The sequence below is a fragment of the Gordonia marina genome (genome assembly GCF_052036135.1).
Classification (GTDB): Bacteria; Actinomycetota; Actinomycetes; order Mycobacteriales; family Mycobacteriaceae; genus Gordonia.
The window spans coordinates 1-57,671 of the sequence record NZ_JBPSDN010000002.1; the positions used below are offsets into that span (position 1 = coordinate 1).

Here is a 57,671-nt window from a genome sequence, read left to right on the forward strand (position 1 = left end):
ATGGCACTGTGGTGGCGCGGCCACCAAGGCCACCCCGTCGAAGGCGGCCGGTTGATTCACCATTCCGACGCAGGCACCCAGTACACATCAACTGCGTTGACCGATGACCTTGCACTGCAAGAGATTTGGCCTTCGATCGGCTCTGTCGGCGACGCCTACGACAACGCCCTGATCGAGTCCGTGAACGGTTTGTACAAGACCGAGTGCATCGGCACCACCGTGTTCCACTCCGGCCCCTACAGGACCCTCTCCGACGTCGAGTACGCGACCTCAGCGTGGGTCGCCTGGTACAACAATGACAGGCTCCACTCCAGCATCGGCACGGTCCCGCCCGCCGAGTTCGAGTCCGCCTACTACGCCGCCCTCAACCGAGAGCTGCACCCCGTATAGGAGCGGCAGAAAACCTGGGGTGATTCATGTTGTTCGGCGATGATGTTCACCACGGCCTGCTCAACCAGGATCGTCGGGATGACGCCGTCGACCTTGGTCTGCTGGTACCGGAGTTTGGCGACGAACGCATCGGGGTCGTTACTGTCTACGGGACGTTCGATGCCAGGGATCGCCTCCAGGGGTTCGTGGTCGAGCATCAGGATCTCCGAGGCTCGGCGGCCGGTCAGGGCTTGAAGCAGCCAGATGCGGGCGGTCTGCGGGTCACCGAGGCCGGCAACGACCGATAGGGTTCGGTCGGGGTGGGTGATCGACACCGGGAATCCGCGGTCGGCGGACAGGACGTCGAGGTAGCACAGCATCTGCTGCAGTTCGCTGGTGCTGTACCAGGTCAACTCCCGAACGCGGGAGGAGTGCCGAGTCCGGAACGCCGGCCCCCACAGCCGGGTGTGCGCGGCCGAGACCGCCAGCCAGCGACGATCGCCGGTCGCCGCCGCGGCTTCGGGGGCGTGGTCGGCCATGAACGTGTAGAACACCTGCGTCTGGCTGCGGGCCTCGTCGACGGCCGACGCCGACAACAATCGCCCAGGCCGGGCACAGGCCTGCGGTGAGTGCAGGTAGCCGGAGAAGTCGGTGAACACCTGACGCAATACTGCGGGGTCGGTGCTGATCACTGGATCGTCGATGCCCTGAGCCTGCAGGAACGGCCCGAGAAGGCGGGACAGGGTGCGGGCCCGCTCCACCGCCGACGACCACCGCAGCAGTTCGGTGCTCAGCGCGGTCCGCAACCAGAAGCGGACACCGTCGCGGAGCCAGCGCGGTTCGAGGGTGTCCAAGCGTAGCGCTTTGTCGTGGGCCGGTTCGTGCTCGCGTTGCGGGATCCGCCGATCGGCTCGCAGATCCCAGATGTCGTGCTCCCACCACGGCTTGGTGCCGCAGCGGACACTGACGTGCAGGTGCATCTGCTCGATGAAGTTGGTGATGTTGCGGCGCGAGTTCGCCGACGCCAGGCGGGCATTGCGCTGCTCGAACCCCACCAGCGCCGACCGGGTCAGGTCCGCGACACCCAGGTCGGTCACCGACGTCGGTGGATCACCGTGGACTCGTTGATAGTCGGCGACGGCCGCGGTCAACGTCAGGGAGAACCAGCGCAGCAGGGACGGTTCGATCTTGCGGAGTCCGTCGGCACCGCACAGCCACACCCACCACGCCAGCTCTTGCTGCAAGCGCAGCGGAACCGACTGCGGGGTGAAGTCGTGCCCGTCCGGGTTCCGCAGGTACCGCCGATTGAGCAGAAACACGCGATCGGCGGGCGCCTGGTCGATGCGGTACCGCAGCTGCCGCCATTGATCGGGGACCCGCGCCCACTGCGCCTCCCACAAAGAGTCCCCGGAGGGATCTGCGGCGTCGGCAGGTATCAGCCGCGGGGTGTGGTCAGGTGTCATGGATTCCCCTCCAGCCCGCGACGTAGTTCTTCCACTGCGACAGGGACCGCATCTGCGCGTCTTCGGTCACCCATCCGTAGGTCGAGAGAGTGGTCTGCACATCCTGGTGGCCCAGGCGCCGCATCACCACGTGCGGCGGAGTCCCGTTGAGGAGCAACGCGGTCGCATGCGTATGACGCAGCCAGTGCGGCGACCAGTCGGCCGGCACTGTGTCGGGATGGTGGCGCCGCACCTGGTCGACCCGGGCGTACACGGTCTCCACCCGCATCGGCGCGAACTGCTGCCCGCGAACGAGATTGACGAACACGAAATGTGAATCCAGGTTCTCCACGAGCACGTCAGCGCACATCTGCACGAGCATCCACACGTACTCGGTGTAGAGCGCGGCCAAGTCGTCACCGATGTAGATGCGGCGAGCCCCGGTTTTGGCGCGCAGGCCGTGAGGATGATCATCGCGGCCGACGATGTCGATGGATGGGGTGACGCCGCCAGTGATGTGGAAGTCACTGTGCCGCAACGATAACGTTTCACCCAGGCGCATGCCGGTCTCGGCCAGGACCGCCATCATGAGTCGGTCGCGGAGTCCGACAGGGCCGCCGGTCCAGCCGGTGTCGGTCTGGACCGCACAGTCGTCGAGGATCGCGACCACCTGCGCTGGATCCAGGACCGGCGTCGCAGACTGGTTCGGCAGCCGAGTCCGGTACAACGGCCGCCGGTGATCGCGGTGCGGGCCGACACCGTCGAGGAAGCCCTTGTAGGGGCTCGCCCAGCGTTGGGTCCGGCGGGCACTGTAGAGCCGCTCATACGGTTCGATCAGGTGATGAGCATCGGCGTGGAAGGTGTACAGCGCCAGCACAGCAGCACTGTAGGTGGCGACCGAGGATTCGGCGAGCCACCTCTCCCGCTCGGACAGTCGCGTCACGCCGGGCAGGTCCCCGTACCGCAGGTAGGTCAGGAAGTCGCCGAACCGGGACACCGGAAACTGGTCCCACTCGTCGCCGACATGCTCAAGCAAAGTCCACCAGTATCCCAGGCCACGGGCGTAGCCGCGGACGGTATTAGGTGAGCGGTCCTGATCGCGCAGAAACCGCAGGAACTCGTGCGCAGGCAGAACGGGTAGACCGGTGTCGTCGACGACGGTGTAGGAGTCGGGCCGGTCAGGGAATCTCATTCGCTGTGCTCGGGCCATCACCGCCACCTCCGCCGACGATCACGCTTGCCGCGAACGGTGAGCGCCGGCGAAGTCGACCTCGACAACCGCGCCGCGGCGGCCGGTGACCGACGGCGCGGCCGCTGACGCCGGCGTTGCTACAGCCTTCTGAGCCGGCCCTCGCTGGCCGACCATCAACTCGCCGATCACATCGACCGGCAGGATCAATCGGCGTGCGGCCAGAGCCTGCACAGATTTGGTGCCGTACACCGCTTCGACCCACCTGCTCATCAGGCGAGGACGCTCGGGAAGCCGATCGTCCCAGCCCGGTTCGGTGCGGCCCCAGGTGAACCCGGTATCAGGATTCACCCGCGTATACAACTGCTTGCGCAGCGTCTCGTAACGATGCTCGTCCATGGCGCCGGACTCGTAGAAGTGGCGCAGCAATGCGCCGAGCGAGATGCCCCACTTCATCTTCACCGGAAGGAGATTCACCAACGACGGTGCACTACGCAACGATGCCGACGCATGCGCGTACGGCGCCAGGAACTCCGAAGCGAATCGCGAGGCCTCTTGCTCGCGTTCGTCGGTCATCTCACCGGCATTGCGATGGAGCATCAGGTGCCCGAGCTCGTGTGCGAGCGTCCACCGCGTCCGTTCCCACGAGTCCAACTCCCGCGACGCGACCAGAGGCCGTTCCCGGAATTCTCCGATCCACACCGAGCACCCGAGATGCTTCTCCAGACGTCCGCGTGAATTGCCTTCCAGGCCTTGGGATCCGAATCGTTCACTCCGCATCATCACCGGGATCCCACTTCGTTCCATCAGATGAGTCAGGTCCGCAATCGGCGCATCCGGTCCGACATTGAGCATCTCCCTGGCCGCCGCGGCCGCAGCGACAGGATCCAACGTCGGTCTGGGCTCAATCAGTAAGGGCGGCAACTTCTGCGCAGCATGCAACTGGAGCAGGAAGTCACCTGACAACGCCATCACCTGCGCCATCCGATTTTTCTCGGCAGCGGTCATCGCCTTCGGCGCCCGGAACGACAGATCCGACGGCTCGACCCGCGACACCGGTGCGGTGGTGAAGAACTCCGCAGGAAACCGCAGAACCTCACTCAAATGATCGACGTCCTGGACGGCCAACTCGACGGTCTCCGCGCGCTCCATCCGCGTCAACCGCGCACCAGACCAGCCCATCTTCGCGAGTACTTCTTTGGCGGTCATCCGTCGGAGCAGTCTCGCTTGCCGGACCCTGAGTCCGTACACCTCACATGTGGTCATAACGTCCCCGATTCAAACACTCGCCGACTGACGGTAGCGACCGGGTCTGACAGTTCCGCTAGGCCGGCGAAGGACCGTCGCCCTCCTGAGCCTTGCCCAGCAGGTCGCCGAAGTCGTCGTCGTTCTCGGCGACGACCTGACGAGGCTGCACTTGCCGCGGGAGTGGAGTCGACGCCAAAATCGCCACCGTCGACGATGAATCGATCCCGACCACCGCCGCCAGAAAAACCTCGGCCACCTGCACCGAGTCCGGCGTGAACGAGTAGAGCACGAACCATTCCACTGGGCCCGAGGGAATCTGCTGCTCCGGATCGGGAACAGGGAACGGAAGCACCCAGTCGGCCTCCGCCGGGCCGGAGTCCCGCTCGTCGGGAGTCACCGGAACCGGGCCGGTGCGCACGATTAGACGCTCGCCCTGCTCCGGGATGACCGACGCCGGCATCTTCCGGACCCGGATGCTGGTCCCTCGCTGGTCCTCGAGCAGTGCTGACATCCCCTGCCCGTAACGCATCGCGAACACGCCAGGCTTCGGCGGAGAATCTGGATTCCTGAAACCCACAGTGCGAAGCAACAGCATCCCGCGCACGTCCGTGCAGTGGATCATTCCGTGTAGGTCCGACACGGTCCCGCCGTGCTCGGTCACCACAGGTTCCCAGAGGTCGGCAACCGCCTGAACGGCGTCGGCCAGGTCGCGCCGCAACACCACGAACTCGCCGTTGAACTGCTCGACCAGCTGGTCGCACTTGGCCTGGAGTTGGCTGAGGTTCATGCATGAAGAATTTCATATCCGTTCCTACATATCAATAGGTTCACCGATGAAAGTTTTCGCATCTGAATACTCGGTTGATACCTAATAGTATACATGTAGATAACAACAAATGCAAAGGTCAAGGGCATATTTATAACTCATCTTGTCTTGCTACTACAGATAAGAAGATAGACCGCGCGCAAGCGCTTCGCTCGACCCCGCTGTACGCAACGGTCGGGGCGTGGATCCACACCCGCAGCACTCCCTTCCGTCCGGACAGCTGGTCGCTGTCATCGACTGCAAGACCGCGCGCGGAACCACGCTCGCGAGACCTGCCGCGCCGCAACGAACGACGCGCGGTGGCAGGCGAATCCGCGGTGACCGTCAGCGCCAGAAGCGGTACCGATGGGAAACGGTCGCTCGACGGTCCCGGGATCGGGGACGCGTTCGAGCGCCTGGATCAAGAGTTCGCGCTCGGCGGCACCGACATTGGGCGCGGCGGTGGTGGAAGACGACATGAGGGCGCGGCCTGTCTGGTTGGACGGCTACTTGGCGATTTGCATCCGATCCTGCACGTCACGCCCGTCACAGCTGCGACGGCGGTCGCACGGCAAGACACGCGCAGCCCCCCCAACGGCCGACCTTTCCAGGGGCCCTGGAGAGGCCTAGGGGACGGTTCACTACTATGAATCAAGGTCAGCACCACAGGACACCGGCCTTGATTCATAGTAGAAACGGGAAATATGCCTGCGATCGGTGATTTTGTACACATTCCGCCCGCAGATTGGCTGTTCCCAACTCACGGTGACGTGAGGGACGGCCGTCGACGGGCAGAGGCCTACTATTCCCGGCATGGGACCTATGAGGGTGCGGAATACGAGATCGAAGAGTTCGTTCGTCAATGGGCGCTTAGTGCTCTGCTGACAGAATACAAATACCCGCGGGAATGGGTCGGCGAACGCGTAGTTATCGAGTATCCTGTCAAGATGGGTTCTACGACCAAGGAGGCGGACATTGCGCTCCTCAACACCGAGCGTAGACCCTTCCTCTACATTGAAGTAAAGAAGCGTCGAGTCAAGGCTGACGAGTTCGATGAGGGCGAGAAGCAGTTAGAGACATATCTGGCCTCGACACACACCGCCACGATCGGAATGATCACGGATGGTGAGCGAATAAGATCTGTCCGGAAGAAGATCGACCCAAACGATTTCGAGTACATATCGGATATTCCGGCGAACGGCCTTACGGCGGCAGTGCGCACGAAATTGGTCAGGGAACTTCCGGTTGACGGGGATAGCCGAGCGACCGGACTGAGGCAGCTTAACAACGAGTATGAGCGACTCCTCTTTGCCTGCCACAGCGAAGTCCGCGATATCGACGGTCTTCATTCCGACGAGGCGCTCGACGAAATATGCAAGGTCCTCTATACCAAGATGTACGACGAGCGCGCAACTACTAAGAAAAGCGTAGGTGAACCATTCAGGTTCCAGACTTACGGAGCATCCAATTCTTCTGAGGTTGCTTCAACGATTCGTTCACTTTATGAAGAATCGCGCGAGAGTGAGATTGAACTATATTCTCAGAGAATACCTGGATATGCACGTTCGCGCGGTGTTTTCAACAGCCGAATTCGCCTCTCGGACATAGCTCTGTATTCTGTTGTGGAACAACTGCAGGACTTCTCTCTCGTGGACAGCGGGGCGGATATCAAGGGTCGCGCCTTCCAAAAGGTGCTAGGTCCAGCGATACGCGCGGGAATGGGACAGTACTTCACGCCGGACCCAATCGTTCGACTTGCGGTCGGGATAGTTTCGCCGACGGCTGAGGACCTTATTCTGGACCCGTTTTGCGGATCGGGACACTTTCTCACCAATGCTCTTCAGTATGTGGTCGACTCTCAAGGTGACACACTCTCCGAGCACGCATTACATGAGTTCAAGTTCTTTCATCTGCATGGCATTGAGAAGTCGGATCGTATGGTCCGCATCGCGATGACAGATATGATGTTACATGATGACGGACATACTAATGTCCGCAATATGGACTCACTCCTTAGTTTCGATAACTATCCGGATATCACGGCTTTGCGTGATGACGGAAATGTCGATCCCGCAGTGTTCTCGGTGATTCTTACAAACCCTCCCTTCGGTAGCACGGTCAAGGCTGAAGCCGCTGCGATGCTGGGGAGATTCGAGCTTGGTGCCAAGAAAAAGAACCTTCCTCTGGAGGTTCTGGGGTTAGAGCGCTCGATTCAATTCTTGAGACCAGGAGGGCGAATGGCCATTGTCCTTCCGGAGCACATCATCAAAGGCAAATCCACTAGGTATGTTCGCGATTGGTTGCAGAATGTCGCTCACATAAGAGCGATATTTTCGTTTCCTGAAGAGGCTTTTACGCCCTATGGTGCGATGGTGAAGACATGTTTGCTGATTCTGCAAAAGCTGAACGAAGGCGAGGTTCCCAGCGGCGAGGATGCAACTCTCCTCTGTGAACTCGAGAATCTGGGATACGATGCCACCAATAGGCCGAAGCCGGGTTCCGAAGTTCACGAGGCAGTTGCAGCATTCCATGAAAGTGCAGGTTGGTTATGAACACCCTCATCAAGACGCGCGATGAACTTATTGATGCCGGTCGCTGGGACATCGACTTTCACTTGCCGCCGGAGGGGGTGCTCGCTTTTCCCCCGGAAATGCTTTACCGCGTGGACGAGGTAGCGTCGATATCTAAGGGTAAGCGAGACCCGACGAAGTCCCCGGATGATTCCTTCAGATACATTGATATATCCAGTGTTGAGGTTGTAACGGGAGCCGTTACCGGGGCTCAGGTTGTCGTTGGGCACGAGGCTCCGTCGCGTGCTAGAAAGGTCCTGCGTGCTCTGGACATTCTGGTTTCAACCGTTAGACCAACACGTGGTGCGGTGGCGCTGGTTCCGAAGGCGTTGCACAACGAGATCGGCTCAACAGGGTTTTCTGTCGTTCGCGCCAATGACGACGTTAATCCATTTTACCTACAGTTTGCGCTTCGCCTCGACTCGACTCGAGAGCAGTTCAGGAAGTGGTCCTCGGGATCTAGCTATCCCGCCATTCTCGACGAGGATGTTGCGAAGACGTTGATTCCTCTCCCTGAACCTCGGGAACAGGATCGTATCGCGAAGCGGCTTATGGCTGCCGCGACTGAGCGTGCGTTGGCACTGGCTCGGCTCGATGAGGCTTGGTCTCGCGAACTCAGGGCAGTGGTGGGCGGCATTTCCGGGAGTCCTGCACAATCGGTTGTCGAAGGCGTCCACGATGGAATTGATGAACTCGACTTGAATGTGTGGCTCGAAGACCCCTCGTCGAGCGGGGTGCGGAAATTCTTGGATGAGTTGCCAGCGCTGTCGTTTGACGCCCCAACCCGCCGCGGAAGGAAGGAGCGGACAGATGCTTGATGGAGCCTTGCGATTGGTGATTCCGTAGCAAGATAACAGGGCATTCATGAAGTCTTGCCGCTGACCCTGCTTGTACTTCTCTTCATTCCGCAAATCTGCGACGAAGAGGCCACAACGAGTCCAGATTTGTTTCCCGGGTCAGAAGGACGGTCACGGAACCTCGCTTTCACTGGTCTAGTCGGCTCGGGTGTCTTTGTCACGCGGAGGGTTCTTCGTCGGAGGAAGTTTGCTGGGTGAACTGCTCGCTCAGGATGCTGAGAGCGTTGCTGAATGCTCGGTTGACACGGAGCTGCTCGGCTGGGGACAGCTCGTCGAGCGCCGCCACAACCTCCTCGGCCTGGCCGAGGACATGGATGGCCTCACCGATGGGCCGAGTCTCCTCGAACAGTTGGTCGGCCTCGACGCTGGTCAGATCCTCGTCCATGATGACCAGTCAACCCTAGTTGTCCGGCATCGGTGGCCGATGTGGCCAGGTAGTGGGTCTTCACGACGATGACGGACCGGTATGTACACGAGTCGGGTCGGGCCGGTGATCGTGAAGCTGGGTCCCCGGAGACTGCGCTGCGGGTCTTATGGGATCGGTGACCTACTCAATGATCGCCAGCGCTGTCCGGGCACGCCGGGCGGGTCAGTCGTGCGGGAGTGGCCGTCGCGGACAGTCCGTGCCGGTCGGGTCCTGGTGATGGGACCGTCGCCGGCGTGATATTCCTCCATCCGGTTCCAGGCGTGCTGTCGCGAGGGATCTTCGGCGACGCGTTCGTCTGGCACTGGTCCGTCGCAGAGTTTCCACCACGTGTGCGTGCAACAGCCGACCTCCCGCCGCCGAGGGTCACGGTGAACAGTCCGCTGACCACGGCGATCATCGGGCGAGCGCGATTCCGATTCGAATTCAGGCGCCAGGCGTGGACGGTGTGTCGGGTGATGGTGGTTCTATCCGGGTTGGTGAGGTGTTCCTCGACGTGGGCCTTGCTGGAGCGTCGGGATGACGCGTTTCATAGTGTTCCTGACCTGGCCGTCTCGTGAGGTCTTCGGTGCTCAGCTGGGTTAGGTCTCCGGGGCGATGATCGATTCCGGTTCGGTGGCGATCCGTGCGATCGTGGCCTTCTGGTCTGGGCGGAGCATGTCGGGGGTGTAGCCGTCTATGACCAGCGCCCACCAGACCGTCTCGGTGACGCCGCAGCGGCCGCAGATCCGCGGGCCGATCGCGCCGAAGACTCCGATCCTGGGTGGGTAGTCCCAGCCGGCGTCGAAGGCCTCGTCCGGAGTGAGGATCTGATCGGCGCCGCACACCTCGCAGAGGTGGCGCAACCGCCGGGGCGGCGTGTCCGGCTGCCCAGCGGTGTCGCTGCTCGGCATCGCAATCGGGCCCGGGGGACGATCGGTGTAGTGGGCGGCGTCGGGGACAGTCACGATCGTGGTTCCGGCGACGGTGATCGAGGTGCCCTCGTCAGCGAGGCAGGCCAGCTGCGCGCGAGTCAGCACGATGATGCGCTCTCGGGCGGCGGCTTCAACGTCGGCGGCGGTCGCCTCGTCGACCGCGTGGACCGCGATACGGCCCGAGCTGAGCATGCGGGCCGACCGGGGGTCGTCGAGTTTGCCGGCCAGCGCCGTGATGTTGCGGGACGTCAGCTCGAGCGTCTTCGCTGGATCGATCCACCGCATGGTGTTTACCTCCCTCGTGGCGTATGCGCCGATTGTGCATCGGGGGTCCGACACACTGAGGCCTCCCGCTTCTCGCCGGGCGCGATAACACTCGCGACCAGAGGTGATCGTCAGCGCGGTGAAGCGGCGTCTCTTCACCGCCCGGCTGCGAGTGCCGGGCCGACGCCGACAGCGGTGCGGGCAACGGGCCGCGCCGGCCCGAGCAAACTCGTCAGCGACGGGCCCCGCTGCGGCTCGCTCAGGATGTAGTCGTGCGGTCTGACGGCCGTACCCGGTCGCGCGGACTTCGCCTCGTCGACATCGTCCCCTCTCCTCGAGGTCCCGCCGCCCGCCATGTCGGTCTTCCAGCGTATGGGCTCACGCGAAATCGATAGCGTGATTCGGTCTGGTCTGTCATTCTGGAACGCTGCTCTCCGCTCACGATCCGAGGACGAATGACGCTCACCGACAACTCCGCACCCGGCACTGGACCCATCGCGAGCCTCGCCGGCTGGTTCGATACGCAGAGCAGCACAAGCCGGGAGACGCTGCAGGCTTTGGGGGAACTGTTGACCGGACTGTCGGCGTCGACGGCCGGCCGGGATGAGGACGCAGACGCTTTCACCGCCCGCTGTCTCGGCGCCGACCACGCCAGCTCCCTCGTCAAGGAGACCCTGACTCCCGACGCGATCCAGCGCGTCACCTGCGGGGTCGCGGTGGCCGAGTGGATCGCCGTCCACCCGTGTGAGACCGGACCGGCCGAGTTTCGGGACCCGCCGAGTTGGACCTACGCCCAGATCGGCGACGACAAGGCCCGGATCCCGAGCGCGCTGCGGGTCCACTTCGCCGCCGGTACCGTCACCGACGTCGACGTCATCATCCATATCGTCACCTCGCCCAACTCGTCGCTGAGCGGCGGCCCGGAGATCGCCGTCTGCGCCCTGGCCGAAAACCAGGAACATGCCGTCACACTCCTGGAGCGCATCGTGGCCCGGGCCGGTGAACTCAACCCCTTCCGCGGCCGGGCCCTGCGGGCGTCGTACAACCGCAGCGGAGCCAACCTCGTCGTCCTCGACCTGCCCCGGACCTTGACCCGGGACACCGTGATCGTCCCCGACACTGTGTGGGCCGAGATCGACCTGGGGATCGCCAGTGTTCGCGACCAGCACGAACTCCTCAACAATCACGGACTCGGATCCCGCCGCGGAGTACTGCTGTGCGGGCCGCCCGGCACCGGCAAGTCCGCAGTGAGCGCGGCCATCGCCGCCGAACTCGTCGGCGACTTCACCGTCATCTACGTCGACGCCCGCGCCGGATCACACCTGCTCACCGAGATCGTCGAGATCGCCCACCACCTCGGCGGCCCCGTCCTGCTCATCATGGAAGACATCGACCTGTGGATCGGCCGCCGACGCACCGGCGAGACCAGCCTGTCCGAACTGCTCCAAGCCATGGACATCGCCCCCGACGCCCGCATTCTCACCCTGGCCTCCACCAACGACGCCGCCGCCCTCGATGCCGCGGCGATCCGGACCGGCCGATTCGACGCCATCGTCGAAGTCGACTACCCCTCGACCGAGGCGGCCGCCCACATCCTCACCGTCCTGACCAGCGGAATCCCCGGCGGCGACCGAATCAACACGCGCGCGGTCGCCAACGCACTCCCGGCCAAGACCTCCGGAAGCGACCTACGCGAAATCGTCCGCCGAACTGTCCTCGCCTCACCCGACGCGACCATCACCACCGCCGCCCTACTCGCCGAACTGGGCGGCGGCCGCTACCACGCCACCGCACCGGCGGGCATGTACCTGTAGCGATAACCGCCGAACCGACCGACAAGGAAGGGCTTCGAGGTCCATCCCGTTGATGGCATTCGTCGACTACGGCGTCGGTGGTACGAGCAGAACTGCTGCCTTGATCGTGCACCTGCACAACGCCTGCGCCTGTGCTTATGCCGCGGCCGCAAAGGCGACCCGCTCTACAAGGTCCGCCGGATTCTGCACACCCGCACCAGCCTGCTCACCGACAAACAGAAAATCCTGCTCTTCGAGTTGCTGACCAGTCACGACGATCACGTCGCGGTCGAGATCACCCACCAGATCTACCAGCAACTCATCGACGCCTACGAGCACCCGAAACGTCGCGAGGGCACGAAACTCATGTACAAGGTCCTGCGCGGGATCCGACAGCGTCTGCCCGCCGGCCTCACCGAACTGGCCGTGCTCGGCCGCAGTCTCTGGGCCCGGCACAAGGAGATCCTCGCCTACTTCGACACCGGTGTCTCCAACGGGCCCGTCGAAGCCATCAACGGACGCCTGGAACACCTCCGCGGGATCGCCTAGCAGCCCGGTGACGGCGACCGGCAGAGCTGCGGCCTGAACCGGTGCCACGACCCCACGTTCCAGACACGGCCAGCCGGAGCGCTCCGGGCGAGCAACGAAAACAACTGAATCCGTCTCCACCAAACCCGGGGCTTGACGGGCACCTCGTTCTTACGACACGCCTACGCGCACCACCAACACCGGTGGATCATGGGCCAGTCGGCGGCAGGGATAGCAATGCGTCGCGGCGTCCGGCTTGTAGAGCTCTCGCATCGGGTCATACTCACTGCGAATCCCAGTCGTCACGGTTGCCGATGTGGTGGCAGTGTGTACGCATGCTGGAGTGGTGTGAGTGCCTCGGCGGCTGGAATCCATTCATCCCATCGTCGCGGTCGGCCGTTACGGCACATGTACTCGCCATCGGCGTCGAGCTGGATTTCGATTCGGTCTACCACGAAAAGCGTTGTGGTGTACTCGGCCGCATGCGAGACCTCGTTGCGAGTCAGTATGACGGTGTCAACGTCGATCGTCGATCCCTTGACCTCGACGTGCAGGATCTCATCGCCGCGGACGAACTCCAGGTCGTAAGGCTTGCCGGGACGTCCAGCCAGCGTGTAGCCCTCAGACTGGAGGATCGCGATAGCTACTTCCTCGGCATGGAGTTCGACAGCCTTCCGCCGTAACGGGTCACTCTCGAACGCCACCTTCTTCATATCCGGGGTATCGGGCCTGTCCTGGCATGCCAGATCAGCTGAATCCAGCTGGACTCGCAGGCTGTCAAAGACGTCGATGAAGCTGGGCGGTATCGCCACGAAGTAAGTGGTCGGTGCACCACGGACGAAGGGTTCGTCCGTATCCGCGTGTTCGACCTGCAACGGGAACTGGCTCCACCTCTGATCTGCTCGAGTCGCCCAGTAGCATTCGACCACACTCGCAGTCTGCGCACGGACATCGTCCAGAGTGATAGGCGCTGGCAGCAGCACGAAGTCCTTGAGCGCAACATCGACCGCTGCCACGGATTCGGTCGGCTGATTGGCTACCACCGACACACCGACGATCGCCTTCTGCCACCAATGCAACACGTGATCCCCGGGCCGGACCGCACATACACGATCGAACGCGGGCTTTCGCGTACCGTCTTCCTTCTCTCGGGACGCATGAAGTGCCGCTCCGAAGTCGAGTGTGTTCTGGTCGCGCCGGATTTCCATCCACGTCGACGGCGTCTCGCCGGCCGACGTGTCCAGGGACAGACCCGTCAGATCAAGTAGTGCTTCGCCCTCAGCGTCTTCCAGCCGGGCCAGGTATGCCCGGTTCACTCCGCCACTGCCGTTGATAGGGCCATACTTTCGTCCGTGAGCCACGACATCGGCGACCACGCTAACGGGGAGGTGGAGGTCGTCAGCGATCGGATCGACGTGAACCATCCAGCCATCATCCTGGTCATCGCTATCCGTTTCATACCCTTTGGCGGGTCGGCGAGCTGGATGCCACGCCCGTGTCACCCGACTGACCGCGCGGACCTCGCGCTGGCTGTAGTGGAATACGATGTCGTCGACGCGCATCTCCTTGATGCAGTCTCGGCCGGGCACACGCTGACCGTTGACCCCAGGACACGTCCACAGAGCATGCTGCCCCAGAGCAATGCGAAAGTTGTTCCGCTGGTTGGCCCACCAGAATGCCATTGTGCTTACCTCTCCTTCCCGATCTTACGACCGAGTGGTCATAGGTCTGCCCGTCCACTTCGGGTCCTACGTGCCGAACAGCTTGGCAATGATATTCTCGTTGAGTTCGGTAGGGCTGTCTAGAATAATTTCGGCACCAGCATTCCGAAGATCTATGGGGTCGGAGAATCCCCAGGCTACCCCGACTCTGCGCACATGCGCCAAATGTGCTGCGCGGATATCCTGTACTTGATCGCCGATATAGGCGGCATGAGTATGGCTGACGCCGAACTGACTAAGTGCACTCGATATGCCGAATTCTTTCTTGCCTTTCGTCTCGTTGTATGCGAGGAAAATGTCGAAAAGAGAGCGAATCTCTGGCGGGAGAATCTTCTCTGCTCTTGATTTCGGCTGTGCCGTGATGGCTGCAAGTTTGATACCTGCGCGTCGCAGGCGATGAAGCGCCTCCACCGCTTCATCGAATGTTCGCATGTGAGCAACACTAGATCTGGCGAACTCTCTATTATATTCGCTCCGGTAGACATCGTAAGAGCACTTGACGCCATACTTCGAGAGGATATCGTGGGGTTTGCCGGTCACGTCCATGAAGCTCGTGTCGACTGTTCGGCCGGTATGTCTTCGTATAATCTCGGCGAGGGCGGCGGCAGTGGTGTCGCGAGAGTCGGCGATGACCCCGTCGATGTCAAAGAGCAGGGCATATCGTGCGCGAGCTGTCGTGCCGCCGGGTCTTGAACCGGAGTGACCGGGCGAGGATGAGGCGGGTAATGTGGCGCCTCGGCCGAAATCCCCGGGAGCCGGGGTGGTTGGAGTGGGTGCGACAGAGAAGAGCGCGTCCTGCACCGCGGGCTCGACCACCTCAGCTCCCCAGACGTTCGACATTGTTGTTCGAACGATGTCAAGAGCCTGGTCGAACGTCTCTATGACGTGCGCGCCTTTCTCTACAAGCTCTTCGGCCCAAGCGGTGTCACCGGTGCGTAGATTCCGGCTAAGCAGGAATACCGGACGACCGTGCTTGAATGAGAATTCGGCCTGGATAATTGACCCGCATCCAGGCTTTCCTTCGACGATCACCGTGCCCAGAGCAAGCGTGCACATTACCTCGTTGCGGGCAGGGAACGTCCACCGTTGCGGTCCAACTCCTGGGGGGAACTGGCTAATCACAGCGCCACGTTGAGGGATTTCCTCGTACAGGTCATGGTTCTCCGCAGGGTACGCGAAATCGAGGCCGTGTCCGACGACGGCGTAGGTGTAGCCTGGGGGATCAGCTAGCGCCGCCCGATGAGATGCGCCATCGATTCCCTTAGCGAGTCCACTGACCACAGTGATCTCGTTCTCGACGCACAATCGCCCAAACTTGTGCGCTGCGTCCTCCCCACGTGGAGTGGGATCCACTCTTCCAACAAGAGCGAGCGAGCGGGAATTCAGATGTGTAAGGTCACCTCGATAAAAGAGGACGGCTGGTCGGGCCCCCCACAGCCCAAGATTTGCCGGGTAGTCCTCGTCCGACCACAGTTTAAAACTATCGCCCCTCTCTGCGGCAGACTGTATAGTCTCAATATAGGGATCGATGCCGACTGACTGAAGGTGGTCTCGAACACGCTCGGGAGACTTCGTGGACTTCTCGAGAAAGTCCTCAGTCTGATCTAGTCCGCCGTGGGAAGTCATCAGCTTATACAGCCGGTGTGGACCGACTCCGGGGGCGTCAAGCAGCCGCAGTGCGCGTGCCGCAGTCTGAATCCGCTGGACATCCGCAGCACCTTCGCGCGGGTCACGGCTACCGCGAGCAGATGACACACTCACTCGCTGACCACCGCCTTCCGCGCAATTCGGCCTCAATTCTATCGGTACTCCCGTACTGGCGGTCAAGGGGCAGCTGCCGGCCGAGTGTCAAACCGATAACATGCTGGGCTCCCGCTTCCTTTAGGGCATTCGCGCAACTTCCCATTGATGCTCCGGAGGTCCACACGTCGTCGAAGAGTAGAACATTCTTCCCGGCAACAATCGGCGCATCAATCGAGTATGCTGCGGGAGAGATTTCCGCGCGGCCTGGCCTACTCGCCGCCGGGTCTCGAGTGATCACGCCTAAGTCCCAATTCAACAGTGGCCGGATCGGCGATCCGGAACCCGAGTTCACAATATCAGCCAAGTGGTCGAATGGTCGGCTTTGGCTGTTTGACGGGACTGTGGTCGCGACATCAATTCCACCGGAAGCCGTCGACAGGCAGCTTAGATGGCTTCGTAAGAATGTGTAGAGGAGTGCTCCGAGAGGCGCGGACATCCATCGGTAGTCGTTCCAGTCCTTATATCGATGAAGCATCGATTCCAGACCAGAGGGTGTGCTATAGGTCACCGAAACGAGTCGCTCCAAGTGAGCGCTGTATGAGTTCTTGCAGACATAGCATCTTGGCCAGAGCCGCCCGTTCTTATCCGCGGTGACGGCGCCGGCGCAGTATCGACAACTGGAGGCCGGGCGCGGTGCGGTGGGAACGAGGATACCGTTGGTGTCCATCCACCCAATCCAGTCTGCCGCCGAAGCTCGACCCTCGGCCATCTCAGGCCTGACGAAGTCCCGGTAAGACACAGCTACCCCCTGTCGTCGGTCCCCGGCGTTACGGATCCGGGTGGATCGCGTTACACGCTCCCACCAGGCGGCGCCCCCTACCTGCACTGACACGATCTTCCGCCAGTCCCACGAGAGCGCGACCGTCTCCGGCCGGTGCGGACCGTGCTCGTGGGGTCGACGGTCCGCGTGTGGAAGTGTACGTCAGCGGGTACGGGACGGGCGGGGCGTGCCCGGTGGTGCGCCGGTTGCGGCGAACGACCCGGTACCTTGCTTCGTAAGGACTCCGGCAATGCCGGAGGAAAGCGGCAGACGAGCGAAGACAGGCGGGTACGACGATGTGGTGGTGGTTGCTCCTCCTTCTCCTCATCCCGGTGATCTGGGGCGGGTGGGCGTACTCGCGCCGCAGCCGCGTCAAGGAGCACGTGGTGCATGCGGGGCGTCCGGACGGCGACGACGTGCCGCGCATCGACCTGTCGAGCGGCCCCGCGACGCCGCCGCCCGCGCCGGTGCCCGCGCCGGCCGAGGTCGACGTGCCCGCCGCGCCGCAGCCGCGTCGTACGGCGACCGGTGACGGCGTCGGGTCGTACCTCGACGCGGCCGGCGACCGGGTGCCGATCCCGATCGGCGGGCACGCGCCGCTCGTCGCCGACGCCCAGCGCGCGCCGGACGGCTACCCGATCAAGGGCGACGCCGACACCGGCCTCTACCACCTGCCGGAGGACCCGTGGTTCGGCGAGGTGATCGCCGCGGTGTGGTTCGCCAGCGAGGCCGCCGCGCGGGCCGGCGGGTTCCGGCGGGCCGGAAGCGACCCCGAGGAAGCGGCGACCCGATGACCGCGCCCCGGACCGTCCTGGTCACCGGCGCCACCAGCGGCATCGGCGCCGAGGTGGCACGACAATTCGCCGCCCAGGGCCTGCGCGTCTACGGCACCACCCGCAACCCGGACACGGTGAGCGACCCGATCCCCGGCGTCATCTACGTCCGCCTCGACAACGCCGACTTCGCCACCGCCCAGACCTGCGCGGACGAGGTCGGCGAGGTCGACATCCTGATCAACAACGCCGGCGAGAGCCACGCCGGCGCGTTCGAGGACACCCCGATGGACGAGATCGAGCGGCTCTTCGCCGTGAACGTCTTCGGGCCGCTCGCCCTCACCAAGGCCGTCCTGCCCGGCATGCGGGCACGACGCCGCGGCACCGTCGTGATGGTCGGCTCCATGCTGTCGAGCTTTCCGATCGCCTTCCGCTCCACCTACGCCGCCACCAAGTCCGCGATCAAGGCGTACGCCTTCTCGCTGCGCCGCGAGGTGGCGCCCTACGGCATCCGGGTGATCTCGGTGGAGCCGGGCACCATCGCCACCGGCATCGGCACCCGCCGCACCCTGCACATCGCCGACGACTCCCCGTACCGCGAGGAGTTCGAGATCGTGAAGGCCACCACCGCGCGGAACGAGACGCAGGGCATCAGCGCCGAGGACATGGCCGAGCAGATCGTGTCCGCCGCCCTTGCCGCGCACCCGAAGCCGTTCTACGCCCGCGGGAACCGCGCGCCGGTCGTCTTCTTCCTCCGCCGCCTGGCGCCGCGCCAGATGGTGCTCGACCTGAGCTCGAAGATCCACGGCCTCGCCAAGGTCCGCCCCTGATGCCTTCCGGCACGGCGAATCCCGCGACCACCCTGCGGGTGATCGGGATCGGCCCCGGCGGCCCGCGGCAGATCACCCTCGAAGCGATCGACGCGATCGCCGCCACCGACGTGTTCTTCCTGCTGGACAAGGGATCCCGCGTCGCGCAGCTCACCGCCGTGCGCCAGGACTTCCTCGACCGGTACGCCCGCGACGGCCACCGCGTCGTCGTCGTGCACGACCCGCCGCGCGACCGGGAGCCCGCCGACTACGCCGCCGAGGTACGGCGCTGGCACACCGCCCGTGTCGACGCCCTCGCAGCGGCGATCACCGATTCGTTGAGCCCGGGTGAGTCCGGCGCCTTCCTGGTCTGGGGAGATCCCGCCCTGTACGACTCGACGCTCCGGCTCACCGACCAGCTCGCCGGGCGCGCCGGACTGGACATCGAGGTCGAGGCGATCCCCGGGGTCACCAGCGCGTCCGCGCTGACCGCCGCGCACGGCATCGTCGCGCACGACATCGGGGAGCCGGTCGTCATCACCACCGGGCGACGGCTCGGCGAGGACGACGGCCCCAACCGGATCGTCATGCTCGATTCCCACCTCGCCTTCACGAGCGCTGCCGCCCCCGACGACCACGTCTACTGGGGAGCGAATCTCGGCACCCCCGAGCAGGTGCTGCGCAGCGGGCGGGTCGGCGACGTCGCCGCCGACATCGAGCGCGAGCGCGCCCGGCTCCGCGAGCGGACCGGCTGGGTGATGGACGTCTACCTGCTGCGCCGCGCCGGAGCCGTCGGCGACGGTTCACCAGGGTGAGCGCAGCGCTTCCAGCAGGTCGTCGGCGATCTCCCGCCGGCAGATGACGAAGTCCGGCATGTACGGCTGCGGATTGTTGTAGACGATCGGGGCGCCGCTCAGCCGCGAACAGTGCAGACCGGCGGCCTCGGCGACCCCGACCGGCGCGCAGTTGTCCCACTCGAACTGGCCTCCGGCGTGGACATACGCGTCGACGTCGCCGCGCACCACGGCCATCGCCTTGGCACCCGCCGAACCGATGTGCACCGCGTCCAGGCCGAGCCGATCGGAGACCGTCGCGCTGGGATAGGAGTGCCCGTAGCGGGACACCGCGATGCGCCCGGTGAGTGGTCCGTCGGCGGGCGGCACCTCGTCGGAGCGGTACACCTCGCCCTGGGCGGGCAACGACACCGCCGCGGCCACCGGTCGGCCGTCGACGGTCAGCGCGACGTGCACGGCCCAGTGCGTGGTGCCGCGGGAGAACTCGGAGGTGCCGTCGAGCGGGTCGATGATCCAGACGCGTTCGGCGCCCAGGCGCGCGAGGTCGTCGTCGGCCTCCTCGGACAGCACGGCGTCGCGCGGCCGTTGCCGTGTCAGCACCCGCGAGATCCAGGCCTCGGCGAGCGCATCGCCGACGTCGCCCAGCTCCCGGCGATCGAGCAGCCCGCCGTGCCCCACCCCGAGGAGCAACTGGCCCGCGCCCTCGGCGATCACCGCGGCGAGTTCGGCGTCGGTGTGGCGCGAGGAGGGGCGGGTCATTCCTCTACCCAAGCACATCGGCGCGCGGCCTCGCGCACACTGGAGGCATGCCCGAACTCCCCGAAGTCGCCGCCCTGGCCGCATTCCTCGACGACCGGGCCGCGGGCTTCCCGATCCGCCGGATCGACGTGGCCTCGCTGTCCGTGCTCAAGACCGCCGAGCCGCCGTACACCGAACTCGCCGGGCGGGTCGTCACCTCGGTCGGGCGCATCGGCAAATACCTGGTCATCGACGCCGACGGGATCTACCTGGTGATCCACCTGTCCCGGGCGGGCTGGATCCGCTGGAGCGAGAACCTCGCGCCCGCGCCGCCGCGGCCCGGCGGCAAGGGGCCGATCGCGCTGCGCGTGCACTGCGGACTGCCGGGGGAGGGGTTCGACGTCACCGAGGCCGGTACCCAGAAACGACTCGCCGCCTGGGTGGTCCGCGACCCGCACGACGTCGAGCGCATCGCGACCCTCGGGCCCGACGCGCTCGCCCTGTCGCGCGACGATTTCGCCGCGCTCCTGGCCGCCGACGGCCGCCGGATCAAGACGGTCCTGACCGACCAGCGCACCCTGTGCGGGATCGGCAACGCCTACTCCGACGAGATCCTGCACGCCGCGCGGCTCTCCCCGTTCGCCACCGCGAAGTCGCTGACCGACGATGCCGTGACCGCGCTGTACGACGCCGTGCGCGCCACCCTGCTGGACGCGACCGCGCGTCTGGAAGGACAGGGTGCGGCCCGGCTCAAGGCCGAGAAGCGCACCGGCCTGAAAGTGCACGCGCGGACCGGGCTGCCCTGCCCGGACTGCGGCGACATCGTCCGCGAGGTGTCGTACACGGACCGGTCGTTCCAGTACTGCGCCACGTGCCAGACCGGCGGCAAGGTCCTCGCCGACCGCCGCATGTCCCGGCTGCTCAAGTAGCGGTGTTACGACAGTGTCGCGGCGCGGTCATCCGGCGAGGAGCATCCTCTCGCGTAGCAGGCCGATCACCAGTTCCATGCAGCCCGCCGGGTCGCCGGTCAGGTCATGCCAGCTGAACGAGAGTGTCACCCACCCGGCGCGCGCGAGCGCATTGCGTTTGCGCATGTCCCGAAGGAACGACTTGTGGTCGCGATGGTAGGCCCACCCGTCGATCTCGACGGCAACCTTCAGCCCGGGCCAGGCGAAATCCACGGCCCAGCCCTGGAACGGATACTGCTGAACGCAGCCGTCGAGTCCTTCGGCCTTCACCCGTCGCCGGAACACCTCTTCGGCCTTCGACTGGGTGTCGGCGTCGAGCACGGCGACGAGCTCGCGCGCGAGCGACATGCCCCGCATACGCGGATTCCGCAGCAGGGCCTTCTCCAAGTCTTTGAGAGTCACCACGCTCGTCTGGAGTAGCTGGTCGAGGAAGTGCGAGGGATCGTCGGCCGAGGCGACGGCGCCCAGGATGCTCAGCGCGAGCCCGGTGACCGACACGCCGTCGACCACCGCGAGGTCCTCGGCGCAGAAGGTCCGCCGGACGATGTCGATCGGGCACCCCGTCCAGCGGCTCTCGGGAACGGCGGACCGCACCGAGAGGGTCAGCGGCTGCGGCAGGTCGGGGAGAAGTCCGTGCCACCATGCTGCCGTGGTCCTGTCCAGGACGCCGCGGTGAACCAGGGCGGCGGCCCGGACCATCGCTCGCTCGGTGTATGGGAAGGCCGCGAGTCGCCACACCCCCGGCGCGACCGGCAGCCACTCCCGTCGTGTGCGTCGTCCGTGGACGTCGCTCGCCGTCAGATCGCACGACTTGGCCTGTGCGGTGGTGATCAGTCCGTCCTGGGCGGCGAAGATACTCGCCAGATCCGCCGATTCGTCCATGACACTTAGACGCAGCAGACGGTGATGCCGGTTCCGTCGTGATCGAGACCGTCGTATCTGTTGGTCGCCGACCAACAGATACGACGGTCTCGCGACCTACCAGTTCTTGTTGAGCTTGGACTCGACCAGCATCACGTTGTAGTCGCTCCAGCGGGAGCCGTTGAAGTACAGCCGGTTGTCGGTCGTGCTGGTCAGCGCGGGGGAGTGCGGCAGCATCATCGGGCCGTACAGGACCACGGCCCCCGCCGGGACCAGCGTCTTCGGGGCGCTCCACGGGCCCTGGATCGCGGTGGCGGTGCGGATCCGGATCCCGTTGTCGCCGTCGATCATCACGTACTTGCCGAGATACTCGCACCAGGCCACGGACAGCTCGGTGACCTGGTCTTTCACGATCGCCGAGTCGTCGCTGAGCGCGCCCAGGTCGGACGTCCAGGCGGTGCCCGTCCAGTACTCGTAGGCCGCGAGATTCAGGATGTCGCCGGGGTGGAACCGGGCGAGATAGGCGCGGCCGAAGCGGCCGTTCGGCGTGCCGGCCTGGTAGACGTACGGGTCGTCGCCGTGACCGCGTACATAGCCGCTCTGCTGGAAGCGGCTGTTGTTCACGTTCACCGTCGGTGCATCTTGCGGCAGCGCCAGGGTGACCGGGGCGTTCACCCTGATGGTGGAGGTGTCGGCGGCCCACGTCTGGCCGTTGTCCGAGGAGACGGCGATCGCCGAGAAGTTGGTGTCCCAGACCCCGGCGTCGCCCCAGTGCCGCACCGACATGAAGTTGACGTACTGCTTGCCGCCGAGGCTGATACCGGCGGTCGGGATGGTGGTGACCTCGACGAAGTCCTGCCCGATGGCGCGGATCATCTCCGTCGCGTAGTTGTCGTTCGGCGCGATCACCACCGCCCCGGACGCGGTGTCCCCGGGCTTTCCCGGCTCGATGGTGAGGCCGTCGGCCAGGTTGTCGTCGTCGGTGCGGGTCAGCACGTTGTTGCGCCACTGATGGCCGGTGACGTTGCACCAGCCGAAGGTGTCGCCGAAAGCCATCAGCGTCTGCCCGTGCCCGTTGTCCCAGGCGACGCCGAGGTCGGTGCCGGAGATGGTGAAGCGGTTCAGGGTGGTGTTGGGGCTCTTCGGGCCGGTGACCCACGAGACGATCCGCGAGGTCGAGTCCTTCCAGGTGGGGAGTGCGCCCTGCGGTCCGGAGCCGGGCTCGACCGGGTCGGCGCCGCCGCCGAGGGAACCGTTGCCGCCCAGTGAGCTGTTGCCGCCGAGGGAACTGTTGCCGCTCGATCCGGTCGACGAGCTGTCCCCGCACGGGGCGGCCGTCGCGGGTGGCGACGCGACGGTGGTGAGGGTCGCGGCCGCGGCGATCGCGGTTCCCAGGGCGAGACGGATCGCGGTGCGAGATAGGACGGCCATGCGTTCCCCCAGGAAACCTGTGACGGATGTGATGAAAGTGACAGTAGAGGTTTTGGCGTGAATGTCCGTCCCGGAGGTCCCCGGTGTCCGTCACGATCCGGCAACGATCGCCCGCGGGACGGTCCGGGTAGATTCGTCTCCCGTGACCCGTCAGCGAATCCTCATCACCGGCGCCAGCTCCGGACTCGGCGAGGGCATGGCCCGCGAGTTCGCCCGCCGCGGCCGTGCCCTCGGCCTCGCCGCGCGCCGCCTCGACCGTCTCACCGAACTGGCCGACGAGCTCGCGCCGCAGGCCGGGCAGATCGCGGTGACCCGCCTCGACGTCACCGACGTCGACGACGTGCCGCGCGCCTTCACCGAACTGGCCACCGAACTCGGCGGCGTCGACCGGGTGATCGTGAACGCCGGCCTCGGCAAGGGCGCCCCGATCGGCACCGGCCACGCGGCGGCCAACATCGAGACCGCGGCGACCAACCTGATCGGCGCGCTCGCCCAGGCCGAGGCCGCGATGGAGATCTTCCGCGCGCAGGGCCACGGCCACCTGGTCCTGGTCAGCTCCATCAGCGCTGTCCGCGGACTGCCCAAGGCCCAGGCGGCGTACTCCGCGTCGAAGGCCGGGGTGTCCGCGCTCGGCCAGGGGCTGCAGGCCGAACTGGCCGGGAGCCCGATCACCGTCAGCGTGATCCTGCCGGGCTACATCGAGACCGACATCAACCGCGGGGTCAAGACCAAGCTGATGACCGACACCGACTCCGGTGTGCGGGCCATGGTCGCCGCGATCGAGGCCGAGCCGCGCCGTGCCGAGGTGCCCGCGTGGCCGTGGAAGCCGATCGCCGCCGCGCTGCGTTATCTCCCCGACGCCCTGTCCGCCAAGCTGGTGTAGACCCTGCGGTCCGCGCCGCGGGTCACTACTGTCGAACCCATGAACGGCGACACCGGGCAGCGCGGAAACGACGACGGACTCGACATCACCGCCACCTCCTCCTGGGGTGCCCTCGCCGAGCATCGGAAACGATTCGACGCCGGTCTCCGCGGCCTGTTCGCGGACGATCCCGACCGGGGTGGACGACTGACGGTCGATGCCGCCGACCTGCGCATCGACTACTCGAAGAACCTGGTCACCGGCGAGACGCTGGCCCTGCTCACCGACCTCGCGCGTACCGCGCGCGTCGCGGACCTGCGCGATGCCATGCTGCGCGGTGAGCACCTCAACTCCTCCGAGGATCGCGCCGCGCTGCACACGGCGCTGCGGCTGCCCGCCGATGCGACGCTGGTCGTCGACGGCCAGGACGTGGTCGGTGATGTGCACCGGGTGCTCGACGCGATGGGCGGGTTCGCCGACCGGGTCCGCTCCGGAGACTGGACCGGCTTCACCGGGAAGGCCATCACCGACGTCGTCAACATCGGCATCGGGGGTTCCGACCTCGGCCCGGCGATGGCCTACCAGGCGCTCCGGCACTACCGGAAGCCCGGCCTGCGCTGCCACTACGTCTCCAACATCGATCCGGCGGATCTGGCGGGCACGCTCGCCGGGCTCGACCCGGAGACGACGCTCTTCATCATCGCGTCGAAGACCTTCACCACCCTGGAGACGCTGACCAACGCCCGCGCCGCCCGGACCTGGCTGCTCGACCACTACGCCGGCGACGACGCCGCCGTCGCCCGGCACTTCGTCGCGGTCAGCACCAACGACGCCGAGGTGGCCGCCTTCGGCATCGACACGGCCCACATGTTCGGCTTCTGGAACTGGGTGGGCGGGCGCTACTCGCTGGACTCGGCCATCGGACTGTCGCTGATGATCGCCGTCGGGCCGGAGAACTTCGCCGACATGCTCGACGGTTTCCACCGGATGGACACCCACTTCGCGACGGCCCCGCTGGAGGCCAACGCGCCGGTCCTGCTCGCGCTGATCGGCCTCTGGTACTCCGATTTCTGGGATGCCCAGTCACACGCGGTGCTGCCGTACTCCAACGACCTCGCGCGCTTCCCGGCCTACCTGCAACAGCTGGTGATGGAGTCGAACGGCAAGTCGGTCACCCGGGACGGGCAGCCGGTTCCGTGCCCCACCTCGACGGTGGTCTGGGGTGAGCCGGGCACCAACGGGCAGCACGCCTTCTACCAGCTGCTGCACCAGGGCACCTGGCTGATCCCGGCCGACTTCATCGGCTTCGCCCGACCACTGGACGACCTGCCCACCGCCGACGGCGGCTCCATGCACGACCTGCTGATGAGCAACTTCTTCGCCCAGACCGAGGTCCTCGCTTTCGGGAAGACCGCCGACGAGGTGGCCGCTGAGGGCGTCGATCCGCGGCTGGTGCCGCACAAGGTGATGCCCGGGAACCGGCCGACGACGTCGATCCTGGCCCCGGCGCTGACCCCGTCGGTGCTCGGCCAGCTGATCGCCCTCTACGAGCATCAGGTGTTCGTGAAGGCGATGGTCTGGGGGATCAATCCGTTCGATCAGTGGGGGGTGGAACTGGGTAAGCAGGCCGCGAACAAACTGGTCGCCGCGCTCGGTGATCCGGCCTCGCCGCCGCCTTTGCCGGATTCGTCCACTGTCGCCATGGTGCGTTGGTACCGCGCCGAGCGGGGCCGCACGTCGTAACCGGCCGGATCGCGGTGTGCGCGGTACTGTCGAGCGAGTCGGAACATCGATGACCTGGAGGAAACCATGAGTGATGCCCGTGAGACCGTTCTCGCCTACGTGCCGGACGCCGATGTCGACGTGGTCGACAAGATGGCCTCCGTCTACCGGCTGGCCCTGAGCAACCGGGACGCCGCGCTCGTCTCCGCCAGCGACCCCGAGGAGCTCAAGACCGTCCGCGAGAACTTCCTGAAGGGCAAGCTCGGCCTCACCGAGGACGACGCCACTCTCGACGCCGCCATCGCCGAGGTCCTGGCCGAGATGAAGGACGGCAAGGCCAACCCGCGCCTGGCCGTCTACTACAAGCTGGCCGCCAAGTTCGGCAAGCTCGACGTCTTCGCCTGAGTCGGCCTGCGGTCCCTGAGCTCGTGTCGGAGCTTGCGACGACACGAAGTCGAAGGGTCGAAGTCCTCGGCTCCGCTCGCACGATGATCGGGCGGAGTCGGGGCTATCGCCCGAGCGGTCCGCGTCCCAGACGCAGCAGCAGCATCGCGAGCGTGTGACCTTCCGGTCCGAGCGCGGAGAACCGCTCCAGCACCTTCACCTCGCGGCTGTGCACCAGTCGCGGGCCGCCGGCCGCCATCCGCGCCGCGCCGATCTTCTTCGACACCGCCGAGCGTCGCTGGACCGCGGCCAGGATGATCGCATCCATCCGATCGATCTCGCCGCGCAGTTCGTCGATGTCGTCCGGGAGGTCGGCCACGTCGCTGCCGAGGTCGTACGCCGACAGATCGATCTGCTGCTTCGGATCCTGCTCGCTCACGTCTACCGATCTTGCCATGCCGGGTGCTTGGCACACTGGACGGCATGACCGACGAGCACTCCGCGGGCCTGGCCCGGATCGGGATCATCGCCACCGTCGCGATCGTCGCCCAGGCGGTGGTGCGCGGGATCCTGGTGGCCCGAGGGAACTTCTACTGGGACGACCTGATCCTCATCGGGAAGGCCTCCGCCCACCCGATCCTGAGCTGGGACTACCTCGGCGCCGATCACGACGGCCACTTCATGCCCGGCGCGTTCCTGCTGGCCGGGATCACCACGGTGGCGGCCCCCGTGCAGTGGTGGCTGCCGGCCGCCACGCTGGTGGTGTTGCAGGTGCTCGCCTCGCTCGCCGTGTGGCGGATGATCCGCACGCTGGCCCCGACCGCGCGACTCGGCGCGATCGTGGCGCTGGCGTTCTACCTCTTCTCCCCGATGACGGTGAGTTCCTTCGCCTGGTGGGCGGCCGGCCTGAACTCCCTGCCCATGCAGGCCGCGATGGCGGTCGTCGTCGCCAACGCGGTGCTGCTGGTCCGCCGGGATCCGGCGGTCGACGAACGACGGCGCCGCGTCCTCACCGCGGGTGCGATCGCGGCCTTCGTGGTGGCGCTGCTGTTCTTCGAGAAGTCGCTGTTCATCCTGCCGGTGGCCTTCGTCGCGGCGGTGCTGGTGACCGGCCGGGAGGCCGGCGTCGGCGGTGGCGACTACCGCGACTCCGCGCTGACGGTCACCGCACGCCGGGCGCGCCCGCTCTGGCTCGCCCTCACCGGGGTCTTCGCGGTCTGGATCGTCGTCTACCTCTCGGTGTCGTCGGCGACGGCCGGTCCGCATTCGCTGGGGCAGACGGGCCGACTGGTCTGGCGCAGCGTGAACGACGCGATCGTGCCGTCCCTGGTCGGCGGCCCGTGGCACTGGGACCGGTGGCTGCCGTCGCCGCCGATGGGTTTCCCCGCCGTCTGGATGATCGTGGCCGGCTGGGTGCTGCTCGCCGCGGTCGTGGTGTGGACCTGGCAGACCCGGCGCGGCGGTCTCGCGGTCTGGGCCGCGGCGGCGCTCTACGCGGTCGGCGCGCAGATCCCGGTGATGTGGAACCGGTCCAGTCCCGCCACCGCGCTGGAGCTGGCGCAGACCATGCGCTACCTGCCCGACACCGCGCTGGTGATCGCGATCGCCATCGCGCTGGTGGCCTCGGCCCCGACGCGGGGTGCGCACGCGCCGCGGGCCGCGGCGACCTCCCGCGCCCCGCGGGTGGCGCTGGCCGTCGGTGCGGTCGCCGTCGTGGCGTCGGCGCTGGTCGGTACGGCGTCGTTCTCGGCGTCGTGGCGCGACGATCCCACCGGCGACTATCTGGCGACCGCCAAGAAGTCCCTGGCGCAGCACCGCGACCTGGTGATGTTCGATCAGGCTCTGCCGCTGGAGGTGCTCACCCCGGTGGCCTACCCGAACAACCAGATCAGCCGGGTCTTCGGGCGGGTCCGTGACCGCCCGCGGTTCGGCTCGGTGACCGACCGTCTGATGGTCCTCGACGAGGCCGGGGCGATGGTGCCCGGCGGGGTCAGTCCGGTGCGCGAGGTACCCGAGAGCGGCGGCACGTGCGCCAGTCCGGCGCTCACCGGCCCGACCCGGCTGACGCTGTCGGGTCCGCTGATCGAATGGAAGTGGACGGTGGCGCTGAGCTACTGCGCCGACACCGACGGCGAGATCGGCGTCCGGCTCGACGGCGACGAGGTGCGCGTGCCCGTGCGCACGGGGCTGCACCCGGTCTACTTCCAGCTGTCCGGCGGCGGGCACGAGCTCGTCGTGCGTCCGCTGACGCCGGGCCTGGCCCTGCACACCGGCGCCGGGCGGGTCGGTGAGCCGATCGTCGCCGCGTATGCGCCGTGACCGGCTCGCCGGCCCTCCCACGGTCGGTCGTGTCGGAGGTCGCCGGTAGCCTGGACAGGCGATGACATCCTCTTCTGACCAGCTTCTCGACGGCCTCAATCCCCAGCAGCGCGCGGCGGTGCTGCACAGCGGCTCGCCGCTGCTCATCGTGGCCGGCGCCGGGTCGGGAAAGACGGCGGTGCTCACCCGCCGGATCGCCTACCTGCTCGCCGAACGCGGGGTGACGCCCGGGCAGATCCTGGCGATCACCTTCACCAACAAGGCCGCCGCCGAGATGCGCGAGCGGGTGATCGATCTGGTCGGCCCGCGCGCCAACTACATGTGGGTGTCGACCTTCCACTCCACCTGCGTGCGGATCCTCCGCGCGCAGGCGTCGCTCCTGGGCAACCGGAACTCCAACTTCTCCATCTACGACTCCGACGACTCGCGGCGGCTGCTCGGCATGGTGGTGCGCGATCTCGGACTCGACCCGAAGAAGTACAGCCCGCGCGGCCTGTCGACGGTGATCTCCAACTTCAAGAACGAGCTGAAAGATCCGGAGGAGGTGGCCGCCACCCTCGCCGACATCCGGCCCCAGCAGGGGCAGACCGCCGAGGACATCGCGCGCGTCTACGCCGAGTACCAGCGGCGGCTCGCCGACGCCAACGCCTTCGACTTCGACGACCTGATCGGCGAGACGGTAGCGCTGCTGCAGCGACATCCCGAGGTGGCCGAGTACTACCGGCGCCGGTTCCGGCACGTCCTGGTCGACGAGTACCAGGACACCAACCACGCGCAGTACATGTTCGTGCGGGAACTGGTCGGCGAAGCCGACTCGGGGGTCACGGCGCCGTCGGAGCTGTGCGTCGTCGGCGATTCCGATCAGTCGATCTACGCCTTCCGCGGTGCGACGATCCGCAACATCGAGGAGTTCGAGCGCGACTACCCGAACGCGGAGACGGTGCTGCTGGAACAGAACTACCGGTCCACGCAGACGATCCTGTCGGCCGCGAACGCGGTGATCGCGCGGAACGCGAACCGCCGGGAGAAGAAGCTGTGGACCGACGCCGGCGACGGTGAGCTGATCGTCGGCTACGTCGCCGACTCCGATCGGGACGAGGCGCAGTTCATCGCCAAGGAGATCGACGAGCTGTGCGACTATTCCGTCGGCGGATCGAGCTCGGCCAAGTACTCCGACATCGCGGTGTTCTACCGCACCAACACCGGCTCGCGGCCCATCGAGGAGTCGTTCATCCGGCACGGCATCCCGTACAAGGTGGTCGGCGGCACCCGCTTCTACGAGCGTAAAGAGGTGCGCGACGTCGTCGCGTACCTGCGCGTGGTCGCCAACCCCGACGACTCGGTGAGCCTGCGCCGCATCCTCAACACCCCGCGCCGCGGCATCGGGGACCGCGCCGAGGCCTGCGTCGCAGTGCACTCGGAGAACCTCGGGATCAGCTTCTATCAGGCGCTGGTGGAGGCGCAGGAGAACCGGGTGCCGCTGCTGAACACACGTGCGGTGAAGCAGATCGGCGGCTTCGTCGACCTGATCGAGGGGCTGCGGCGCGACTTCCTGCTCGCCTTCGCGTCCGACGACGACGGTGACGCGGCGATCGCCGATGCGACCGCGGAGGGAGCCGACATCGGCGACCTGGTCGAGGCGATCGTCGACCGCACCGGCTATCGTGCCGAGCTGGAGGCCTCCAACGACCCGCAGGACGGCGCCCGCCTGGACAACCTGAACGAACTGGTCGCCGTCGCTCGTGACTTCAGCCTGGAAGCCGCGCAGCGCGACCTCGACGACGAGTACGAGGATGAGCCCGATGACGAGGACTCCACCGTCGCCGAGGGGGAACCGGAGCCCGGCTCCCTCGCCGCGTTCCTGGAGAAGGTGGCGCTGGTGGCCGACGCCGACCAGGTGCCGGAGCAGGACGAGGGTGTGGTGACCCTGATGACCCTGCACACCGCCAAGGGCCTGGAGTTCCCGATCGTGTTCGTCACCGGATGGGAAGACGGCATGTTCCCGCATCAGCGGGCGCTGGGCGACGGTGCCGAGCTGAGCGAGGAACGACGCCTCGCCTACGTCGGCATCACCCGCGCGCGGCAGCGCCTGTACGTCTCGCGCGCCATCATGCGCGCGGCCTGGGGCCAGCCGGTGGAGAACCCGGAATCCCGCTTCCTGCAAGAGATCCCGCAGCACCTGCTCGACTGGCGCCGGACCGAACCGCGCCGTGAGCGCGGCGGTTTCGGCGGCTCGCGCCCCGGCGCGGGCCGGCCGTTCGGATACGGTTCGGCCGCCGGTGGTGCGTCGTCGGGGATGCGCGGACGCGCGTCGTATTCATCGGACCCCACGCGCGGCCGCAACAAGTCGGTGCACTACGACATCGGCGACCGGATCAACCATCCGAAGTACGGGATGGGGAAGGCCGTCGCCAAGACCGGCGCGGGTCCCACCGAGCAGATCACCTTCGATTTCGGCGGCAACGTCGGCCGGGTGACCCTGCTGACCCTCGGCGGTCTCCCCGGCGAGAAGCTGTAACCGGTCGCCGGACGCCCGCGGGCGGCGGGGACTGCCGGTCGGGGATGGGAGCGGTGCCGCTCAGCCGGTGTAGGCGGACATGCGGATGCCGTGCGCGGCGAGCCAGGGTGCCGGGTCGATCTTCTTACCGTGCTGCCACACCTCGAAGTGCAGGTGCGGGCCGGTGGAGAAGCCCTCGGAGCCGACCAGCGCGATCACATCGCCCGCGGTCACCTTCTGGCCCTCCCTGACCAGCACGCCCGACGACGCCATGTGGCCGTACATCGTGATGGTGCCGTCGGCGGCCTTGAGCCAGATCCAGTTGCCGAACCCGGACGCCGGTCCGGCCTTGACGATGGTGCCGTCGGTGACCGCGTGGATCGGGGTGCCCAGCGGTGCGGCGAAGTCGAGGCCCGTGTGCATGGTGCCCCAGCGCATCGCGAACCCGGAGGTGAAGGCGTAGTGGCCGAGCGGGATCGGCGAATCGTACAGCGGCTTGCGCGCGGCGTTCTCCCGGGCGGCCTGCTCGGCGGACAGCTGCTTGCCGATCTTCAGCTGATCGGTGTAGCCGGTCATGTCCGCTCCCGCGGCGGCCGGGACGGCGCCGCCGTTCAGGTCGGAAGTGTTCGCGGCCAGAGCCGGGGCCGGAGCGCTGTCGCCGGCCGGCGCGGGATCGGCGGCGACGGTGGTCTCGTGGGTGCTCGAACCGGCGACGGCCGCGGCCGCGGCACCGGCGGCCACGGCGATCAGCGCGGTCCGGGCCCGCAGCGAACTCGGCGGTCCGGCCCGATGCGCGCCGCGCTTCCCGGTGACCGGGGGCTTCGTGACCGGCGGATCCTGCGGCTGGGGCTCGCCGGCGGTCGCACGGTCGGCGGCGGTGATCGCGGTGGACCCACGCGCGGCGGAGGTGACGAGCGGGACCTCGGTACGAGTGGTTTCGGCAGGCGTGGACACCGGCGAGACGGGCTCGCCCGATCGTGCCGGACCGAGGCCGAGCCGAAGGCTGCGCGGCGGGAGCGGGATGTCGCGGGTCATGGGACCGACGGCGGCGGGATCGGCGGCAGACGCCGCATCTCGCCGGATGCGTTCGGTCACTTCAGTCACCTCGAGCCGCCCTTTCGCTGTAACCATCTCGTTATCAACCCCATGAACGGTAACCGGTGGGCAGGTGCTAAGTCCACCCGCCGACCGCCCGTTCCTGACTGAACGGACAGCGAACGGTGTCTCACCGGCGGGTTTCTTCCTACCCGCAGGTAAGTGATTCTTTCCACTCGGAGCCGGACCCGACTCGGGAGTAGGGGTCGGCGGGTCTAGAATTTCTTGTGGCCCGCGTTACCCGAGTGGGTCTACTTCCCACACTTCAGATGGTGAGCTGAATGGATCTATTCGAATACCAGGCGAAGGAACTGTTCGTGAAGCACGGCGTTCCTTCGAGCGCGGGCTCCGTTGCCGAGGCTTCGGCCGACGCGCGCGCGATCGCCGAGCAGATCGGCAAGGCCGTGATGGTCAAGGCCCAGGTCAAGACCGGTGGCCGTGGCAAGGCCGGTGGTGTGAAGTTCGCCGCTACCGCGGACGAAGCTCTCACCCACGCGCAGAACATCCTCGGCCTCGACATCAAGGGCCACATCGTCAAGAAGCTGCTCGTCACCGAGGCGAAGGACATCGCGGAGGAGTACTACATCTCCTTCCTGCTCGATCGCGCCAACCGTGACTACCTGGCCATGTGCTCGGTCGAGGGCGGCATGGAGATCGAGGAGGTGGCCGCGACCAAGCCCGATCGCCTGGCCCGCATCTCGATCGACCCGGTCGCCGGTGTCGACGTCGCCAAGGCGCGCGAGATCGCCAAGGCCGGACATCTTCCGGAAGAGATCCTCGACGCCGCCGCGGTGACCATCGCCAAGCTGTGGGAGGTCTTCGTCGAAGAAGACGCCCTGCTGGTCGAGGTCAACCCGCTCGTGCGCACCCCCGAGGATGAGATCCTGGCCCTCGACGGCAAGGTCACTCTGGACGACAACGCCGAGTTCCGTCACCCGGATCACGCCCTCTTCGCCGACGTCGAGGCCACCGATCCGCTGGAGCTCAAGGCCAAGCAGCACGACCTCAACTACGTCAAGCTCGACGGTGAGGTCGGTGTCATCGGCAACGGTGCCGGTCTGGTCATGTCGACGCTCGACGTCGTCGCCTACGCCGGTGAGCTGCACGGCGGCGTGAAGCCCGCCAACTTCCTGGACATCGGCGGCGGCGCCTCGGCCGACGTGATGGCCGCGGGCCTGGACGTCATCCTCGGTGACGCGCAGGTCAAGAGCGTGTTCGTGAACGTCTTCGGCGGCATCACCGCCTGTGACGCGGTCGCCAACGGCATCGTCGGCGCGCTGAACCAGCTGGGCGACACCGCCACCAAGCCGCTGGTGGTCCGCCTGGACGGCAACAAGGTCGACGAGGGCCGGAAGATTCTGGCGGAGGCGAACCACCCGCTGGTGACCCTCGCCGAGTCGATGGACGAAGGCGCCGACAAGGCCGCCGAACTGGCGAACAAGTAAAGGGGCCGGGAAAACACATGTCGATCTACCTCAATCGAGACAACAAGGTCATCGTCCAGGGCATCACCGGCGGCGAGGGCACCAAGCACACCGCGCTGATGCTCAAGGCCGGCACCAACATCGTGGGCGGCGTCAACGCCCGCAAGGCCGGGACCACCGTCAAGCACGTCGACGCCGCCGGCCGCGAGATCGAGCTGCCGGTCTTCGGCAGCGTCGCCGAGGCCATGGAGAAGACCGGGGCCGACACCTCGATCGCCTTCGTGCCGCCGGCCTTCTCGAAGGACGCCATCATCGAGGCCGTGGACGCGGAGATCCCGCTGCTCGTGGTCATCACCGAGGGCATCCCGGTCCAGGACACCGCGTACGCGTGGGCCTACAACAAGGACAAGGGCGCCAAGACCCGCATCATCGGCCCCAACTGCCCGGGCGTCATCACGCCGGGCGAGGCCCTGGTGGGCATCACGCCGAACAACATCACCGGCAAGGGCCCGATCGGACTGGTCTCCAAGTCCGGCACCCTGACCTACCAGATGATGTACGAGCTGCGTGACCTCGGCTTCTCCACCGCCATCGGCATCGGCGGCGACCCGGTCATCGGCACCACTCACATCGACGCGATCGAGGCCTTCGAGGCCGATCCGGAGACCAAGGTCATCGTGATGATCGGTGAGATCGGCGGCGACGCCGAGGAGCGTGCCGCCGCGTACATCCAGGAGAACGTCTCCAAGCCGGTCGTCGGCTACGTCGCGGGCTTCACCGCCCCCGAGGGCAAGACCATGGGTCACGCCGGCGCCATCGTGTCCGGCAGCTCGGGCACCGCGCAGGCCAAGAAGGAGGCCCTCGAGGCCGCCGGTGTCAAGGTCGGCAAGACGCCGAGCGAGACCGCCCGCCTGGCCCGCGAGATCTTCGAGAACCTGTAGATCCCGCACTCGTACCGCTCACCGCGCCCCGGAGACCGCCACGGTCTCCGGGGCGCGGTGTATTCGCGGCGGTGCCGGGGCATAATGAGCGGGTGAACGAGGTGATGCGCCGCGGTGACGGACCGCTGTCGCGGCTGCCGGTGATCGGCGGCCCGGTCGACGCGCTCGCCGCGGCCGCGCTGGCCGTACCGCGACAGGTCGTGTCGACGGTGGCCGCTGTACCCCGGACCGTCCTGCACGCGGTGCTCGACGAGATCTTCGGGTACGTCTCGGAGACCGATCTGACCTCGGTGCTGCTCCGCTCGGTCGACCTCGACCGGCTGCTCGCCTCGGTCGACCTGAACGCGCTGCTGCGGCAGGTGGACCTCAATGCGCTGCTGGCCGACGTCGACCTGAACGCGCTGCTGGCCGACGTGGACCTCAACCCGGTGATCGCCGGGCTCGACCTGAACCCGGCGGTCGCGGCGCTCGAACTGGAACCGGTGATCACCGCGATCGACCTCAATCGGGTCCTGGAGGGCGTCGACATCGATGCCGTGCTTCACCGCACCGACCTGGTCGGCGTCGCCGCCACAGTGGTCGACGGCATCGACCTGAACAACATCGTCCGGGAGGCCAGCTCGTCGGTGACCACCGAGATGATCACCGACGTGCGCAGCGGCAGCGAGCGGGCCGACGACAAGGTGGACCAGTTCGTCGGACGCATTCTGCGCCGCAAGACCGCCGATCCGCAGCAGCGTGACGCGCCGTGACGGCCGAGCTGCGTAACGCCGGGATCGTCAGCCGCTTCGTGGCGGCGATGATCGACGGCCTGGTGGTCCTCGGCTTCCAGGTCGGCATCTATCTGGCGATCGCCCTGATCCGGCTGGTGCTCAGCGTGCGGGCGTTCACCCTGCCCGACTACGCCTGGGTCTGGGGTACCACGTCGTTCATTGCGATCGCCATCGCCTACCTGACGCTGTCGTGGGCGGCGTTCGGCCGCACCTTCGGCCAGCTCGTGATGGGAGTCGCGGTGGTGAGCCGGGGGACCGGCCGCAAGCCGAAGCTGGTGCGGGCACTCGGCCGGGCCGCACTGAGCGCCTTCGTCCCGGTGGGCCTGTTCTGGGTGGTGGTCTCGCCCCGGCGCTGGTCCCTGTCGGACCTGGTGTGCTTCACCCGAGTGGTCTACACGCACGACGTCCTGCCCGATCATTCGCCGGTCAGTGGTTCAATACCGGCATGACAGAGAATCCGAATTACGGCCCGCAAGCGGGTCCCACGCAGTGGGGTCCCGCGCCGCAGGACCCGCCGCCGACGGTCGCCGGTCCGTACCCGCCGTCGGGCCCCTACGGCCCGCCGGCCACCGGCCCGTACGGCCCGCCGACCGGCCCGTACACCGGCCCGCCCACGCAGTACGGCCCCCCGGCGGGTCAGCCGCCCGCCCCGAACTTCTTCACGCAGCTGCCGCTGCCGTACAAGCTGTCCCTCGGGTCGGCGGTCTTCGGTGTGCTCACCTACATCATGGGCTTCCTGTCGTGGGTCACGATCGACGACAGCATCGAGCAGAAGGCCAGCCGCTGGGCCGACGACAACAGCAATCAGGTGGGTATCCCGGCGTTCCTCACCATGGTGTTCACCCCCGGCTACTTCCTGCTCTTCCTCGGTGCCGCGGGCGTCGCGTCGTTCGCGTTCCTGGTGCCGAAGTGGCGCCGGTACCTGCCGCACGTCGCCGCCCTGGTGGTGCTGGCATGGCTGGGCCTGCTGGCCTGCGCGCTCGGCCTGCCGTCGTTCATCAGCCTGGGCGCGGGCGCCATCGTCTCACTGGTCCTGGGTTCGCTGCAGCTGGCGCTGATCGGTGCGGCCGTGATCGTCGACGGACGTTCGGAGAGTTAGGCCGTGTCCGTCCGGTGAGCGAGACGACCGAACCGGCTCCCACCACCCGCCGAGGTCAGGCCAAGGCCGCGCGGCGCGGTGAACTCCTCGCGGCCGCGGCGCGCCAGATGGCGCGCCGCGGCTTCGTCGCCGTGCGCCTGGAGGACATCGGCGCGGAGGTCGGCATCAGCGGTCCGGCCATGTACCGGCACTTCTCGTCCAAGAACGACGTCCTCGACGAGCTGTTGCTCGACATCAGCGAGCGGCTGCAGACCGGGGGCGACGAGGTGGTGGCCCGCGGCGGCTCCCCGGACGAGGTGCTGCGCCGGCTGGTCGAATTCCACATCGACGTGCTGGTCACCAAGCCGGACCTGATCGCGATTCAGGACCGGGACCTGCACTCGCTGAGCGCCGACGCGCGCCACCGCGTCCGCACGCTGCAGCGCCGCTACGTGGAGACCTGGGTGTCGGTGCTGGTCGACGCGGCCGCCGCGGCCGGACGTGCGCTGCCGGCCGAGGACGCCCGGGTCCGGGCGCACGCGACCTTCGGCCTCCTCAACTCGTCACCGCGGTTGCCTCCGTTCGACGTGACCCGGCTGGCCGCGCTCCTGACCGACATGGCGCTGGCGGCCCTCCTCGTCGACTGAGGCGTCACCGAAGTCTCAGACCTCGGTCAGCCGGGTCAGTTCGGCGCGGAAGCGTTCGACGTTCGCGAGTTTGATCCCCTCGTAACCCCGCACCAGATCGGGCAGTTCCGCGACGGCGACCGCCTGCTCGAGCTGCGCGGCCGAGGGGTGCTCACCCAGGCCGGCGACCACCCGATCCAGCGCCGCCCGGTACTCGCCGATCAGCGCGCGCTCGGTCCGGCGGACCTGGGTGTGGCCGAACGGATCGAACCGGGTGCCCCGCAGCCGCTTCAGCGACTCCAGTCCGCGCAGCCCGGGGCGTCCCCAGCGGCCGACCGCCAGCTTCTTGCGCATCCCCAGCTCGCGCAGCACCGGCGGGTGCAGGCGGACGGCCGTCGCGGCGCCGTCGCCGAACTGCTCGGCCACCTGCGCCGCGAACCCGGCATCGCGAGTCAGCCGGGCCACCTCGTACTCGTCCTTGTAGGCCATCAGCTTGTACAGGTTGCGGGCCGCCGCCGCGGTGAGCCGGTCGTCGCCGACGCGCTCGGAGATGCCGCCGACGTACGACGCGAACTCCCGCGCATAGGCCTCGTCCTGGTAGGCGACCAGTTCGTCGTACCGGCGGGCGACGACCTCGCGCGCCTCGTCGCCGGCCCCGATCAGCCCGGCCGCCGCGCGCAGCGCTCCCGGGCTGGACCGATACGCGGGGACAGCGGTGTGGCCGTGCGCGGCCTGCGCCAGCTCGTCCGGATCGGCGAGCACCTGCCGCCCGCGCCGGAACGCCTGCACGTTCGCCTCCACGGCGACGCCGTTGAGTTCGATCGCCCGCTCCACGGCGGCGGCCGAGATCGGCAGCGCGCCCGCCTGATATGCGGCGCCCACCATCAGCATGTTGGCGAACTGCTCGTCGTCGAACAGTTCCTCGGCGAGCCGGGCCGCGTTCAGATACACCGAGCGCGACACCTCGGCGTCGATCGCCGACCGCACCCGCGGCGCCTCCGGGAAGACGACGGCGCTGTCGGACACCATCGCGCCGGTCGGGACCTGCGCGGTGGAGACCACCGCGGTGGTCTTGGCGACGGAGGCGACCTTGAGGTTCACCGGATCGGCGCCGACCAGCTGATCGCAGGCGAGATAGAGGTCGCAGTCGCCGGTGGCCACCTTCGCGGCCTGCTCGACGCGGGTGCGCGAGAGTTTCAGGTCGCTCACCACCGCGCCGCCCTTCTGGGCGAGGCCGGTCATGTCGACGGTGCGGGCATCCAGGCCGTCGAGCACGGCCGCGGTGGCCAGCACCTGCGAGACGGTCACCACGCCGGTGCCGCCGATGCCGGTGACGCGGATGGTGAAGGTGCCCGAATCCGCCGGTGCCGCCGGCGGCGCGGGGAGCGCGGTGTCGGCCAGGGCGGCGGCGCGCCGCGCCCGGCGCGGCGCCGGGGTGACGGTGACGAACGCCGGGCAGTCGCCGTCCAGGCACGAGTAGTCGAGGTTGCACGAACTCTGGTCGATCCGCGTCTTACGGCCGAACTCGGTGGGCACCGGGTGCACCGACAGGCAGTTCGACTTCGCGCCGCAATCGCCGCAGCCCTCGCAGATCCGCTCGTTGATCATCACCCGGGTCGCCGGGGTCGACGCCGTCCCCCTCTTGCGCTTGCGCCGCTTCTGCGCCGCGCACTCCTGGTCGTGGATCAGCACGGTCACGCCTTCGGTGGCGGCCAGCTCACGCTGGACGTCGAGCAGGTCGTCACGGTGCCGGACCTGCGCCGCGGTCTTGCCCAGCGACTTGCGGGTGCGGGCCGGGTCGTCGGAGGTGACCACCACGCGGGCGACCCGCTCGGCGCGCAGCAGGGTGACCAGCTGCGGCAAGCTCATCTCGCCGACCGGATCCTGGCCGCCGGTCATCGCGACGGTGCCGTTGTACAGCAGTTTGTAGGTGATGTTCGCTCCGGCGGCGATGGCCGCGCGCAGCGCGAGCGAACCGGAGTGCGCGAAGGTCCCGTCGCCGATGTTCTGCACGAAGTGCCGCTCCTGCACGAACGGCGCCATGCCCAGCCACTGCGCGCCCTCGCCGCCCATCTGGGTCACCCCGGCCACGTCGCCGACCTGCGCCGGATCCATCAGCAGCACCATCGCGTGGCAGCCGATGCCTGCGCCGACCAGGGTGTCCGGTGCGACCGGGGTGGAGCTGTTGTGCGGGCAGCCGGAGCAGAAGTACGGCGAGCGCACCGCCAGTGGCAGCGTGATCCGGGAGCCGCGCGCGGTGTGCCGTTCCAGCCAGCGCCGGGCCGGCTCGATCCGGTGCCGCCGGCCCAGACGCTCGGCGAGGCCGCGGGTCACCGCGTCGACGTCGAGCTCGCCGAACCGGGAGAAGAGGGTGGAACCGTCCTCGTGCGACTTGCCGACGATCGCCGGTACCCGCGAGCGGCCGAACAGGTTGTCGCGCAGCATCGTCTCCACGAAGTCGCGCTTCTCCTCGACGACGATCACCTCGGCGAGCCCGTCGATGAAGGTCTCCACGATGCTCTGCTCCAGCGGATAGACCATGCCGAGTTTGAGGATCCGGATGCCCAGCCGCGCGAGATCGTCGTCGTCGATGCCGAGGTGCCGGAGGGCCTCGCGGACATCGAGATAGGTCTTGCCCGCGGCGACGATGCCGATGCGATCGTCGCCGGAGCGGGCGACGATCCGGTTGAGGCCGTTGAGCCGCGCGTATTCGACGGCCCGCGGCATCCGGGTGGTGAGCTGGTTCTGCTCCAGTTCCATCAGACTGGCGCCGAGGAGCCGGCCGCTCGGCACGTGCGGGCTGGTGCCGAGGCCGCCGAGATCGATGGTGAACCGGTCGGCGTCGACCACCGCGGTCGACGCGCCGTCGGCGACGTGCGCCGAGATCTTGAGCGAGGTCCAGAGGCCCGAGATGCGACTCATCTGGGCGGCGTGGATGCCGAAGTCGAGGATGTCGGCGCTGTCGGCCGGGTAGAGGATCGGCAGGTAGAGGTCGGCGAGTGCCATCTCCGAGGCGCACGGGACCGTCGAGCTCTTGGCGCCGGGGTCGTCGCCGACCAGGGCCACCGCGCCGCCGGTGGGCGAGGTGCCGATGATGTTCGCGTGGCGCAGGGCGTCGGTCGCCCGGTCCAGGCCGGGCGCCTTGCCGTACCAGTAGCCGACGATGCCGTCGCGCGGCGCCCCGTCCGGGGCGGGAGCCAGGGTCCCGACGCGGGCGGCCAGCTGCGAGCCCATCACCGAGGTGGCGGCGAGTTCCTCGTTGACCGCGGGCCGGTGCACCACGTCGTACGGGGCGAGGCAGGCGGCGCGGCGGGCGATCTCCAGGTCGTATCCGGCGAGCGGTGAGCCCTCGTAGCCGGACAGGAACGACGCGGTCCGCAGGCCGCTTCCGCGATCGGCGATCGCGCGGTCGCGAACCATCCGGACCAGGGCCTGGATGCCGGTGAGATAGACGGTGCCGGACTCCGCGGTATAGCGGTCGTCGAGCGAGAAAGCGCCGGTCCGGCCGGTCGCGGGGGAGGGGAGGCCGGTGCCGGAGGCACGGTGATCGGCGATGGTCATGGGGGTGCCCAACCTTCGTGTCGGCTCGGTGGTGCCGGTCCCCGGGGTGACGGGTGCCGCGACGCCGCGAGCGGGTTTTCGGGGCCGCGGTGGTTGTGCGGCCCCACACCTAGGATACGAGGAGAAGTGACGGACGTCACGGAAGGGTGAATGTTCGGCGGATCTGGCGGGATCGGGTGACAGGACGGCGCCGGTGCCGTACGGTCACATTCAGTTAATCTTCGATAACTGAAAGGGAGTCGATGACGACCGTGGAGAATCGCGAGCCGGCGGCGCAGCATCGCGCCAACGTCGGACTTCTGCGCGAGCGGCTGGCCGCGTCGGCGGCCGGCGGCGGCGCCAAGGCGCGGGACCGGCACCTCGCCCGCGGCAAGCTGCTGCCCCGGGACCGCATCGACGGGCTGCTCGATCCCGGCTCGCCGTTTCTCGAGGTCGCCCCGCTCGCCGCGTTCGGCATGTACGACGGCAAAGCGCCCGCCGCCGGGGTGGTCGCCGGGATCGGCCGCATCCACGGCCGCGAGTGCATGGTCGTCGCCAACGATGCGACGGTGTCCGGCGGCACCTACTACCCGGTGACGGTCAAGAAGCACCTGCGCGCCCAGGAGATCGCCGCCGCCAACCGGCTGCCGTGCATCTACCTCGTCGATTCCGGCGGCGCCATGCTGCTCAACCAGGACGACGTGTTCCCCGACCGCGACCACTTCGGCCGGATCTTCTTCAACCAGGCCACCATGAGCGCCGCGGGCATCCCGCAGATCTCCGCCGTCCTCGGGTCGTCCACCGCCGGCGGTGCCTACGTCCCGGCGATGAGCGACGAGAACGTGATCGTCAAGAACCAGGGCACCATCTTCCTGGCCGGCCCGCCGCTGGTGAAGGCGGCCACCGGCGAGGACGTCACCGCCGAGGACCTCGGCGGCGGCACCATGCACTCGTCGGTCTCCGGCGTCACCGATCACCTCGTCGACAACGATGAGCAGGCCCTGGCGAAGGTCCGCGAGATCGTCGCGACCTTCGGCCCGCGCGACCCGGCGCAGTGGGACACCGCCGAGACCCGCGACCCGATCCGGCCGCAGACCGCGCTGTACGACGCGGTGCCGACCGACCCGCGCATCCCGTACGACGTGCGCGAGGTGATCACCACGCTGGTCGACGCCGGCGAGTACACCGAGTTCAAGGCGAACTACGGCACCTCGCTGGTCACCGCCTTCGCGCACCTGCACGGGCATCCGGTCGGCATCGTCGCCAACAACGGTGTGCTGTTCTCCGAGTCCGCGCAGAAGGGCGCCCATTTCATCGAGCTGTGCGACCGCCGGTCCATCCCGCTGATCTTCCTGCAGAACATCACCGGCTTCATGGTCGGCCGGCAGTACGAGGAGGGCGGTATCGCCAAGAACGGCGCCAAGATGGTCACCGCCGTCGCCTGCGCCCGCGTGCCGAAGCTGACGGTGATGATCGGCGGGTCGTTCGGGGCGGGCAACTACTCGATGTGCGGCCGCGCCTATTCGCCGCGCTTCCTCTGGATGTGGCCCAACGCGCGGATCTCGGTGATGGGCGGCCCGCAGGCCGCCGACACCCTCGCGACGGTGCGCCGCGGCGGGGTCGAACGCTCCGGCCAGGAGTGGTCGGCGCAGGACGAAGAGGCCTTCAAGGAACCGATCCGCCGGCAGTTCGAGGAACAGTCGGACGCGTACTACTCCACCGCGCGGCTGTGGGACGACGGGATCATCGATCCCGCCGACACCCGGACCGTGCTCGGCCTGGCGCTGGAAGCATGCCGTTACGCGCCGCTGTCGCCGGTCAACAACGGCGTCTTCAGGATGTGAGCAGATGACTACGATTTCTTCCGTCCTCGTCGCCAACCGCGGCGAGATCGCCTGCCGGGTGATCGACACCCTGCGCGACATGGGAATCCGGTCGATCGCCGTCTACTCCGACGCCGACGCGCAGGCCCCGCACGTGCGGGCCGCCGACGTCGCGGTGCGGCTCGGCCCGGCGCCGGCCGCACAGAGCTACCTCGACATCGCGAAGGTGGTCGACGCGGCGCGCGCGACCGGCGCCGACGCGGTCCACCCCGGCTACGGCTTCCTGTCGGAGAACCAGGACTTCGCGGCGGCACTGGCCGACGCGGGGATCGTCTTCATCGGCCCGCCCGCCGCGGCGATCGCCACCATGGGCGACAAGATCACCGCCCGCGCCGCCGTCACCGCTCGCGGCGTGCCCGTCGTGCCCGGGCTGTCGCGGCCCGGGCTCACCGACGACGAGTTGATCGCGGCCGCCCCGGAGATCGGGTTCCCGGTCCTCATCAAGCCCAGCGCCGGCGGCGGCGGCAAGGGCATGCACCGCGTCGACGACCCCGCCGAGTTGCCCGCCGCCCTGGTCACCGCCCGTCGGGAGGCCGGTTCGGCGTTCGGCGACGACACCCTGTTCCTGGAACACTTCGTCGCCACCCCGCGGCACATCGAGGTGCAGGTGCTCGCCGACACCCACGGCACCGTGATCCATCTCGGCGAGCGCGAATGCTCGCTGCAGCGGCGCCACCAGAAGGTGATCGAGGAGGCGCCGTCGGCGCTGCTCACCCCCGAGACCCGCGCCCGTATCGGGCAGGCCGCGTGCGACGCCGCGCGCAGTGTCGGCTACACCGGCGCGGGCACCGTCGAGTTCATCGTCTCGGCCACCGCGCCCGACGACTTCTACTTCATGGAGATGAACACCCGCCTGCAGGTGGAGCATCCGGTGACCGAGATGGTGACCGGCATCGACCTGGTGGAGCAGCAGGTCCGCGTCGCCCGGGGGGAGCCGCTGGCGATCACTCAGGACGACGTGGTGCTCACCGGCCACGCGGTGGAGGCGCGGGTGTACGCGGAGGACCCGGCGGCGGGCTTCCTCCCCACCGGCGGCACCGTCGGCACCCTCCGCTGGCCATCCATGATGGTCGAGCGAAGTCGAGACCACACCCGCATCGACTCCGGTATCGAGCAGGGCTCGGTGATCGGCACCGACTACGACCCCATGCTGGCCAAGGTGATCTGCCACGGCACCGACCGCGCCGAGGCACTCGACCGCCTCGACGAGGCCCTGGCGCGGACCGTGCTGACCGGGGTCGGCACCAATGTCGACTTCTGCCGCTTCGTGCTGACGCAGCCCGCGGTACGCAGCGCCGAGCTCGACACCGAACTCCTCGACCGGCTCGTCATCGACTACGCCGCTCCGGCACCGACCCCGGCCGCGCTGGTCGCCGGCGCTCTCGGCGCCCTCGACCTGGGCACCGCCGACGACCTGTGGAGCAGCGCCGTCGGCTTCCGGATCGGCGCACCGTCGCCGATCGTCACCCGGCTGCTCTGCGACGGCCGCCGGTACACGGTGTCCGCGCAGGTCAGCGCTTCGACGGTGCGGACCCTGGAGGCCACCGCCACCATCACGGCCGACGACGAGCCGCTCTGGTCCGGTGCCGTCTACCTCGAACCCGGTGCCGGACACGCCGTGACGGTGCGCTGCGGCCCGATCGCCGAACCCTGGGTGGTGCAGCAGCTCGGCGCGCAGCGCTGGGTGTGCGGTGAGGACGGCACCTGGGTGATGACGCTGGCACACACGCTGGCGTCGTCGGACGACGATGCCGCGGCCGGTGACGTGCGCAGCCCGATGCCGGGCACCGTGGTCGCCGTGCCCGCGACCACCGGGCAGACCGTCGCGGCCGGCGATCCGCTGGTCGTCGTCGAGGCGATGAAGATGGAACACACGCTGCGGGCCCCGGTCGACGGCGTCGCGCAGATCACGGTGTCGGCCGGCCAGAAGGTCGACGCCCAGCAGGTGCTCGCACACGTGACCACCGACCAGAACGAGTGAGCGAGAGAGCAATTCGACGATGGAACTGAGCCAGGAGTACACCGATCTGATCGGCAGCGTGCGCGACTTCGCGCAGCAGGTCGTGGCGCCGGTGTCGTACGAGCACGACAAGAACAAGACCTTCCCGTACGAGGTCGTGAAGCAGATGGGCGAGATGGGTCTGTTCGGCCTGCCCTTCCCGGAGGAGTACGGCGGCATGGGCGGCGACTACTTCGCCCTCGCGCTGGCCCTGGAAGAACTGGCCAAGGTGGATCAGTCGGTGGCGATGACGGTCGAGGCCGGCGTCGGTCTGGGCGCCATGCCGATCTTCAAGTTCGGCACCGCCGAGCAGAAGGAGACCTGGCTGCCCGACCTCGTCGCGGGCCGCCGGCTGGCCGGCTTCGGTCTCACCGAACCGGGCGCGGGCAGCGATGCCGGGGCGACGGCCACCACCGCCGTCGAGGACGGCCCGGACTGGGTGATCAACGGCGCCAAGCAGTTCATCACCAACTCGGGCACCGACATCACCTCGCTGGTCACCGTCACCGCCGTCACCGGCACGCGGGAAGACCCTTCGGCTCCGCTCAGGACAGGCGGCAAGAAGGAGATCTCCACCATCATCGTGCCGGCCGGGACGCCCGGCTTCGTCGCCGAACCGGCCTACGACAAGGTCGGCTGGCACGCCTCCGACACCCATCCGCTGAGCTTCACCGACGCCCGGGTGCCGCGGGAGAACCTGCTCGGCACGCGCGGGCGCGGCTACGCGAACTTCCTGTCCATCCTCGACGAGGGCCGCATCGCGATCGCCGGCGTCGCCACCGGCGTCGCGCAGGGCTGCGTGGACGAGTGCATCAAGTACGCGGCCGAGCGCAAGTCGTTCGGCAAGCCGATCAACGAGTACCAGACCATCTCGTTCGCGATCGCCCGGATGGAGGCCCGCGCGCACACCGCCCGCACCGCCTACTACGACGCGGCCGCCAAGATGCTGGCCGGTAAGCCGTTCAAGAAGGAGGCGGCCATCGCCAAGATGGTGTCGTCGGAGGCGGCCATGGACAACGCGCGGATGGCGACGCAGATCCACGGCGGCTACGGCTTCATGAACGAGTACACGGTCTCGCGGCACTACCGGGACTCCAAGATCCTGGAGATCGGCGAGGGCACCACCGAGGTGCAGTTGATGCTGATCGCGCGGTCGCTGGGACTTCCGGCATGAGCGGGGAGGGCGAGGGCCGCCACGTCGTCCAGCGGGGACTGTGGTTCGAGGAGTTCGAGATCGGCACCGTCTACGAACACCGCCCGGGCCGGACCCTCACCGAGGCCGACAACGTCCTGTTCACCACGCTGACCATGAACACCCAGGCGCTGCACCTGGACGCCGCGTGGTCGGCGCAGCAGCCGGGCTTCGGCGGTCAGCGCCTGATCAACTCGATGATGACCTTCTCGATGATCGTCGGACTGTCGGTGTCCCAGCTGACGCAGGGCACCCTGGTGGCGAACCTCGGCTTCTCGGAGGTCGCCTTTCCCAAGCCGCTCTTCGCCGGGGACACGCTGTACGCGGAGACCGAATGCACCGGCAAGCGCGTGTCGTCGTCCCGGCCGGGCGAGGGCATCGTGAACCTGACCCACATCGGGCGCAATCAGGACGGCGTGATCGTCGCCCGCGCCGCCCGTTCCACGCTCGTTCGTCGCAGTCCCGATCTGCCCGGATAGTCCCAGGAGGAACCGTCATGACCGAACCGTCGTACGCGCGCGGAGAGGACACTCCGCCGCTGCTCGAGTGCACCATCGGGGCCACCCTGGCCGCCACCGCCGAGCGGTATCCGGACGCCGTCGCGCTGATCGACGCCGAGGCGGACCGGCAGTGGACCTATCGCGAGTTCCGCGCGCAGGTCCGGGCGCTCGCCGCCGGGCTGCGGCGGCTCGGCCTGGCACCGGGGGACCGCCTCGGACTGTGGTCCCCGAACCGCTGGGAGTGGGTGCTCACCCAGTTCGCCGCGGCCGAGGCCGGGGTGATCCTGGTGGTGCTCAACCCGTCGTACCGGCGGCACGAGGTGGCCTACGCCCTCGCGCAGTCGGGCACCTCGGTCGTCTTCGCCGCGCGCAGCTTCCGCACCTCGGAGTACGCGCAGATGCTCGACGACGTCCGCGGCGAGTTGCCGGAACTGCGCGACGTCCGGGTGTTCGAGTCGCCGGACTTCACGGAATTGCTCGGTGAGCCCACCGGCGCCGAGCTGGCCGAACTCGATGAGGTCGCGGCCGGTCTGCGGGCGAGCGATCCGATCAACATCCAGTACACCTCGGGGACCACCGGCAACCCGAAGGGCGTCACCCTCTCGCACCACAACATCGGCAACAACGGCTATCTGGTCGGTCACCTGCTCGAGTACACCGAGGCCGACCGGATCTGTACGCCGGTGCCGTATTACCACTGCTTCGGCATGGTGATGGCGAATCTGGCGGCGATCGCGCACGGCAGCGCGATGGTGATTCCGGCTCCGGCGTTCGATCCGGCGGCCACCCTCGCGGCCGTCGAGAAGTACCGCTGCACCAGCCTGTACGGGGTGCCGACGATGTTCATCGCGGAGCTGGATCTCCTCGATTCGGGCGCGTCGTACGACCTGTCGTCGCTGCGTACCGGGATCATGGCCGGGTCGCCGTGCCCGGAGGCCGTGATGCGGCGGGTGATCGGCGAGATGCACATGGCGCAGGTGTCGATCTGCTACGGCATGACCGAGACCAGCCCGGTGTCGACGCAGACCCGGATGGACGACGAACTGGACCTGCGCGTGAGCACCGTCGGCCGGGTGGGACCGCACCTGGAGATCAAGGTCGTCGACCCGATGTCCGGTGAGACGCTGCCGCGCGGCGGCACCGGCGAGTTCTGCACCCGCGGCTACTCGGTGATGCTCGGCTACTGGAACGAGCCGGACAAGACCGCCGACGCGATCGACACCGAGGGCTGGATGCACACCGGCGACCTCGCCGTGATGCAGGACGACGGCTACGTCCGCATCACCGGGCGCATCAAGGACATGGTGATCCGCGGCGGCGAGAACATCTACCCGCGCGAGGTGGAGGAGTTCTTCTACACCCATCCGGACATCGTCGACGTGCAGGTGATCGGTGTGCCCGACGAGAAGTACGGCGAGGAGCTGATGGCCTGGATCCGGCTGCGCGAGGGGGCGGCGCAGATCACCGTGGAGGATTTGCGGACCTTCGCCGAAGGCCAGATCACCCGGCATAAGATCCCCCGGTACGTGCACATCGTCGAGTCGTTCCCGATGACGGTGACCGGAAAGATCCGCAAGGTCGAGATGCGCGCGCAGGCGATCGAATTACTGGGAATGGATGATTCATGACGACCCCCTATGACCGTTTCACCGCCTTCTGCGAGGAACGGACGGGGCGCACGTTCGCGACATACGACGAGCTCTGGCAGTACTCCGTCGACGATCTGCCGGGTTTCTGGCGCGGGGTGTGGGACTTCTTCGGGCTCGACGAGATCGCCGCCGAACCTCTCGCGCCGGGCGACGCCGCGGTGCTCGCCGATGCCCGGATGCCGGGCGCGAGCTGGTTCCCGGGGGCGCGACTCAACTACGCCGACGCGGTGCTCGCCCGGTGTGATCGTGCCGGGACCGCGATCGTCGGGCTCGACGAGGACGGCCGGCGCACCGAGATCGCCTGGCGGGAGCTGCCCGGGCTGGTCGCAGCCGTCGCCGGCACCCTGTCGGACGCCGGGATCGGCGAGGGCGATGTGGTCGCCGCCTACCTGCCGAACATCCCCGAAACGGTGATCGCCTTCCTGGCGACGGCCTCGCTCGGCGCGATCTGGTCGGGATGCGGGCAGGACTACGCCCCCGAGGGCGCGGCCGGGCGCCTCGCCCAGCTGCGCCCGAAGGCCCTGTTCACCTGCGCCGGCTACCGCTGGAACGGGAAGGACGTCGACAAGCGCGCCGACAGCGCCGAGCTGGCATCGCTGCTGGACGACCTGGTCCTGCACATCCAGGTCGAGGACAGCTCGTCGAGCCGGGGCCACGACAGCCCGTTGAGCCGGACGGGCCCGCTAGGGCCCGGCCGTGTGGTTCCTGAGCTCGTGGCGGAGCTTGCGACGACACGAGGTCGAAGGATCGAAACGACCCCCTCGACGACCTCCTGGCACGACGCCGCCGCCGACACGGCCCGCCCCCTGACCACGGTCAAGGTGGCCGCCGACCACCCGCTCTGGGTCCTCTTCTCCTCGGGCACCACCGGCCGGCCGAAGGGCATCGTGCACGGGCACGCCGGGGTGCTGGTGGAGCATCTCAAGGAGACGGCGCTGCATTCCGGCCTCGACGAGGAGTCCGTCTTCTTCTGGCAGACCGCGCTGAGCTGGATGATGTGGAACTTCCAGGTGGCCGGTCTGCTCGCGGGTTCGACCATCGTCACCTACAGCGGTTCGCCGCTGTATCCGGACGCCGACCGGCTGTGGCAGATCGTGGCCGACGAGCAGGTCACCCTGTTCGGAACCAGCCCCGGTCAGCTCAACGCCTCCCGCAAGGCGGGACTGGTTCCCGGTCGCGACCACGATCTGACGGCGCTGCGCATGCTCGGCAGCACCGGCTCGACACTGCCGGGTGACCTCTTCGAGTGGGTGTACGCCAACGTGCGCGAGGACCTGCCGATCTCGTCGATCAGCGGCGGCACCGACATCGTCAGTGCGTTCGCCGGTGGCAGCGTCGGCGTCCCGGTCGTCGCCGGGGAGTTGTCGGTGCGCCATCTCGGCGTCGCCCTGGCCAGCTGGTCGCCGGATGCGCAGCCGCTGATCGGCGAGGTCGGCGAACTCGTCGTCACCAAGCCGATGCCGTCGATGCCGGTGCGTTTCTGGAACGACGACGATCAGTCCCGGTATCGCGCCGCGTACTTCGACCACGTCTGGGAGTCCTCGTCGCCGGCTGAGCCCTTCGACTCCGCTCAGGAACCACCCTTCGACTCCGCTCAGGAACCACCCTTCGACTCCGCTCAGGAACCACTTGTCGAAGCCCCCGTCTGGCGGCACGGCGACTGGGTGACGCTCACCGACCGCGGCTCGCTGATCATCCACGGGCGCAGCGATGCGACGCTGAACCGGCACGGCATCCGGATGGGTTCAGCCGACATCTACGAGGTGGTCGAGGGGATCGACGAGATCGCCGAGGCCTTCGTCGTCGGCGTCGACGGCCCCGACGGCGCGTACTGGATGCCGATGTTCGTGACCCTGGTGCCCGGCGCCGAGCTGACCGACGAGCTGATCGCCCGGGTGGCGGGTGAGGTGCGGACGCGCCTGTCGCCGCGGCACGTGCCGGACGAGATCATCGTCGCGCCCGGCATCCCGCACACCCGTACCGGTAAGAAGCTGGAGGTTCCGGTCACCGCGATTCTGGCCGGCCGGGACAACGTGAACGTGGACCCGAAGTCGGTGGACGATCCGTCGCTGATCGACTGGTATCGCGAGCGCGGCGCCGTCCACGCCTGGTAGTGGGCCGCACCCCGGACCGTGCGGCCCGGGGTGCTCCTGTATTAGCGTGGTCGGCGAACTACTACCAGGAGATGCTTCATGACGTATCCGCAGTCGGGACCGAGCTACGGTCAGGGCGACGCCGGTCAGTACGGCCAGCAGCAGTACGGCGGCGCGCCGCAGCCCCAGTACGGTCAGCAGCAGTACGGCACCGCGCCGCAGGCCCAGTACGGCCAGGACCAGTACGGTCAGCAGTACGGTGCGCCGCAGCAGTACCAGGCGCCCAAGCCGCCGTCGCAGGGCCTCCCGCACAACATCGGCACCATCCTGGCGGCCGTCATCGGCGCACTCGGCGTCATCATGCTCTTCTGCGGCTTCCTGTCCGGGTACACCAGTGACAGCAGTTCCGGCCGCGGTTCGGACTCGGTCAAGGTCTTTTCCACCGAGTTCGCCACTCCGTGGTCGCTGTTCGCCGTGGCCGGCGTGATGGCGTTGCTGAGCCTGCTGGTCGGCGCCACCAAGCACTACGCGGCGACCGTGAGCGCGCTGTCCGTCGTGGCCGCACTCATCACCATCTTCCAGTTCGCGGCCAGCGACGGCGTCTTCAGCTACGACGGTGCCGACATCAGCAAGGGCGCCGGCGCCATCATGCTGCTGATCTTCACGATCCTGGGTGCCGCCGTGTCGGTGTTCTGGCTGCTGATCGAGGCCGAGTTCGTCAAGCGCGCCCCGGCTCCGGCCGCCGCGCCGGTCGCCCCCGCGGCCGAGGCTCCGGCCGCCGCGGCACCGTCGTACTCCTACGGTGAGCAGTCCGCCGCCCCGGCGGCCCCGGCCGCGCCGTCGTACTCCTACGGCGAGCAGCAGTCCGGCTCCGGCTACGGCTCGCACACCGGTGGCTCGGCGCCGTCGTCGTACGGTTCGTCGCCGTCCTATGGTTCGTCCCCGTCCTACGGCTCGGCGCCGTCGTACGGTTCGTCGCCCTCGTACGGCGACGGCCCGGCGGCCGATTCCTCGGCCACCACGTACAACCCGCTGCCGACGCCCGGCTCGGATCCCGGTGCCGCCGGCGGCTCGGAGACCACCGTGTTCAACACGGCGGAAGGCTCGGACGAGAAGCCGTCCGACAACTGACAGCGGTCGATCGAGGGGCCCGTGAGCACATGCTCGCGGGCCCCTCGATCACATTTCGGGTACGCGCGGCGCGCCACGGACGGCGAGCCGGGCGGTCGTGCCACCCTCGAAGGTGATGGCTTCCACCACCGAATCGTTGGCGACCCGACTCCGGCAGGGACGGGTGAACCGTCGTGCCGAGCGTCAGCCGGTCCGCGCGGCCACCTGGGATCTGCTGAAGGTCGCGCTCCTGGTCCCGGCCGTCACCACCGTGCTCCTGGCGCTGGCGGTGACGGTGACCAAATTCCTCGCGGGCGGGTCGTTCGGCGGGATCGGCGCGCAGACCGCCGCGGCGTGGCTGGCGGTGAACCAGGTGCCGCTGACCATCGGCGGGGTCACCGTCGGAGTGCTGCCGCTGGTGCCGACGCTGGCGATGATCGCCGCGGCCGCGGTGGTCACGGCGCGGGCATCGCGCGAGGTGGAGACGCTGCACGAGGTCGCCAGCATCGCCGCGGCCGCGCTCGCCGGCCCGCTGCTGTGGACCGCGCTGGCGCTGGCCGTCGTCGCCGACGGCGCCGCGGTGTCGTCGATCGGCCAGGCCGCGCCGCTCCCGGCGTTCGGCCACACGCTGGCCGTGCAGCTGATCGGCGTGGCGATCGGGGTCGGCCGCCGCTGCCTGCAACCGCTCTTCGACGTGTACGAGTTCCCCGTCACCGATCGCGTCGGCGCCCGCGCCGGACTGCTCGCCTTCCTCGGCCTGTTCGCCGGGGGCGGGGTGCTGGTGGCCGCCGGGATCGTCGCCGAATGGAGCCGGATCGGGCTCCTGATCGGGGAGGGCCATTCGTTCGACGGCTACCTCGGGCTCACCCTGCTCTCGATCCTCTACCTGCCCAACGTGATCATCGGCGCGCTCGGCATCTCGGTCGGGGCCACCGCCCAGGCGGGCACCGCCACGGTCGACGCGCTGAGCGTCGCGCCGGGTACCGTGCCGCCGCTGCCGATCCTGGGGATCCTGCCCGGGCACAGCCTGGGCGGGATCGGCGCACTCGTGTTCGTCCTGCCCGTCGCCATCGGTCTGCTGGTCGGCTGGTACTGCCGCAGCGTCGACCTCGTCAAGCATCTGCGCGCCGTCGGAGTGGCCGCCGCGGTGTGCGCGGCGCTGATCGTGCTGTCGTGCGCGCTGGCCTCCGGCGGGGCGGGCGAACTCGGCCGCGTCGGCGTCAGCGCACCGCTGGCCGGGGTGTACGCGTTCGCCTGGATCGCGGTCACCGGGGCGCTCGTGGCCGGCGTCGGGGCCGCCGCCGGCGGTCTGCTGCCCTCGCCGCGCCGTCGCCACGCCGCCGACTTCGACCTCGACGAGCTGCTGGCCTCCGAGGAGTTCGCCGACCTGGAGATCATCGACGACCCGGACGCCGACTACGACATGCCGGACGATGATCTCGATGCCGTCGACCCAGACCCCGACCCCGACCCGGACTTCGACGGCGACGAGGAGCTCTCCGCCGACGATTCCGGCGGTCCCGGGCGCGGCGCCGCGGCCGGGCACCCCGGCGACCAGGACGACGCCGAGGTCACCGCGGAACTCCGTATCGCCCCCGATCGCCGCCGCGACGGTCCCGGGCACTAACCTGTTGGGAGTGACCAGCAGCCCCGGATCGACCCGCACGCCCGTCGTGGCGATGGCCTCGGGCACCGGTTCGCTGCTGGCGGCGCTGCTGGCGTTCGCGGAGCGGCCGTCGTCGTCGTTCGCGGTCGCGGCCCTGGTGGTCGACCGGGACTGCCCGGCGATCGGGATCGCGGAGGCCGCCGGAGTGCCGGTGGTGCGCTGCGAGGTCGGCGACTATGCCGATCGCGAGGCCTGGGACCGGGCCCTGCGCGAGCGGGTCGCCGATTACGCCCCGGAGTGGATCGTCGCCGCCGGCTTCATGAAGATCCTCGGCCCGGCATTCCTCGGCGCCTATGCCGCGCGAGTCCTGAACTCTCATCCGGCGCTGCTGCCGGCGTTCCCCGGTGCGCACGGCGTCGCCGACGCGCTGGCCTACGGCGTCAAGGTCACCGGGTGCACCGTGCACCTGGTCGACGGCGGTGTGGACACCGGCCCGATCCTGGCGCAGGGCGTGGTCGGGGTCCGGACCGGCGATACGGTCGAATCGCTGCACGAGCGCATCAAGACCACCGAACGTGAGCTTCTGCCGACGGTGGTGGAGGCGGTGGTGACCCGCGGCGTGGTCACCGATGGACGAAAGGCATACATCCCGTGAACGCAGGCACTTCGACGGACGGCAGCGGGCAGCGGCCCATCCGGCGCGCTCTGATCAGCGTCTACGACAAGACCGGCCTCACCGAGCTCGCCACCGCGCTGGCGGCCGCCGGGGTCGAGATCGTCTCCACCGGGTCCACCGCGAAGACCATCGCGGCCGCGGGCGTGCCGGTGGTGGAGGTCAGCGAGCTGACCGGCTTCCCGGAATGCCTCGAGGGCCGCGTCAAGACGCTGCATCCGCGCGTGCACGCCGGTGTCCTCGCCGACACCCGCAAGGACGACCACCTCGCCCAGCTCGCCGACCTCGACATCAAGCCGTTCGAGCTGGTCTGCGTCAACCTGTACCCGTTCACCGCGACCGTCGCCTCCGGGGCGTCGCCGGACGAGTGCGTGGAACAGATCGACATCGGCGGACCGTCGATGGTGCGCGCCGCCGCGAAGAACCACCCCTCGGTGGCCGTCGTCGTCGACCCGGCCGATTACTCCCGCGTCGCCGAGGCCGTGGCCGCCGGCGGGTTCTCGCTGAACGACCGCAAGGCGCTGGCCGCCAAGGCGTTCCGCCACACCGCCGACTACGACGTGGCCGTCGCTTCCTGGATGAGCAGCGTCGTCGCGCCGGCCGGGGACAGTGATTTCCCGGTGTGGGCCGGTGCCACCTGGGACCGCTCCGCGGTCCTCCGCTACGGCGAGAACCCGCACCAGCCGGCCGCGCTGTACGTGAACAACGCGGGTGCGCCGGGCCTGGCGCAGGCACAGCAGCTGGGCGGCAAGGAGATGTCGTTCAACAACTACACCGACGGCGACGCCGCCTGGCGCGCCGCCTTCGACTTCGACGCCCCCGCCGTCGCGATCATCAAGCACGCCAATCCCTGCGGCATCGCGATCGGCGACGACATCGCGGAGGCGCACCGCAAGGCGCACGCCTGCGACCCGGTGAGCGCCTACGGCGGTGTGATCGCCGCCAACCGCGAGGTGAGCGTCGAGATGGCCGAGCAGGTCGCCGACATCTTCACCGAGGTGATCATCGCCCCGTCGTACGCGGACGGCGCCGTCGAGGTGCTGACCCGCAAGAAGAACCTGCGCATCCTGATCGCCACCCCGCCGGCCGCGACCGGCCTGGAGCTGCGCCCGGTCTCCGGCGGCGTGCTGCTGCAGGCCCGCGACGTGCTCGACGCCGAGGGCGACGCCGTGGCGAACTGGACCCTGGCGTCCGGCGAGCCCGCGGACGAGCAGACGCTCGCCGATCTCGACTTCGCGTGGCGGGCCGGTCGTGCGGTGAAGTCGAACGCGATCCTGCTGGCGTCCGGCGGTGCCTCCGTCGGCGTCGGCATGGGCCAGGTGAATCGGGTCGACTCGGCGCACCTCGCGGTGCAGCGCGCGGGCGACCGCGCCGCCGGCTCGGTGGCGTCGTCCGATGCCTTCTTCCCGTTCCCGGACGGTTTGCAGGTGCTGATCGACGCCGGCGTCCGCGCCGTCGTCCAGCCCGGTGGCAGCGTCCGCGACAGCGAGGTGATCGAAGCCGCCCAGGCCGCCGGGATCACCATGTACTTCACCGGCGCCCGCCACTTCGCCCACTGACGGTCGTCGCCCGGCCGACCGCTCCGCCGCCCGCCGGTCCGCCCCGCCGGTGAGAAACGAAGAGACGAACCGTGTCGAAACGCGCCCGTCAGCGGGTCTTTTCGACTCGCCCCTCGGCTGGCGCCTCGGTCGGCTCAAAGGGCGGTAGACAACAGCCCGCCCCGCCGGTGAGGGAACCGGGCCGAAACGTTCGCCGCCGTCCGCCCAGCCCCGCCGAGTCGCTCCTGCCAGCCCGTTGAGCCGATCGAGGCGCTAGCCGCCCTTCGACGGCGCGTCGTCGCAAGCTCCGCCGCGCCAGCTCAGGACCCGATCGTGTCGAAACGCAGCTTCTAGAATCGAAGTCCACATGACCCTCGCCGACGTCGCACTCCTGTTCGCGGCCGGGTTCGCCGCGGGCGTCGTCGGCTATGTGACCGGTCTGGCCTCGATCATCAGCTATCCGGCGCTGCTCGCGGCCGGCCTGCCACCGATCGTCGCCAACGTGACCAACACGGTGGCGATGGTGGCGGTCGGTGTGGGGAGCTTCGCCAAGTCCGGCCGGGTACTGGTCGAGGACGGCGACGCCCCGGCGCTCGTCCGCGCGGTGCTGGTGGCGCTCGCCGGTGGCGGCGTCGGCGCGGTGGTGCTGCTCGCCTCTCCGGACACCGTGTTCGAGGTCGTGGTGCCGTACCTGGTGGCGCTCGCCTCGATCGCCCTGCTGCTCCAGCCGCGGCTGCGCGCCCGGATGGGGGAGCGCGTGAGCCATCCCGGCTGGTGGCTGCTCGGCGTCTTCGCCGTCTCGATCTACGGCGGCTACTTCGGCGCGGGCGCCGGCGTGATGTTCGTGGCGCTCGCGATGGTGCTGTCCGCGATGCCGCTGTGGCGCGCCACCCTCCTGAAGTCGGCGCTCCTGGGCGTCGCGAACGCCGTCGCGGCCGCCCTGTTCATCGTGTTCTCGCACGTCCACTGGGGTGCGGCGCTCGCGATGGGCCTCGGCTGCCTCCTCGGCGGCTGGGCCGGCCCGCCGATCGTCGCCCGCCTCCCGGCCACCCCGCTGCGGATCGCGATCGGGGTCGGCGGCCTGGGCCTGGCCGTCTGGCTCGCCATTCACTGACTGCCGAGCCCCCTTGCTCAGGGTGCCCCGCACGACGAATCCCCCGGGTACGACGAATCCCCCGGCTACGGCGGCCCACCCGCCGATCCGGGCGTGGCACGCTCCGGCGCGACGCTGCTCGCCGCCGTCGGATCGGCCGACGACCGCAGCGGAGCGGAATCGCGGGCCGCGACCGCCGCCGCCACCTGCTCGCCGAGCGCGCGGATCCACTCCCCGTACGAGTCGGCGGCCAGTGCCGACAGGTGAGTGCGCGCCGCGGCGACGTGTTCCGCCGCGCCGTCGAAGGCACCGAGCCTGCGCAGCTGGTCCGCGAGATTGAGGTGCAGGGAGGGCCGCAGCGCCGCGACGGTGCCGCCGGGGAGGATCGGCGACAGCTCCGCGTCGGTCAGATCGCGAGCGGCGTCGAGCGCGCGGGTGTCCCAGATCAGTGCCTCGGCGGGATGGTCGTACAGGTCGGCCAGGTAGTGGGCCAGCACGCACCGGTACCCGGCCTCCGGCGTGGGGGTTCGGTTCCAGATCGCCAGCAGGGCAGCGCGCGCATGGTCGGTGTCGCCGTTTCGCCCGGCCGTGACCGCGGCGGTGATCGCGGACATGAGTGAGTCGGTCATCGGGTGTGCCCCGGACTCGGCGCAGCGATCGGCATCAGCACCGTGGTGAGGGCGCCGTCGTCCGCGGACCGGACGGTGACTGGGAGTTCCGGGCCGCGCAGGTCCAGCAGTAGGTCGCCGCCGACGGCGGTGCTGATCGCCGGGTAGAGGGTCGCGTGATCGAACCAGATCGTCACGGCCGCCCCGGTCACCGACGACCCGGCGAGGCCGATCGCCGCGGTCGGCTCCTCGCCGCCTTCTCCCACGGTCACCAGATCGCCAAGAATCCGCAGACACACCGGGCCGGTGATCCGTTCGAGCGCTTCGAGGAGCCGGTTCTGCGGAGTCACCAGACGCGTGGCCGGCTCGGGAAGACCAGCGACCATGCTTCGATGGTCCGGGAACGTCTCGTCGATCGCCGCGATCCGATGCGCGGGCTGATCGGGGCTCCGCACCCAGACCGCGTCGTCGTCGCGGAAGATCGCGATGCGGGGGCGCCGCCGGATCTCCGGAAGGGCGGTCAAGAGGTCCGCGGGCTCCAGAGCTGCCGACCAATCTGCCTGCTCCCCGGTGCCGATCGTGACGAGCGTGCGGGTCGAGAGCCGGTATCGATCGGTCGCCGTCAACGTCACCTGATCGGGCCCGGCTTCCAGGTGCACGGCGCGCAGGATCGGGTGGGTGGGGTCGTCGCCGGTGGCCGTCAGGACCTGATCGACCGCACTCGCGAATGCCGGCCCGCGGACGGTGGCAGTCCCGGTCGTCCGATGAGGCGCGAGCGATCCGAGCAGTTCGGCGGCGATTCGTGCCCGCCGGCGGGCCTCAGCGTCGGCGACCGCCGAATGCTCGGCGAGCAGCCGGGTGGTCTCGGCCGGTCCACCGGTGAGCGCCGCGGTGCAGACCGGCAACGACATTCCGGTCTCCCGCAAGCGGCGTAGCAGGACGGCCCGGTCGGCCTGATCGGGCGGGTTGTACCGGTAGCCGGATTCGGCGTCGATGTGCGCGGGCGGAAGCACCCCGGTGTCCGCGTAGAACCGGAGTGCGCTGGGGGTGAGGCCGGTGCGGCGGGCGAACTCACCGATCGGCAGGTAGTCGTCGATCACCCCTCCATCGTCGGGTCTCACGTCGGTCGAAGGTCAAGCGTTGGACGTGCCCGGCCGCCGTGAACGCCGTCGCCGCGATGCGCGCAGAACATCGGCCGTCTCAGGGCCGCGGGCGGCGATCTTCCCTCGGCGCCTCGCGATCGGCCGGTGTTCTGCGGGCCGCTGCTCGCCACCGGCTGATCTGGACTATCGGGCACCCCGTGCCGTGGCGCCGGGCTCCCGTCTCGGCCGTCTGCCCCCTCGCAGCGGGGGCCGGAACGACTATCCGGGCGGGAGTCGCGAGTCTTCGGAGGCCGGCCGGGCGT

Annotated in this window: 46 protein-coding genes and 1 pseudogene; 31 read left to right on the forward strand and 16 right to left on the reverse strand. The window is 68.2% G+C overall.

Annotated elements, in window-relative coordinates; all coding sequences use genetic code 11:
* The coding region (locus ACSEEN_RS00980) for an integrase core domain-containing protein (RefSeq protein WP_440712012.1) at positions 1 to 390 on the forward strand (390 nt) is incomplete at its 5' end.
* Here ACSEEN_RS00980 and ACSEEN_RS00985 read toward each other — a convergent pair.
* From ACSEEN_RS00985 to ACSEEN_RS01000, 4 genes are read right to left on the reverse strand one after another with little or no spacing between them, the layout of a single operon-like run.
* A complete protein-coding gene (locus ACSEEN_RS00985) occupies positions 354 to 1,832 on the reverse strand; it encodes a hypothetical protein (protein ID WP_440712013.1) in 1,479 nt (492 codons plus the stop codon). The two genes, ACSEEN_RS00980 and ACSEEN_RS00985, sit on opposite strands and share 37 nt — an antisense overlap.
* Positions 1,822 to 3,021, reverse strand: coding sequence for a tyrosine-type recombinase/integrase (locus tag ACSEEN_RS00990; protein WP_006898140.1), 1,200 nt, complete (start codon positions 3,019 to 3,021; stop codon positions 1,822 to 1,824). The genes ACSEEN_RS00985 and ACSEEN_RS00990 overlap by 11 nt, the downstream gene beginning before the upstream one ends.
* A 21-nt stretch (positions 3,022 to 3,042) precedes the next feature.
* The gene (locus tag ACSEEN_RS00995) at positions 3,043 to 4,266 is read right to left on the reverse strand and encodes an XRE family transcriptional regulator (protein WP_006898139.1); all 1,224 of its coding nucleotides are present in this window, start codon (positions 4,264 to 4,266) and stop codon (positions 3,043 to 3,045) included.
* Between the two features lie 58 nt (positions 4,267 to 4,324).
* Positions 4,325 to 5,035, reverse strand: coding sequence for a hypothetical protein (locus ACSEEN_RS01000; RefSeq protein ID WP_006898138.1), 711 nt, complete (start codon positions 5,033 to 5,035; stop codon positions 4,325 to 4,327).
* 722 nt (positions 5,036 to 5,757) lie between these two features.
* Here ACSEEN_RS01000 and ACSEEN_RS01005 point away from each other — a divergent pair.
* Together ACSEEN_RS01005 and ACSEEN_RS01010 are read left to right on the forward strand one after the other, a co-directional pair.
* Entirely contained in the window at positions 5,758 to 7,605 is a 1,848-nt protein-coding gene (locus ACSEEN_RS01005) for a type I restriction-modification system subunit M (protein WP_440712014.1), read from the forward strand.
* Positions 7,602 to 8,441, forward strand: coding sequence for a restriction endonuclease subunit S (locus ACSEEN_RS01010; protein WP_440712015.1), 840 nt, complete (start codon positions 7,602 to 7,604; stop codon positions 8,439 to 8,441). The genes ACSEEN_RS01005 and ACSEEN_RS01010 overlap by 4 nt, the downstream gene beginning before the upstream one ends.
* 196 nt (positions 8,442 to 8,637) lie before the next feature.
* Here the strand turns inward: ACSEEN_RS01010 and ACSEEN_RS01015 are convergent, their stop codons facing one another.
* Positions 8,638 to 8,865 carry a hypothetical protein gene (locus ACSEEN_RS01015; protein ID WP_440712016.1) on the reverse strand — a complete coding sequence of 76 codons (228 nt, stop codon included), beginning with the start codon at positions 8,863 to 8,865 and terminating at the stop codon, positions 8,638 to 8,640.
* Positions 8,866 to 9,485: 620 nt separating this feature from the next.
* A complete protein-coding gene (locus ACSEEN_RS01020) occupies positions 9,486 to 10,103 on the reverse strand; it encodes a hypothetical protein (RefSeq protein WP_440712017.1) in 618 nt (205 codons plus the stop codon).
* A gap of 434 nt (positions 10,104 to 10,537) precedes the next feature.
* Here ACSEEN_RS01020 and ACSEEN_RS01025 point away from each other — a divergent pair, with 434 nt between their 5' ends.
* Both ACSEEN_RS01025 and ACSEEN_RS01030 read left to right on the forward strand, forming a co-directional pair.
* On the forward strand, positions 10,538 to 11,896 hold the full coding sequence (locus ACSEEN_RS01025) for an AAA family ATPase (RefSeq protein WP_440712018.1): 1,359 nt from the start codon (positions 10,538 to 10,540) through the stop codon (positions 11,894 to 11,896).
* A gap of 132 nt (positions 11,897 to 12,028) precedes the next feature.
* A pseudogene (locus tag ACSEEN_RS01030) lies at positions 12,029 to 12,421 on the forward strand (ISL3 family transposase); the annotation flags it as partial.
* 284 nt (positions 12,422 to 12,705) lie between these two features.
* Here ACSEEN_RS01030 and ACSEEN_RS01035 read toward each other — a convergent pair.
* Both ACSEEN_RS01035 and ACSEEN_RS01040 read right to left on the reverse strand, forming a co-directional pair.
* A complete protein-coding gene (locus ACSEEN_RS01035) occupies positions 12,706 to 14,085 on the reverse strand; it encodes a protein NO VEIN domain-containing protein (RefSeq protein ID WP_440712019.1) in 1,380 nt (459 codons plus the stop codon).
* Positions 14,086 to 14,151: 66 nt separating this feature from the next.
* Positions 14,152 to 15,750 carry a DNA-processing protein DprA gene (locus tag ACSEEN_RS01040; RefSeq protein WP_440712020.1) on the reverse strand — a complete coding sequence of 533 codons (1,599 nt, stop codon included), beginning with the start codon at positions 15,748 to 15,750 and terminating at the stop codon, positions 14,152 to 14,154.
* Between the two features lie 1,233 nt (positions 15,751 to 16,983).
* On the opposite strand from ACSEEN_RS01040, the gene ACSEEN_RS01045 reads away from it, so the two are divergent.
* From ACSEEN_RS01045 to cobF, 3 genes are read left to right on the forward strand one after another with little or no spacing between them, the layout of a single operon-like run.
* On the forward strand, positions 16,984 to 17,481 hold the full coding sequence (locus ACSEEN_RS01045) for a sunset domain-containing protein (RefSeq protein WP_440712021.1): 498 nt from the start codon (positions 16,984 to 16,986) through the stop codon (positions 17,479 to 17,481).
* Positions 17,478 to 18,290, forward strand: coding sequence for an SDR family oxidoreductase (locus ACSEEN_RS01050; RefSeq protein WP_440712022.1), 813 nt, complete (start codon positions 17,478 to 17,480; stop codon positions 18,288 to 18,290). The genes ACSEEN_RS01045 and ACSEEN_RS01050 overlap by 4 nt, the downstream gene beginning before the upstream one ends.
* Positions 18,290 to 19,084, forward strand: a complete 795-nt coding sequence (gene cobF / locus ACSEEN_RS01055; RefSeq protein WP_440712023.1) for a precorrin-6A synthase (deacetylating) — start codon at positions 18,290 to 18,292, stop codon at positions 19,082 to 19,084. Before ACSEEN_RS01050 ends, cobF begins: the two co-directional genes overlap by 1 nt.
* Here the strand turns inward: cobF and ACSEEN_RS01060 are convergent.
* Entirely contained in the window at positions 19,073 to 19,822 is a 750-nt protein-coding gene (locus tag ACSEEN_RS01060; RefSeq protein ID WP_440712024.1) for a 3'(2'),5'-bisphosphate nucleotidase CysQ, read from the reverse strand. The two genes, cobF and ACSEEN_RS01060, sit on opposite strands and share 12 nt — an antisense overlap.
* 47 nt (positions 19,823 to 19,869) lie before the next feature.
* On the opposite strand from ACSEEN_RS01060, the gene ACSEEN_RS01065 reads away from it, so the two are divergent.
* Entirely contained in the window at positions 19,870 to 20,730 is an 861-nt protein-coding gene (locus ACSEEN_RS01065; protein ID WP_440712025.1) for a DNA-formamidopyrimidine glycosylase family protein, read from the forward strand.
* Positions 20,731 to 20,757: 27 nt separating this feature from the next.
* Here the strand turns inward: ACSEEN_RS01065 and ACSEEN_RS01070 are convergent, their stop codons facing one another.
* Positions 20,758 to 21,651 carry a DUF559 domain-containing protein gene (locus ACSEEN_RS01070; protein ID WP_440712026.1) on the reverse strand — a complete coding sequence of 298 codons (894 nt, stop codon included), beginning with the start codon at positions 21,649 to 21,651 and terminating at the stop codon, positions 20,758 to 20,760.
* A gap of 96 nt (positions 21,652 to 21,747) precedes the next feature.
* The gene (locus ACSEEN_RS01075; RefSeq protein WP_440712027.1) at positions 21,748 to 23,061 is read right to left on the reverse strand and encodes a glycoside hydrolase family 183 protein; all 1,314 of its coding nucleotides are present in this window, start codon (positions 23,059 to 23,061) and stop codon (positions 21,748 to 21,750) included.
* 142 nt (positions 23,062 to 23,203) lie between these two features.
* Here ACSEEN_RS01075 and ACSEEN_RS01080 point away from each other — a divergent pair, with 142 nt between their 5' ends.
* From ACSEEN_RS01080 to ACSEEN_RS01090, 3 genes are all read left to right on the forward strand, one after another.
* Entirely contained in the window at positions 23,204 to 23,944 is a 741-nt protein-coding gene (locus ACSEEN_RS01080; protein WP_440712028.1) for an SDR family oxidoreductase, read from the forward strand.
* Between the two features lie 39 nt (positions 23,945 to 23,983).
* Positions 23,984 to 25,666: a glucose-6-phosphate isomerase gene (gene pgi, locus ACSEEN_RS01085; protein WP_440712029.1), complete on the forward strand. Its 1,683-nt coding sequence runs from the start codon at positions 23,984 to 23,986 to the stop codon at positions 25,664 to 25,666.
* A 66-nt stretch (positions 25,667 to 25,732) separates the two neighbouring features.
* A complete protein-coding gene (locus ACSEEN_RS01090; protein WP_247866457.1) occupies positions 25,733 to 26,050 on the forward strand; it encodes a DUF2853 family protein in 318 nt (105 codons plus the stop codon).
* Positions 26,051 to 26,153: 103 nt separating this feature from the next.
* On the opposite strand, the gene ACSEEN_RS01095 is transcribed toward ACSEEN_RS01090, so the two are convergent.
* Complete coding sequence (locus ACSEEN_RS01095) at positions 26,154 to 26,486, reverse strand: chorismate mutase (RefSeq protein WP_247866458.1); 333 nt, start codon at positions 26,484 to 26,486, stop codon at positions 26,154 to 26,156.
* Positions 26,487 to 26,512: 26 nt separating this feature from the next.
* Here ACSEEN_RS01095 and ACSEEN_RS01100 point away from each other — a divergent pair, with 26 nt between their 5' ends.
* Together ACSEEN_RS01100 and ACSEEN_RS01105 are read left to right on the forward strand one after the other, a co-directional pair.
* Positions 26,513 to 28,348 carry a hypothetical protein gene (locus ACSEEN_RS01100; RefSeq protein WP_440712030.1) on the forward strand — a complete coding sequence of 612 codons (1,836 nt, stop codon included), beginning with the start codon at positions 26,513 to 26,515 and terminating at the stop codon, positions 28,346 to 28,348.
* Positions 28,349 to 28,409: 61 nt separating this feature from the next.
* Complete coding sequence (locus tag ACSEEN_RS01105; protein ID WP_440712031.1) at positions 28,410 to 30,866, forward strand: UvrD-helicase domain-containing protein; 2,457 nt, start codon at positions 28,410 to 28,412, stop codon at positions 30,864 to 30,866.
* Between the two features lie 60 nt (positions 30,867 to 30,926).
* Here ACSEEN_RS01105 and ACSEEN_RS01110 read toward each other — a convergent pair whose 3' ends face one another.
* Positions 30,927 to 31,940, reverse strand: coding sequence for a M23 family metallopeptidase (locus ACSEEN_RS01110; RefSeq protein WP_440712032.1), 1,014 nt, complete (start codon positions 31,938 to 31,940; stop codon positions 30,927 to 30,929).
* 281 nt (positions 31,941 to 32,221) lie between these two features.
* On the opposite strand from ACSEEN_RS01110, the gene sucC reads away from it, so the two are divergent.
* The 6 genes from sucC (at position 32,222) to ACSEEN_RS01140 (ending at position 36,803) form a co-directional block, all read left to right on the forward strand.
* Positions 32,222 to 33,385 (forward strand): ADP-forming succinate--CoA ligase subunit beta, encoded by a 1,164-nt coding sequence (gene sucC / locus ACSEEN_RS01115; protein WP_298442184.1) that lies wholly within the window; start codon positions 32,222 to 32,224, stop codon positions 33,383 to 33,385.
* Between the two features lie 17 nt (positions 33,386 to 33,402).
* Positions 33,403 to 34,305, forward strand: coding sequence for a succinate--CoA ligase subunit alpha (gene sucD / locus ACSEEN_RS01120; RefSeq protein ID WP_298442181.1), 903 nt, complete (start codon positions 33,403 to 33,405; stop codon positions 34,303 to 34,305).
* A gap of 92 nt (positions 34,306 to 34,397) precedes the next feature.
* Positions 34,398 to 35,057: a hypothetical protein gene (locus ACSEEN_RS01125; protein ID WP_440712033.1), complete on the forward strand. Its 660-nt coding sequence runs from the start codon at positions 34,398 to 34,400 to the stop codon at positions 35,055 to 35,057.
* Complete coding sequence (locus ACSEEN_RS01130) at positions 35,054 to 35,527, forward strand: RDD family protein (RefSeq protein WP_440712034.1); 474 nt, start codon at positions 35,054 to 35,056, stop codon at positions 35,525 to 35,527. The genes ACSEEN_RS01125 and ACSEEN_RS01130 overlap by 4 nt, the downstream gene beginning before the upstream one ends.
* On the forward strand, positions 35,524 to 36,177 hold the full coding sequence (locus tag ACSEEN_RS01135) for a DUF5336 domain-containing protein (RefSeq protein ID WP_440712035.1): 654 nt from the start codon (positions 35,524 to 35,526) through the stop codon (positions 36,175 to 36,177). Before ACSEEN_RS01130 ends, ACSEEN_RS01135 begins: the two co-directional genes overlap by 4 nt.
* 14 nt (positions 36,178 to 36,191) lie before the next feature.
* Positions 36,192 to 36,803, forward strand: a complete 612-nt coding sequence (locus tag ACSEEN_RS01140; protein WP_440712036.1) for a TetR/AcrR family transcriptional regulator — start codon at positions 36,192 to 36,194, stop codon at positions 36,801 to 36,803.
* A gap of 15 nt (positions 36,804 to 36,818) precedes the next feature.
* On the opposite strand, the gene ACSEEN_RS01145 is transcribed toward ACSEEN_RS01140, so the two are convergent.
* Entirely contained in the window at positions 36,819 to 40,343 is a 3,525-nt protein-coding gene (locus tag ACSEEN_RS01145; RefSeq protein ID WP_440712037.1) for an indolepyruvate ferredoxin oxidoreductase family protein, read from the reverse strand.
* Between the two features lie 242 nt (positions 40,344 to 40,585).
* Between ACSEEN_RS01145 and ACSEEN_RS01150 the strand changes: the two genes are divergently transcribed.
* The 11 genes from ACSEEN_RS01150 (at position 40,586) to ACSEEN_RS01200 (ending at position 55,679) form a co-directional block, all read left to right on the forward strand.
* Entirely contained in the window at positions 40,586 to 42,166 is a 1,581-nt protein-coding gene (locus tag ACSEEN_RS01150; RefSeq protein WP_440712038.1) for a carboxyl transferase domain-containing protein, read from the forward strand.
* Positions 42,167 to 42,170: 4 nt separating this feature from the next.
* Entirely contained in the window at positions 42,171 to 44,186 is a 2,016-nt protein-coding gene (locus tag ACSEEN_RS01155; RefSeq protein WP_440712039.1) for an acetyl/propionyl/methylcrotonyl-CoA carboxylase subunit alpha, read from the forward strand.
* A 19-nt stretch (positions 44,187 to 44,205) separates the two neighbouring features.
* On the forward strand, positions 44,206 to 45,378 hold the full coding sequence (locus ACSEEN_RS01160) for an acyl-CoA dehydrogenase family protein (protein ID WP_298444545.1): 1,173 nt from the start codon (positions 44,206 to 44,208) through the stop codon (positions 45,376 to 45,378).
* Positions 45,375 to 45,875 carry a MaoC family dehydratase gene (locus tag ACSEEN_RS01165; RefSeq protein ID WP_298444547.1) on the forward strand — a complete coding sequence of 167 codons (501 nt, stop codon included), beginning with the start codon at positions 45,375 to 45,377 and terminating at the stop codon, positions 45,873 to 45,875. The genes ACSEEN_RS01160 and ACSEEN_RS01165 overlap by 4 nt, the downstream gene beginning before the upstream one ends.
* A 17-nt stretch (positions 45,876 to 45,892) precedes the next feature.
* Positions 45,893 to 47,524 (forward strand): AMP-binding protein, encoded by a 1,632-nt coding sequence (locus tag ACSEEN_RS01170; protein WP_440712040.1) that lies wholly within the window; start codon positions 45,893 to 45,895, stop codon positions 47,522 to 47,524.
* Entirely contained in the window at positions 47,521 to 49,659 is a 2,139-nt protein-coding gene (locus ACSEEN_RS01175; RefSeq protein WP_440712041.1) for an acetoacetate--CoA ligase, read from the forward strand. The genes ACSEEN_RS01170 and ACSEEN_RS01175 overlap by 4 nt, the downstream gene beginning before the upstream one ends.
* Positions 49,660 to 49,737: 78 nt before the next feature.
* Entirely contained in the window at positions 49,738 to 50,769 is a 1,032-nt protein-coding gene (locus ACSEEN_RS01180) for a DUF5336 domain-containing protein (RefSeq protein ID WP_440712042.1), read from the forward strand.
* 115 nt (positions 50,770 to 50,884) lie between these two features.
* Positions 50,885 to 52,375 carry a cell division protein PerM gene (locus ACSEEN_RS01185; RefSeq protein ID WP_440712043.1) on the forward strand — a complete coding sequence of 497 codons (1,491 nt, stop codon included), beginning with the start codon at positions 50,885 to 50,887 and terminating at the stop codon, positions 52,373 to 52,375.
* A gap of 10 nt (positions 52,376 to 52,385) precedes the next feature.
* A complete protein-coding gene (gene purN, locus ACSEEN_RS01190; protein WP_440712044.1) occupies positions 52,386 to 53,009 on the forward strand; it encodes a phosphoribosylglycinamide formyltransferase in 624 nt (207 codons plus the stop codon).
* Positions 53,006 to 54,586 (forward strand): bifunctional phosphoribosylaminoimidazolecarboxamide formyltransferase/IMP cyclohydrolase, encoded by a 1,581-nt coding sequence (gene purH, locus ACSEEN_RS01195; RefSeq protein WP_247866477.1) that lies wholly within the window; start codon positions 53,006 to 53,008, stop codon positions 54,584 to 54,586. The genes purN and purH overlap by 4 nt, the downstream gene beginning before the upstream one ends.
* Before the next feature lie 346 nt (positions 54,587 to 54,932).
* Complete coding sequence (locus tag ACSEEN_RS01200) at positions 54,933 to 55,679, forward strand: sulfite exporter TauE/SafE family protein (protein WP_247866478.1); 747 nt, start codon at positions 54,933 to 54,935, stop codon at positions 55,677 to 55,679.
* Between the two features lie 65 nt (positions 55,680 to 55,744).
* Here ACSEEN_RS01200 and ACSEEN_RS01205 read toward each other — a convergent pair whose 3' ends face one another.
* Complete coding sequence (locus ACSEEN_RS01205) at positions 55,745 to 56,287, reverse strand: hypothetical protein (RefSeq protein ID WP_440712045.1); 543 nt, start codon at positions 56,285 to 56,287, stop codon at positions 55,745 to 55,747.
* Positions 56,284 to 57,387, reverse strand: a complete 1,104-nt coding sequence (locus ACSEEN_RS01210; RefSeq protein ID WP_440712046.1) for a DNA polymerase III subunit beta family protein — start codon at positions 57,385 to 57,387, stop codon at positions 56,284 to 56,286. The genes ACSEEN_RS01205 and ACSEEN_RS01210 overlap by 4 nt, the downstream gene beginning before the upstream one ends.
* Between the last annotated feature and the right edge of the window lie 284 nt (positions 57,388 to 57,671).

Bases quoted from the DNA above. Each gene is read 5' to 3' on its own strand.
- ACSEEN_RS01175 (WP_440712041.1), top strand. From the start codon at position 47,521: ATGACGACCCCCTATGACCGTTTCACCGCCTTCTGCGAGGAACGGACG.
- ACSEEN_RS01180 (WP_440712042.1), top strand. From the start codon at position 49,738: ATGACGTATCCGCAGTCGGGACCGAGCTACGGTCAGGGCGACGCCGGT.
- ACSEEN_RS01170 (WP_440712040.1), top strand. From the start codon at position 45,893: ATGACCGAACCGTCGTACGCGCGCGGAGAGGACACTCCGCCGCTGCTC.
- ACSEEN_RS01185 (WP_440712043.1), top strand. From the start codon at position 50,885: ATGGCTTCCACCACCGAATCGTTGGCGACCCGACTCCGGCAGGGACGG.
- ACSEEN_RS01020 (WP_440712017.1), bottom strand. From the start codon at position 10,103: ATGCGGTGGATCGATCCAGCGAAGACGCTCGAGCTGACGTCCCGCAAC.
- ACSEEN_RS01060 (WP_440712024.1), bottom strand. From the start codon at position 19,822: ATGACCCGCCCCTCCTCGCGCCACACCGACGCCGAACTCGCCGCGGTG.
- ACSEEN_RS01200 (WP_247866478.1), top strand. From the start codon at position 54,933: ATGACCCTCGCCGACGTCGCACTCCTGTTCGCGGCCGGGTTCGCCGCG.
- ACSEEN_RS01075 (WP_440712027.1), bottom strand. From the start codon at position 23,061: ATGGCCGTCCTATCTCGCACCGCGATCCGTCTCGCCCTGGGAACCGCG.
- ACSEEN_RS01070 (WP_440712026.1), bottom strand. From the start codon at position 21,651: ATGGACGAATCGGCGGATCTGGCGAGTATCTTCGCCGCCCAGGACGGA.
- ACSEEN_RS00985 (WP_440712013.1), bottom strand. From the start codon at position 1,832: ATGACACCTGACCACACCCCGCGGCTGATACCTGCCGACGCCGCAGAT.
- ACSEEN_RS01025 (WP_440712018.1), top strand. From the start codon at position 10,538: ATGACGCTCACCGACAACTCCGCACCCGGCACTGGACCCATCGCGAGC.
- ACSEEN_RS01165 (WP_298444547.1), top strand. From the start codon at position 45,375: ATGAGCGGGGAGGGCGAGGGCCGCCACGTCGTCCAGCGGGGACTGTGG.
- ACSEEN_RS01105 (WP_440712031.1), top strand. From the start codon at position 28,410: ATGACATCCTCTTCTGACCAGCTTCTCGACGGCCTCAATCCCCAGCAG.
- ACSEEN_RS01035 (WP_440712019.1), bottom strand. From the start codon at position 14,085: ATGGCATTCTGGTGGGCCAACCAGCGGAACAACTTTCGCATTGCTCTG.
- pgi (WP_440712029.1), top strand. From the start codon at position 23,984: ATGAACGGCGACACCGGGCAGCGCGGAAACGACGACGGACTCGACATC.
- ACSEEN_RS00995 (WP_006898139.1), bottom strand. From the start codon at position 4,266: ATGACCACATGTGAGGTGTACGGACTCAGGGTCCGGCAAGCGAGACTG.
- ACSEEN_RS01155 (WP_440712039.1), top strand. From the start codon at position 42,171: ATGACTACGATTTCTTCCGTCCTCGTCGCCAACCGCGGCGAGATCGCC.
- ACSEEN_RS01150 (WP_440712038.1), top strand. From the start codon at position 40,586: ATGACGACCGTGGAGAATCGCGAGCCGGCGGCGCAGCATCGCGCCAAC.
- ACSEEN_RS01010 (WP_440712015.1), top strand. From the start codon at position 7,602: ATGAACACCCTCATCAAGACGCGCGATGAACTTATTGATGCCGGTCGC.
- ACSEEN_RS01095 (WP_247866458.1), bottom strand. From the start codon at position 26,486: ATGGCAAGATCGGTAGACGTGAGCGAGCAGGATCCGAAGCAGCAGATC.
- cobF (WP_440712023.1), top strand. From the start codon at position 18,290: ATGCCTTCCGGCACGGCGAATCCCGCGACCACCCTGCGGGTGATCGGG.
- ACSEEN_RS01000 (WP_006898138.1), bottom strand. From the start codon at position 5,035: ATGAACCTCAGCCAACTCCAGGCCAAGTGCGACCAGCTGGTCGAGCAG.
- sucD (WP_298442181.1), top strand. From the start codon at position 33,403: ATGTCGATCTACCTCAATCGAGACAACAAGGTCATCGTCCAGGGCATC.
- ACSEEN_RS01040 (WP_440712020.1), bottom strand. From the start codon at position 15,750: ATGACTTCCCACGGCGGACTAGATCAGACTGAGGACTTTCTCGAGAAG.
- sucC (WP_298442184.1), top strand. From the start codon at position 32,222: ATGGATCTATTCGAATACCAGGCGAAGGAACTGTTCGTGAAGCACGGC.
- ACSEEN_RS00990 (WP_006898140.1), bottom strand. From the start codon at position 3,021: ATGGCCCGAGCACAGCGAATGAGATTCCCTGACCGGCCCGACTCCTAC.
- ACSEEN_RS01145 (WP_440712037.1), bottom strand. From the start codon at position 40,343: ATGACCATCGCCGATCACCGTGCCTCCGGCACCGGCCTCCCCTCCCCC.
- ACSEEN_RS01050 (WP_440712022.1), top strand. From the start codon at position 17,478: ATGACCGCGCCCCGGACCGTCCTGGTCACCGGCGCCACCAGCGGCATC.
- ACSEEN_RS01065 (WP_440712025.1), top strand. From the start codon at position 19,870: ATGCCCGAACTCCCCGAAGTCGCCGCCCTGGCCGCATTCCTCGACGAC.
- ACSEEN_RS01135 (WP_440712035.1), top strand. From the start codon at position 35,524: ATGACAGAGAATCCGAATTACGGCCCGCAAGCGGGTCCCACGCAGTGG.
- ACSEEN_RS01015 (WP_440712016.1), bottom strand. From the start codon at position 8,865: ATGGACGAGGATCTGACCAGCGTCGAGGCCGACCAACTGTTCGAGGAG.
- ACSEEN_RS01205 (WP_440712045.1), bottom strand. From the start codon at position 56,287: ATGACCGACTCACTCATGTCCGCGATCACCGCCGCGGTCACGGCCGGG.
- ACSEEN_RS01160 (WP_298444545.1), top strand. From the start codon at position 44,206: ATGGAACTGAGCCAGGAGTACACCGATCTGATCGGCAGCGTGCGCGAC.
- ACSEEN_RS01045 (WP_440712021.1), top strand. From the start codon at position 16,984: ATGTGGTGGTGGTTGCTCCTCCTTCTCCTCATCCCGGTGATCTGGGGC.
- ACSEEN_RS01090 (WP_247866457.1), top strand. From the start codon at position 25,733: ATGAGTGATGCCCGTGAGACCGTTCTCGCCTACGTGCCGGACGCCGAT.
- ACSEEN_RS01005 (WP_440712014.1), top strand. From the start codon at position 5,758: ATGCCTGCGATCGGTGATTTTGTACACATTCCGCCCGCAGATTGGCTG.
- ACSEEN_RS01100 (WP_440712030.1), top strand. From the start codon at position 26,513: ATGACCGACGAGCACTCCGCGGGCCTGGCCCGGATCGGGATCATCGCC.